The following is a 57,671-nucleotide window of genomic DNA, read 5'->3' as shown; positions in this document are numbered from 1 at the left end:
TTAAAAACTATATTTTCTTTTCTATCTCACTATTCTTGTGAGATAATAATTGTACAGATAGAGGTCGTAGATCACCTCCTTGAAGCCTAGTCTTCCTAAGTAAGGGTTGCGCCTCTTCTTTACATCTATATGCGAATGAGCTGGATAGTACCTAGTTACTGAATATCTAACGAGGTTGTATTGTTGTAAAGTAGAGAGGTCCTAGACTTTATCTGTAAATATATTAAAAGCTGGTGATTTTATGTTTTATGTTGGTATTGATATTGCTAAACAAAACCACGAAGCTTCTATTATTGATTCTAATGGTAAGCTTCTTGATAAAAGTATATCCTTTTCAAATTCTCAAGTAGGTTGCGATAAATTAATTGCCTTGCTTGAAAGATTTGAAGCTGATACTCCCAACACTGTTATTGGTATGGAAGCTACTGGTCATTATTGGGTTAGCCTTTATTCTTATCTATTGGATCTTGGGTTTTCTGTAAATGTTATTAACCCCATTCAATCAGATGCATTTCGAAAAATGTATATTAGGCAAACTAAAAATGACTCTAAGGATTCCTTTATCATTGCTCAAATTATGCGTTTCGGTGAATTTTCCACTACTTCTTTAGCTGATGAGGACATTATGGCCTTACGCCAATTATCCAGATACCGTCTCGCTTTAGTAGATGAATGCTCTGATTGGAAACGCAAGTGTATTGCTCTTTTGGATCAAGTTTTCCCTGAATACTCTAAGCTTTTTTCTGATACCTTTGGAGTAACTTCTAGAGAGCTACTCTCTAAATATCCTACTCCAGAGGATATGTTATCCATAGATACAGGGACTCTTTCCAAACTTCTATCCGAAGCTAGTAGAGGACGTTTTGGTATTTCAAAAGCTTCTGAAATACAAGAGTCTGCTACTAATACTTTTGGTATTAACTTTGCAAAAGATGCATTTGCATTTCAAATTAAGCAAATTATTGCCCAAATTAATTTTATCGAAGAACAGCTAAAAGAACTTGAAACTGAAATTTCTACACTCCTTCACCACACCAATTCAGTTATTACTACTATTACAGGTATTGGTGATGTTCTTGGTGCTATTATTATCGGAGAAATTGGTGATATTTGCCGTTTTGAAGCTGCACCCCAACTTGTTGCCTATGCAGGTCTTGATGTAGCCGTAAAACAATCTGGTGATTTTGTGGGAACACAGACTAAAATTTCTAAACGTGGTTCTCCATATCTTCGTAGAGCAATTTGGTTAGCTGCTACTGTCGCAGCCTTCAAAGACCCAGCTTTGTCAGTCTATTATCAATCACTTAGGGCAAGAGGAAAACATCATTTAACTGCTATTGGGGCTGTCGCTAGAAAAATGTGTAATATTATTTTCGCTGTTCTCCGTGATAACAAACCCTATGTGCCTGATATTAAGTAGGATTATGAAAAATTAACTCATATTTTCATCCTAAATTTTTTTCTTTATATTTAGGTTTATTTGTTTTGCCCAATTTTACATAAGAATTTATGGCAGGTTCTGTCAAGGGATGCTTTTCCCCTTGACGGGTTCTGACAGAAATTCTATAATCACAAAGGCAAAACAAATTAAATTATCTCTTGACTTTTAATAGCTGGTCTTATGTAAATAAACTTATTTTATTTTTAAACATGTGATGTTCCCTTTATTATACATAAATTTGGAAATATAGTCTAGAAGTTAAAACTTAAAATCCATCACAAAGGTACTGTCTTAAAATAATTGATTTCCATTATTGTTAAATAATGGTTGAATTTCTATATTAACTGACATATAATATATATTGATAATTATATAACAAATAATTTGGGGGGCTGTGTATGTTTACATTTAATTATGCTGAAGGAGCAACTTTATTTTCAGCTTGGGGTATGTGGTTTGTAGTATTTGCTACTTTGTTCCTATTTAATGAGTTTTCAAGGAGATCAAAAGCAGGTGCATTTATTAGTTTTATCGTTTTACCCACAATTCTATCTATCCTCTGGTTCACAGTTCTAAAAGAAAAAACCTATACTGATTGGTTCCATTTAGCAAAGGTTTATTCTGCTACTGCAGGCTGTATAGGATTTTGGTTTATAAGACACTATGAGAAAAAAGACAAAAATACAGGAGAAGTTTTATGGCGTCTCTCTGAGAAAAAACTAGCTCTTGCTTTCCCACCATTAATTCTTGCCATTAATATTATAGAAGCTGTAACTCGAGATTTTCAAATTGGTAGCCTTGGACTTATGAAAGATTTATTTGAAGGCGAAATCATGATGAGTGGTCCTTGGAACTATATGAATGGTATTGCAGGTATTCTTAATATTATAACTATCACTGGATGGTTTGGAATTGTTATAAGAAAGAAAACAGAAAATGATAAAAGTATGGATATGTTATGGCCTGATATGATGTGGTTCTGGATAGTAGCTTATGATATGTGGAACTTTGCATATACTTATAATTGTTTACCAGGTCATGCATGGTATTGTGGTTTTGCATTATTACTTGCACCAACCCTTTGTGCATTTACATTAGGAAAAGGTGCATGGCTCCAACATAGAGCACACACTTTAGCAATTTGGTGTATGTTTGCACAAACATTCCCTCACTTCCAAGATCAAGGAAAATATCAAGTAATGTCAACATATAATCCCAAAATTTATTTTATTGTTAGTTTCCTTGCATTAGTAGTTAATATTGCTGTATTTATATATATGATTTATAAAGTTGTAACTACAAAGAGAAATCCATATACAAGAGAACTTTATATTGATCTACCAGGATACCAAGAAGTTAAATCTCTTGGAGAACCTTCAATATTCGATTCTGAAACTTCATCACCAAAATCAAGTAAACAATACTCTTAAAATTATAAATAGAAACTAAACATAAAACTAACAATCTATAGTATATACAAGATAAACAATATCTTTAAACATATACAAGGGGATAGCTTTGCTATCCCCTAAGTATTCTTATTCAGTTTCATTTAATTCTAACATATCTATCTACTCTATTTTCTCCTTTAGCATAAGAGCCAAATATATAGATAAGTTTTATTCAATAATCGCAAACCATTTTATCGATATGCTTGTTTAAAACTTTTTCTACTTCATCAATTTTTAGTCAAAAATAAAGATATCTTCAATAGGAGTTTTTACTGCCCTTGAAATGTCAATTGCCAACTATAGGCACTTGATATTCAATACCTATAGTTGGCAAGCTTTAAATTTTATTTAATGGAGTACTAATACTATATTTAAACTAAAATTTAATTCTTTTATATTTTTTCCCCATAGTATTTTGGTATAAGGATCTTAGTTTTTCAATAGTTTCCTTATCCATATCTTTTTTCCTAATTAAAGAAGCCTGGTTCATATTAAAATAGGTAATAAAATAATTCTTTGACTCTAATACTTGATAAAACTGACTATACTTAATTTTAGATTCCCCTTCAAATACTGTACTCTTTATAATTAAAAAATCTTCATAGAAATCTAACTTTTCCTGTGAATCAAATACTCCTGTTTTGTCAGTTTTAATCCGTTGCTTATTTTTTCTTTCAACCTTAAAAATTATTGTAAGAATTGCTACAACAGCTAATACAATCCATGAAATAATAAATTCTGCTGTACTAAATTGGTTCTCACTATAAGCAAGAAAAGCAGCCATCAAAGCAGATATCAAAAGTATAAAAGGAATTATTATCTTTCTTCTAAAAAATGTAGCTATATATAAAAACTTATGATAATCCTCTTTTTCCATAATAGTTTTTACTGTAAATAATTTATTATCGTCCACGTTTCCACCTCTTATAAGAAACATTGATTTTTATTTTAAATTACCTTATAAATTGTTTGGATTTTCTCTATATCCTTCTAAAAGCTGATCATTCTATAAAGCGTCCTCATCTATGAATAACTCGCTAGAGTTTTTTGTATCAGGGTTGCTAACAGAAATCAGATTTTTCATTAAAGTAAAAGATGTAATTCCAGCTGATTTCATCGCTTTTTTCATAATTATGCTTCCCGTCTCTTTTTATAGATATATTCTTGTTTCTTTTACATTTATATTAACATAATTATGAATCAAATAATTTACAATTTTGTTACATTAACTATACTCATGTAAAATAATTTTATCTGTAGTAGCTTCCTAACACCAATCAGTCTGCCTTTGACTTCTTGGGCAAACCTTGCATGGGTGATACCAATTGCTTACTCCTTATCTTCGTTCCTTGTAAGCAAAGTTACACACTCCACATGCACTGTCCACGGGAACATATCCACTGGTTGCACTTCCATAACCTTATATCCATTTTCATCTAGATATTTTAAATCTCTTGCTAGTGTTGAGGGGTTGCAGGATACATATACTACTGTTTCTGGTTTTATTTTCACTATTGTTTCTAATAGTTTTTCATCACAGCCTTTTCTTGGTGGATCTACTACTATTTTATCTGCCTTTATTCCTTCTTTTAAAAGTTTAGGAGCTATTTCTTCACTTTTTCCTTCTATAAATTCTATATTTTTGGCATTATTTAGTTTTGCATTTTCTTTGGCATCCTTTATAGCATCTGATACTATTTCTACTCCATATACACTTTTAGCCTTTTGTGAAATAAATAGGGATATGGTACCTATTCCACAATATAAATCAAATACAGTTTCTTCTCCGCTTAGGTCTAAGTATTCTAATGCCTTCTTATATAGTACTTCTGTTTGAATAGGGTTTACTTGGAAAAAAGAGTTTGGGGAAATATAAAACTTAAACTTATCTATATAGTCTACTATCTTGTCTTCTCCATATAATTTTATATTTTTATTTCCTAATACTACTGGAGTTCTCTTTTTATTTATATTTTGATAGATGGATACTACTTCTTTTACAGTCTTTAAACTTTTTATAAGTTCATCTTTATAGGGGAGTTTTTCATTTGTTGTTACTATAATCACCATAGTAGATCCGTCTTTAGTCCTTCTAGTTACTATATCTCTAATGGTGCCTTTATTTGTCTTTTTATTATAAGCCTGTACATTATATTTTTCCATATATTCCTTTACTATCTTCAACACTTTGTCTACTACTTCATCTTGTATGATACATTCTTCTATGTCTACTACTTCATGGCTTTTGTTTTTAAAATATCCTATAGATATATTTCCTTCTTTTTCTCCTACTTTAAACATCCCTTTATTCCTATATCTAAAAGGAGTTTCCATACCTATAGTAGGATTTATTTTAACATCTTCAAGTTTTCCTATTCGCTCTATTGCATCTTTTACCATATTTGTTTTTATATCTAGTTGTGCTCTATAATCAAGCTCGTGAAGTTGACAGCCTCCACAAGTTTTATAATATTTACATTCTGATATCTGTCTTTTGGAAGATGGATTTTTTATTTCAACTGCTTTCGCTTCTGCAAAATTTTTTTTAGTCTTTTTAATTTCTGCTATTAATTCATCTCCTGGAAGTCCACCTTCAACAAATATAGTGAATCCTTCTACTTTACCTACTCCCAAACCTTGATTAGTTAAATCTATTATATTTAATTCTAACTTATCTCCTACACTAACTGGTCCTTTCATATATACACTCCTTTCCAAAAAAGAAGGCACACAAAAGTGTGCCTGCTGATAGAAATAGAATCAGTGTCCCTTTACCTTCTTATTTTATACTAAGATTATAGACGGATTAAATTTTTTTATGCGAAATATCATGAAATAATTACCACTTTAAGAATATTCCAGTACTTCCACGCCTAATTTTGTTTTTAAAGTATCTTTTTATAGCATTCTTGTATATTTGCCTTGTGCCAGGAAGTATCATAGTTATTCCTATTATATCTGTTACAATACCTGGTACTGCTAGAAATATTCCACCTATTAAAATACACAATCCTGTTAGAAGAGCATCACCTGGAACTGTACCTTGGGATAATGCTCTATTTATATTGGATAATACTATCTTTCCTTCACTTCTAGCTAAATAATAGCCTACAATTCCTGTGGCTACAATTAAAGCTATTGTTGGCCAAAATCCTACATTCTGAGAGGCCTTAATTAGGATATAGAGATCTATTATAGGTGTTACTATTATAAATAATAGTATTTTCCCCATATATCATTCTTCCTTTTCTAAAGAGTCTTGTAACAATTTCCACTCCTCTTTGAATTTTTTTCTAAATCTTACAGGCTTCAATGATTTGTCTACAAAAGCATGTTTAGTAAATCCTTCTACTAACAATTCATTATTATCTTTCCTATATATTTTATACTCTAATGTAAGCCTTACACCTTCTAGTTTTGTCAATTTTGTTTTTATTATAACTTCTTCATCAAATTTTGCTGAACTTATATATTTACAACCTGTTTCTATTACTGGTAGAAGTACCTGTTCTTCTTCTAGTTCTCCGCAAGTTAAGCCTAATTCTCTGAAGAATTCATTTCTCCCTACTTCAAACCAAGTGAAATAATTTCCATAATATACTATACCCATTTGGTCTGTTTCTTTATATCGAACCCTTATGGTAGTTTCCTGTATCATAAATTTTGCCCCCTTTATAGTACTCTAGCTTCTCCTTTATATATTGAGCCAGTAATACTATCTACCGTAACAATATCATTGTCTTTTAAAATTTCTGTTGCATTTTCTACTCCTACAATAGTAGGTTTTTCTAAGTTAAGTCCTACTATAGCTGCATGGGATGTAAGACCACCTTGTTCTGCTACAATTGCTGAAGCTTTTTCTACATATGGCATTATATCCTTAGCTGTACAATTACATACAAGAATATCTCCTTCTTTAAATCTACCTTCTAATTCTTCCTTTGTATCCCCTATAATTACTCTTCCTGAAGTAGCTTTATTTCCTATTCCTACACCTTTAAGAAGCACTTCACTTACTATATGAACTTTAATTAAGTTTGTAGTACCTGATACTCCTACTGGTATTCCTGCTGTAATAACTATTAAATCTCCTTGTTTTATATAGCCTTTTTCAAGAGCGCTATGTATTGAAAGGTCTATTACTTCGTCAGTAGATGTGCTTTTTGAAGATAGTACTGGATATACTCCCCAAACTAAAGCCATCTTTCTCATTACTTCTTCTGTAGTAGTAGCTGCAATAATTGGTGATTTAGGTCTAAACTTAGATACTGCACTAGCAGTAAATCCTGAGGATGTAGCTGTAACTATAGCACTTGCACCTAAATCTTCTGCTGTAGTACAAGTAGCTTTGCTTATAGCATTTGTTGTTGAAATTCCTCTATTCTTTGAGTTTTCCTTTAATATTCGTTTATAATCAAGGGAATGTTCTGTTCTAGTAGCAATATTGTGCATAGTCTTAACTGCTTCAACTGGATATTTTCCTGCTGCTGTTTCTCCAGATAGCATAATAGCATCTGTACCATCAAAAATTGCATTGGCTACATCTGTTACTTCTGCCCTTGTAGGTCTAGGATTTCTCATCATAGAATCTAACATTTGAGTAGCAGTAATTACAGGTTTTCCAGCTTCATTACATTTTCTAATTATTTCTTTTTGAATAATTGGGATTTCTTCTGTTTCAATCTCTACACCAAGATCTCCTCTAGCTACCATTATTCCATCGGAAACATTTATTATTTCATCTATATTCTCTACGCCTTCTTGATTTTCTATTTTAGATATTATTTGTATATGGTCTCCACCATTTTCTTCCAATATCTTTCTTATACTAAATACATCTTCAGCTTTCCTAATAAATGAAGCTGCTATAAAATCTATTCCATTTTCTATTCCAAATAATATATCATCTATATCCTTTTGAGTAACAGCTGGTAAATTTATTTTCACTCCTGGGACATTTACGCCTTTATGGTCTTTTACTGACCCACCATTCTTAACAATACAGACTATATCTGTCTCTTTGACTATTTGAATAACTTCTAATTCAATTAATCCATCATCAATCAGTATAGTGTCTCCACTTTTCACATCTTTAGCTAAACCTTCATAGCTTACACTAACTATTTTTTCATCTCCAGAAACTTCCCTTGTAGTTAAGGTGAACTCCTGATTGTCTACAAGTTCTACTCCACCTTCTTTAAAATTTTTAAGCCTAATTTCTGGACCTTTAGTGTCTAGCATAATCCCTATAGGGAGGTCTAGCTTTTCTCTCACTTTTTTTATAGTTTCTATTCTAGTTTTATGTTCCTCATGATTCCCATGGGAAAAATTTAATCTTGCTACATTTAGCCCTGATTCCATAAGCTGTCTTAGTATATCTTCAGTTTCAGACGCTGGACCTATGGTACATACTATTTTAGTCCTTTTCACTTTACTCACCTCATTTTTTATATTGAAAGTATCTTTGCTATATCATACATTTCTTTATCAAAAAATCCTTTACTTGAAAGAGCTTCATCTATATCCAAATCAATAACTTGATTTTCTTTAATACCAAGAGCTTTTCCTGCATCGCCTTTTAATAAAAGCTCAACTGCTTTATGCCCCATTTTACTAGCTATAATTCTATCAAAAGCTGTAGGTGTTCCTCCTCTTTGTATATGTCCAAGTATTGTAACCCTTGTTTCTGTTCCAGTTTTTTCTTCAATCTCTTTTGCATATTCATAAGCGTTTCCTGCACCTTCTGCAAGGGCTATAATACTATGAAGTTTTCCTCTATTCCTACTTTGAATAAGCCTTTTACAAACTTCATCTACTTCCATATTCTCTTCAGGTACTATAATACTTTCTGCACCACCAGCAAGTCCTGCATATAGTGCTATATCACCACAACTTCTTCCCATTACTTCTACTATATTTGCCCTACCATGAGAACTAGATGTATCTCTTATTTTGCTTATAGCATCTACTACTGTTTCTACAGCTGTGAAAAATCCAATTGTATAATCTGTATATCCCATATCGTTATCTATTGTACAAGGTACTCCAATAATAGGTACTCCTGCTTCATTTAATTTTCTTGCTCCTTTAAAAGAACCATCCCCACCTAGCACTATTATTCCATCTATATTAAAAATTCTTATTACATTCAATGCTTTTTGAAGTCCCTTTTCTGTTGTAAACTCATCACATCTAGCCGTTCTAAGTATTGTTCCACCTCTATGGATAATATCTGCTACACTAGAAAGATTCATTTCTTCAATATTACCATTTATAAGACCATTGTATCCTTGTTTTATTCCCATTATTCTTACATTGTTATAAATACTGGTCCTTACAACTGCTCTTATGGCTGCATTCATACCTGGTGAATCTCCACCACTAGTTAGAACCCCTATAGTCTTCATTTCTAAACCTCCTCTTATAATTAAATAATTCCCAAATCTAATAATGCTAATTGAACATCTTCAGCTTCAAGTTCTGGTGCCAGAATTTCATATAATAAAGTGTCTCCTTCTTTTGTAAATACCTCGACTTTAACTAAAAATCCTTCATCTATTAATTTATTTTCTATTTCTTTTGCCCTATTATAACTATCTACTACATGCACTGCAGTCCACATATTCTCGCACTCCTTAACAAGATATTATAAATAATATTATAGCATAATATATAATGTTTTTTTATTAGATTTGAGCATCTTTAACAAATTTTTACACATCCATCCCCTACTACCTTTTCTATTTCATATAAAATTTCATCTCCTTTTATATCTACCCAATAATCTCGATCTGCCATTACAACTTTTTTATCCTTTGCTAAATAAACATATACTGGTATATCTCCTTTATATTTTTCAAATATCTCTCTTAGATCATTAAAAGCAGTATTGAAATCCCCTTTTTCAATTTTTATATATAGCTTTTCTCTTTTGTATTTATTCAATGGTTTAATAGATTCACAAATTATTTTAGGTTCATCTTCTTCACTTATACTTAGTTTACCTTCAACTACTACTATACTATCTTCCTCTATATATTTTTGATATTTTTCATAAGTAGCAGGAAAAATAATTACTTCTACTGTACCATATAAATCTTCTAAAGTAGCAAAAGCCATCATATTATTATTTTTAGTTATTTTATTTTTCTTATTAACTATTATTCCTCCAATAACTATTTTTTGTCCATCCCTTAAACCTGTACCTACCATTTCATCAGATATTTGGAACAACTCCACAGTAGTGTTGGTGGAAATTTTTTTCAATTCTTCTTCATAAGAAGTTAAAGGATGGCCACTTATATAGATACCTAACTTTTCTTTTTCCATTGTCAATAAATTTTTCTCTGGAAATTCTTTTAAATCTGGTAAATTATCTTCTGAAACCTTGTCTTCAATACTATCAAATAGTGAACATTGTCCTTGTATATTCCTTTTCTTATCATCATGGACTCCATCTATTATCTTTTCAAATACAGCTAAAAATTGCGCTCTATTACCTCCTAGCGATTCCATAGCTCCAGCTTTTATTAGGCTTTCTATAGCCCTTTTATTCATAACTGTTCCATCTATATTTTCTATCCTTTGGCAAAACTCAGTGAAACTTTTAAAAGGACCTTCTTTTCTAGCCTCCACTATAGTTTCTATAAGGGCTTTGCCTACATTTTTAACAGCCATAAGACCAAATCTTATTTTCCCATTGGACACAGTAAACTTTCCGTAGCTTTCATTTACATCTGGAGGAAGTATTTCTATTCCTAACCTTTTACATTCTTGAATATATAAAGATACAGAATTAGTATTTCCCATAACACTAGTAATTAATGCTGCCATAAACTCTACAGGATAATAGTATTTCAACCAAGCTGTCCTATAAGCTACTACAGCATAGGCAGCTGAATGGGATTTATTAAAAGCATATTTAGCAAAACTTATCATTTCATCATATATTATATTTGCTGATTTCTCATCTACTCCATTTCTTATAGCACCTTGAATCTCTACTTCTCCATTTTCATCTAATTTTCCATATATGAAATGTTTTCTTTCTTCTTCCATTACATCCATTTTCTTTTTACTCATGGCCCTTCTTACTAAATCTGCTCTTCCCATAGAATAGCCACCAATATCTCTAACTATTTGCATTACTTGTTCTTGATATACTATACATCCATAGGTGACTTCTAAAATAGGTTTTAATTTTGGATGTAAATATTCTATATTGGAAGGGTCATTTTTATTTTCTATATATCTAGGAATTTGATCCATAGGTCCTGGTCTAAATAATGAGTTAGCAGCCACAATATTTTCAAAGCTATTAGGTTTTAATTCCTTTAAAAATTGTCTCATACCAGCACTTTCAAATTGGAATATTCCTAGAGTTTCTGCATTGCTAAACATTTCATATACTTTGGGATCATCATAGGTAAATTCTGAAAAATCTATTTTAACTTTATGATTTTCTTCTATTAATTTTACTGCATCCCTTATAACAGTTAGAGTTCTAAGGCCTAAAAAATCCATTTTTAATAGTCCTAACTCTTCTAATTCAGTCATTGTAAATTGAGTAGTTATAGAATCTTTATTCCTTGATAATGGTACATATTGAGTAATTGGTTCTTTAGATATAACTACTCCTGCTGCATGGGTAGATGTATGTCTTGGAAGACCTTCTACTTTTCTTGCTATATCGATTAATTCCCTTATATCTTCTTGTTCATCATAGATTTGCTTTAAATTTCTATTAACTTCCAACGCCTTATCTATGGTCATACCTAATTCCATAGGTATCTGTTTAGCTATAAAATCTACTTGTCCATAAGGCATATTCAGTGCTCTTCCTACATCCCTTATACTACCCCTTGCTGCCATAGTACCAAAGGTGACGATTTGAGCTACCCTATCTTTTCCATACTTCCTAACTACATAATCTATTACTTCTTCTCTTCTTTCGTAACAAAAATCCACATCTATATCTGGCATAGTAACCCTTTCAGGATTCAAGAACCTTTCAAAGATCAATCCATATTTCAATGGATCTATATCTATAATACCTAATGCATAAGAAACTAAACTTCCTGCTGCAGAACCTCTTCCTGGTCCTACCATTATGCCATTGTCTTTGGCATACTTAATAAAATCCCAGACTATAAGGAAATAATCTGTATATCCCATATCTACAATAGTATTGAACTCAAATTCAAATCTATCTTCTATCTCTTTAGTTATCTCATCATATCTTTCATTAAGACCATCTATACATAGTTTCTTTAAGTATTCTACATCAGTATAACCTTCTGGTACTTCATATCTTGGAAGATGTAGTGTATCAAAATCTATATCTACATTACACCTTTCTCCTATTAAAACAGTATTGTCTATAGCTTCCCTTACATATCCAAATAGATCCATCATTTCATCATAGGATTTTAGATAAAATTCACTTGTAGGAAATCTCATCCTATTTTCTTCATCTACAGTCTTACCTGTCTGTACACATAGAAGTACATCATGTACCTTTGCATCTTCTCTTTTTAAATAGTGAACATCATTAGTAGCAACTAGTGGAATATCTATATCTTTACTTAATTTAATTAATTCTCTATTAACAAATTCTTGCTCTCTAATTCCATGATCTTGCAGTTCTAAGAAAAAATTTTCTTCTCCAAATATATCCTTATATTCTAATGCTGCTTTTTTTGCACCTGCTAAATTTCCATTTAGGATTTTCTTTTGTACTTCTCCTCCAAGGCAAGCACTTAGCCCAATTATTCCGTCACTATACTTTCTAAGCACATCATAATCAACCCTTGGCTTATAATAAAATCCATTTACATAGCCTTCTGATACTATTTTCATAAGATTTAAATATCCTGTATTATTTTCTGCTAATAAAACTAAATGATATTGGTCTTTTTCCCTTGGATTTTTCTCTGTATATTTCCCAATAGATATATAAACTTCACATCCTAAAATAGGTTTTATATCCCTTTTAATTGCTTCTTTATAAAAATCTACAACGCCAAACATAGAGCCATGATCTGTAATAGCAATAGTATCCATTCCCAGTTCTTTGACCCTATCTAATAATTCTCCTATTCTATTGGCACCATCAAGTAGACTATATTCTGTATGAACATGAAGATGAACAAATTTCCCTTTTTTAGCCATATCTAAACCCTTTCTATATTATTTTCTTATATGATTATAATTCTATCATAAATTTAATGAAAATAACAAAACCCCTAGATTATTCTAGGAGTTAATTAAAAGTATTCTCTATTATTATAGATTTATTTTCTAACAAATCTATATAATAGGGTTTCTTTATTTCATTATTATATTGGTCATAATTTATCTTCACTATAGGTCTAGTAGGGACCCCTTTGTTTTCTTCTGCTACAATTCCTCTTTCTCCAGTATTCAGTATTACCTTCCTCCCTATAGAATAGGAAGCTACACTTTCAATAAATTTATCAACAATATTACCATCAAATTGTTTCCATTTCATATTAAATAAATATTCTACAGCTTCTTCATTTTTTATTTTATTTCTATAGACCCTATCGCTGGTCAATGCATCATAAACATCGGATATAGCCACTATTCTAGAAAACTCATGTATTTCCCCAGCTTTTAAATTATTAGGATATCCATATCCATCATACCTTTCATGGTGTGATAAAGATATATTTGCAAGTTCTTCATCTATACCTGATATTTTATTGAGTATTTCATAGCCAAAAGTTGTATGTTTTTTTACTATTTCATATTCTTCCTTCGTAAGTTTTCCAGGTTTATTCAAAATTTCTAAAGGTATAGATATCTTACCTATATCGTGAAGCATTGCACCTTTGCCAAGCCTTATTAATTCTTCTTTGTTATATCCTAAACTTTTACCTATAATAACAGATATTACAGAAACATTTACACAATGATCAAAGATATGATTATCTATAGTTTTTATATTTAGTATATTTTTTAGTATTTCTTTTTCACCTAAAAGCTCATCTATAATTTTTTCTTTAATAACTATTATTTCTTTAATATTTTCATCTTGTGAAAAAGGGAGTTTATCTATTATTTTTTTTGCAATAATTATTGCTTCTTTATTTATAGCACATTTAATCATACCTTCTACCGAGATTTTATTAAAACTTTCATTTTCTATGCAAATATTTTTAATATCATTCTTTTTAAGATTTTCTATATAAATATTTTTTAAAATAGCTCCTTTCTCTAATAAAGGTATACCATCAGAGCTATATATATTTTCAGCTAACACCATTCCCTCTACTGCATCCTTTATAGATATAATCATTTCTATCTCACCTTTAACTATTTAATTGTGCTATAAAGTATAGTATACATTATTTATCTTGACTTTTTTGATGTCCTGCTGAAAACGGGACTTCGGTCCTATGTTGTAGAATAATGTAGAATGTTAAAAAGAGTAGAAATCTACTCTTTTAAGCATCTAATATTCTATTTTCAATTAAATCTACTAAATCTTCAATAGCTTCAACTTCATCTTCCCCTTGGGCAATAATGGTTATTTCCTCTCCTTGAAATATTCCTAAACTCATTACCCCCATAATACTTTTACCATTTACTCTTTTTCCGTCTAACTCTATATATATACGGCTTAAATATTTATTAGCAGTTTGAACAAAAAGTGACGCAGGCCTTGCATGTAATCCTACTTCATTTCTTACTACAACTTTTTTTGATTTCAATATTAGCTCCCCCTTTCCTTTTTTAAATTATCTGCGATTTCTTCTATCCTTCTGAATCTATGATTTACACCAGATTTCCCAACCGGTGGGTTCAACATAGCTCCTAATTCTTTTAGACTAGCATCCCTGTGCTCTAATCTTAAATATGCTAAATCTGATAAATTTTTAGGCAATTTTTCTAGCCCCATAATTCTATCAATATATTCAATATTTTCTATTTGTCGTAAAGATGCGTCTATAGTCTTACTTAAATTAGCTGTTTCACAATTTACTATTCTATTTATGTTGTTTCTTACATCCTTCAATACTCTTATATCTTCTAATTTTAATAAAGCTAAATGAGCTCCCATAATATTTAGAAGATCTACTATCTGTTCTCCCTCTTTCAAATATATTACAAAATTTTCCTTTCTCAAGACAATTTTAGAGCTTAAACCAAAACTATTTATTAAGTCTGAAAGTTCTTTTCCATGTTCTTCGTTGGTAGTTACAAATTCTAGATGATAGGTCTTTTCTGGATTGCTAATAGAGCCTCCACCTAAAAAAGCTCCTCTTATAAAAGACCTTTTACAACATCTTTTATTTATTATATCTTGAGGTATCTTATAATCTACTTGAAAATAATCATCTCCATTTGTCCTTATCAGACCAATATCTTCAAGTATTTTTTTCGTAGACCTTGTATTTCTTACAACAATTAAATAGTTGTTATTCTTTTTTAACTGTTTATTCCTTCTTACCATTACGTCTACGTCTGTATTGTACATTGCCTTCAATAGTGAAAAAATTCTTCTGGCTATGGCAGCGTTTTCCGTAGCAAATTTAAGACTCATTCTGTTTTTACCATTTATTTGAATAATTCCATTCATCCGTACTATTGCTGCTAACTCAGCTTTTGCACAACATTTGTTTTTTATTGGTATTCTTGAAAGTTCATTTTTTGTAAAAGAAGAAAATGACATTATATCTCTCCTAAATCTTTATCACTTTAATATACTATACTTCATGTCCACTGTCTTGTAAAGAGTTTTTTATCTCATTTATAGCCTTTATTATTATTTTTTTCTCAGATAGATGCTTTAACATATTTTCTGCCCTATCTATATGGACAAATTTAGCTTCAATAAATCCTTCCTCTTTCTGTGGAGTACATTCCATATTTCTTACATTCATTAAAAACCAGTGTACAGTTTTGTTTATGGTTTCGTTTCCCCTTATATTGGTAAAATCATAGTGAATTTCACCTATATATTTTATTATCTCAGCTTTTACTCCAGTTTCTTCAAAAACTTCTCTTAAAGCTGTATCTTTTATTTCTTCATTTTTTTTAACCCTTCCTTTAGGAAGAACCCAATCTCCATTAAATCTTTTCAATAATAGAATAGTATTTCCAAATGTAACTACTCCTCCAGCGCTTACCTCTTTAACCATTGTTCCCACTCCTGTAATAATTTAAAACATTATAATATATATATTTATATTATAACATTTAATGAAGGATTTTTTTACCCATTATCGAATATTAACAAGTAATAATATTTTTAAGGAGGAATATATATGCAAATTTCAATGGATTATGTTACAGACATACTGTATAAATTATTAAATATACCTAGCCCTTCTGGAAATACAGCGAAGGCTATAGATTTTGTAGAAAATGAATTTAATTCTTTAGGTATAAAAACCTATAGAACTAATAAAGGAGCCCTTATAGGAACTATTGACGGGAAAGATAGTAACGAAGAAATTACCCTATCAGGCCATGTAGATACCTTAGGAGGAATGGTTAAAGAAATTAAATCCAATGGCAGACTTAAAATAACCCAAATAGGTGGATATCCTTGGAATTCTATTGAAGGAGAATACTGTACTATAGAGAGTAGTGATGGAAATTTATATACTGGTACAATTCTAACTACAAAAGCTTCAACCCATGTTCATGGAGACAAAGCTAGTAGTACAAAAAGGGATGAAGATAGTATTGAAATAAGAATCGATGAAAAAGTTAAAAACAATGAAGATGTAGAAAAACTAGGCATATCTGTAGGAGATTATGTGTTTTTCGATGCTAGGGCTGAAATCACTAAATCTGGTTTTATTAAATCTAGACATTTAGATGATAAAGCTGGAGTTGCTTCTATATTAGGTATTGCAAAATACTTAGTTGATAACAATATTGTTCCTAATTATACTACAAATTTTTTCATTAGCAATTATGAAGAAGTAGGTCATGGTGCTAGTGCTGCTATACCTAAAAAAACCACTGAATTTATTGCTATAGATATGGCAGCTCCAGGAGAAGGCCAAACTTCTGATGAATATTCTGTTACCATTTGTGCAAAAGATTCTACTGGCCCTTATGATTTAGAGCTAAAAAAACATTTAACCAAATTAGCTAAAGACAATAGTTTAAATTATAAAGTAGACATATATCCATACTATGGTTCTGATGGTAGTGCTGCATTAAGGGCTGGCCATGATTTTCGAGTTGGTTTAATTGGTCCTGGAGTTGATGCTTCCCACTCTTTTGAAAGAACCCATAGGGAAGCACTAGAAAACACTATTAAATTGGGAATACTATATTTAACTAAATAAGAATCATCCCTACCCAAGTAACCTCATCATCTTTAAACTCTATCTCTAGTCCTTTTTTAGCTACTGTTTTAATCACATCTATTCCTAGAGATTCTGATGAAGGTCGTGAAAGTTCAGGGTAGGGACATTTTTTATAACCTAGCATCTTTTTACAAGGGGTACATATCTTACAATTCCCTGCAATTAATGCAATAGATTTTTCAAATCCTAACTCTTTGCCTTTCTTTTCTATATCGAGAAGTATCTTATGTAAGTTTTTTGCTGGTTTAAAATATTCTTCCCTATCTTCTTTATTTATAATTTTATGTCTTGTTAAAACTATGATACAGGAATTAAATTCTTTTAATCTATTTTTAAAATCGTCTACCTCTCCTACATCTGGAGGGCATGTAAAATTCCTATTATATTCTCCACATCTATTATCCTTACAGTATCGCCTTACTTTTTCATCTACCACAATTTCACCTGGTAAAATATCTCCTAAATAAATGATATCCTTAGTCTCTATATATTCTGTGAGTTTTTTCATATTATACATAATAAAACTCCTTTGTTTTTTATTTTTGTATTTTTTTCTAGTTTATTTATAAAAATAATCCAAACAATAATATTAGAGGTGAAAATATGAACATAAATGAGAAATTTATTATAAATTTACAAGGAAAAAATTTTATAACCTATGAAGGTCTTTTAGATTTAGCTCATAAAAAAGGCTTGCAATCAATAAATGTAGAACTTATTCAGATTCCTAACTCTGAAAACAATATGACTGCTATTTGCAAAGCCAATGCTGTTACAAATAATGGCACCTTTTCAGATATAGGAGATGCTAGCCCTAAGTCTGTAAATTCTACTATAGTACCCCACTTAATAAGAATGGCATCTACCCGTGCCAAAGCAAGAGCTCTAAGAGATCTCACTAATATAGGTATGACTTCTGTTGAAGAAATATCCTTTGATGAAACTCAAGAAGAAAGCAAAAATATCTCCACAACTAATTTCTATGAAGATCCTCCTACACAAAGACAAATGGAAACTATAAAAAGACTATCAAATGAATTAAACCTAGCAATTTCCTATGATAACTTAACGAAAAAAACAGCTGGTACTTTAATCTCTAAAATGTTGGAGGAAAAAAGTAGAAAACATTAGATAAGAAAGCTTAAAAATAAGCTTTCTTATCTTTGTTTTTCTTTTGATAAATTAAATATTATCTCACTAGCTTTTAAACTATCATGACGTATATAATCTTTCTTTACTTCGATTAAATTATCTTTTATAACTTTTATATTTAATTTCTTTAATTTCTTTTCATCTTCTTCAGTCAATATAACTGGCTTAGAACCATCTTCCTTATACTTTTCTAAAGTCTCTTCTGGTATTTTTTCTACATTAACAATAATATAGTCTAACAAATCCTTGCACCCATGTTTAAGTATAGCCTCTGCATGATCAAATACTGTATAGTCATCGGTCTCTCCTGGTTGGGTCATTACATTGGGTATATATACCTTTGTAGCATTAGATTCACAAATGTAATCTGACATATCATTTACCAATAAATTTGGAATAACACTAGTATATAAGCTTCCTGGACCTAATACAATTATATCGGCTTCTTTTACAGCTTCCACAGCTTCTGCTAAAGGATAGGTGATTTCTGGTTTCATATATATTCTATCTATTTTACTTGATGCTTCTTTATTCTTTAAAGGTATATTAGATTCTCCCGCTACAATATCTCCATTTTCTAAAACTGCATAAAGAGTTACATCATCTAATGTCATAGGTAGAACCTTTCCTGTAACTGCTAATACATTGGAAGTCTCTTTTATAGCCAATTCAAAACTTCCATATATCTCATTCATAGCTGCTATAAACAAATTGCCAAAGTTTTGTCCCTTTAAGCTTCCTTCTTTAAATCTATATTGAAGTATTTTTTCCATAGTAGGCTCTGTATTAGCAAGTGCTAAAAGACAGCTTCTTATATCTCCAGGAGGAAGCATTCCTAAATCTTCTCTAAGAATACCTGAGCCTCCTCCATCATCTGCAACTGTAACAATAGCTGTAATATTTGATGTATACTCTTTCAATCCTCTTAAAAGTATTGAAAGTCCAGTTCCTCCTCCTATAGCTACAATTTTAGGTCCTTTTGATAACATTCTATCTTTATATATCATTTTATTTAATTCCTCTTTTCCAATGTTTCCATTTGGTTTATTATTTTTTACAGCATTTATTATTGATCTTATAGATATTTTAACTGAAATAAGAACTAATAATATTCCCGTTATTGTAAAAAACATTTTAAAATTAGTATGACTATTAGTCATAACTAGATTGTACATAAAACTTGATAATCCTAATGTTATAAAAAGTATTCCTATAACTCCTAAAAAAACCCAACTCCCTATAATTATTTTAGGTTTAATCCTCTTTCCCATATTAGATTACCCCTTTAATTAAGACACTCTTGCATCCCTATGATTTATTATAACCCTATTTCCTGCTTTTGCCAATTCCTCATATAGTACATTTGCTATAGTAACAGACCTATGTTGCCCTCCAGTACATCCTATTCCTATAACCAATTGGGTTTTGCCTTCTTCTATATAATATGGAATGAGAAAGTTTACCATATCTAATAGTTTATCAATAAATATCTTTGTTTGATCCCATTTCAACACATAATCCCTTACTTCTTTATCGTTTCCCGTAAATTCTCTCAATTCTTTTATATAATAAGGATTTGGTAAAAATCTAACATCAAATACTAAATCTGCATCCAAAAGTATTCCATGTTTGAATCCAAAAGAAGCTACTGATATAGTAAGTTTCTTTGATTCTCCTCCTTCTACAAACACCCTTCTTATTTCATTTTTCAGCATACCTATAGTCAATTTAGATGTATCTATTATATAATCTGATTTTTTCTTTACTTCCTGAAGTAACTTCCTCTCCTTAGTTATACCATCTATAAGCCTTCCGTTAAGACTTAGTGGATGAGGACGTCTTTGTTCTTTATATCTCTTTATTAACACATTATCTAAAGCGTCTAAAAAAAGTATTCTATACTTTAAGCCCTTTTTTTCTAAAGTTTCCAAACTATTAAATAGAGCATCAAAAAATATTCCTCCTCTAATGTCTACTACTACTGCTACTTTTTTAATATCTCTTTTAGATTCATAACAAAGTTCTGCAAACTCAGGTAATAGCTGAGGTGGAAGGTTGTCCATACAATAATAATCAAAATCCTCCAATGCTCTCATAGCTTGACTCTTTCCTGCTCCCGATAGCCCTGTGATTATGACAAATTCCATATTCAAATAAACCCACCTCCAATTTTACTCTACAATATTTTTTATTCTGTCTACAGGTACTTTTCCCTTTAGTGCCCTTTCTATTCCATTTTCCAGGTTTCCAACATTTTCTGGACTATGAGCATCACTATTTATATAGAAATAAACATCTTCTTCTAATGCCAATTCTATTTCTTCTACTGTTAAATGGCTATGGCTTGAATTTATTTCTAATGCAATATCTTTTTCCTTAGCTTTCCTAGCCAATCTTCTTATATCTACATACACTTTAGATCCTGGATGGGTTATTATATCTATAGGATATCTATCCATAGCCTTAATAAGTGCTAAAGTATTCATCTCCATCACATTTTTTCTCACCTTAGGTATTGCTTTAGATAAGAAATTCAAGATATACAGTTTATAACCATCTTTAAATGTTCCTGGCAATGCACCAAAATGATAACCAAGAAGGAGTATATCTAGGAACTCTATTATCTCATCATCTACATCTATAGTTCCATCATACCTTATAATATTAGCTTCTACTCCTAAAAGTATTTTTAAACCTTTAGGTTGAAATTCTTTGTTTAACTCATCTATTTCTTTTCTCATTTTTTTTATATCTTCTCTTTTAATACCATAAGTAAAGTGACCCGGTCCATGATCACATATAGCTATTTCTTTCAATCCCTTCTTGAAAGCTTCTTCTACATTATCCCTTATGGTACCCTTTCCATGACTATATATAGTATGAGTATGATAATCTCCTATAATATTCATAATTTTCTCCTTTTATTCTCTTCCTATAATCTTCAACTCTGTTTCTAATTCTACTCCATAATTATCCTTTACAATTTTTTGTACAGTCCTTATTAAAGTTCTAACATCCTCACTAGTAGCCTTATCTATATTTACAATAAAACCACAATGTTTTTCAGATACTTGAGCGCCTCCATGTCGTATACCTCTAAGGCCTGAATCATCTATTAACTTTCCAGCAAAATATCCTTCTGGTCTTTTAAATGTACTTCCTGCACTTGGAAGATGGAGAGGCTGTTTTGAAGTTCTCTTTTCTGTTAACTCTCTCATTCTTTCTTCTATAGTTTTATAGTCTCCCTTTTCAAGTTCCATTTCTACTGATAAAACTATAAGGCCTTCCTCTTCCACCCTACTCTTTCTATACCTAAATTTCATTTCTTCATTAGAATACTCTACTATATTCCCATCACTATTTAAACATCTAACTTTAGTTACTATATCTTTCATTTCGCCGCCATAAGCGCCTGCATTCATAGTTATGGCTCCCCCTATACTGCCTGGAATACCACTTGCAAATTCTAATCCAGTAAGGGAGTTCTTTAATGCTTTTTTGCTTACAACAGTAAGAAGTGCTCCAGATTCCGCTTTTATAGTAGTATCATTTACTACAATATCTCCAAATTCCTCTGAAATCTTTATTACAACACCTTCTATTCCTTTATCACTTACTAGCAGATTGGAGCCATTGCCCATTATATAATAATTTATATTATTATCCTTACATATTTTTATTCCTTCAATCAATTCCTTTTCATTTCCAGGTATAATCATAATATCTGCTGGTCCACCTATTTTAAAAGAAGTATGATTTTTCATAGGTTCATCTAAAAGTACTTTTCCTATATTTTTATTATCGCTAAATATCCTTTTTATATCTTTTTTATCCAACAAAACCACTCCTACTTTTATTTTTTCTTTCATATCTAATATTATACTTTATCTTGTCAAATTTTCTACTCGTCTTTTAGCTTCTTCAACAGCTTCTTTTGATGTCTTTTTATTTAATACAGCTTTTTTTATTTCATCTTGTAAAATAACATCTATAGATTTCCAATTCTCATCTTTAGGCACTATCTTAGTATAATATAGTGTTTCTTCAATTCTTTTCATCTTTGGATTATCTTTATACATATCATTTATTCCCTTTTTAACTGTAAATACTCCTAATTCTTCTAAAGTTTTTTGACTAGATTCATCTGATAGAAACTTTAAAAACTTAACACAAGTCTCTACCTTTTTTTTATCTTCTTGCTTAAAAATTCCAAAGGAAGCTACTCCATTGCTTAAAGCCATAGGAAGTTTCTCATCTCCCAATGGATAATTAGCTATATCAAAATTGAACCCTTCCCCTTTATTTTGAAGATCTTCAAGGACTTTAACTCCCCAAGATCCTGTTGGATATACAGCTATCTTTTTATCCTTAATAAACATATCCCAACACTCTTTTTCCCCTAAACTACCAAAGTTATCCGGGGTAACTTTATATTTATATTTTAAATCTACTACCCTTTGTACACCTTTTATTGCACTATCCCCATAAAATTTATATTTATTCTTTTTAAAATCCATTATTTCAGCACCATCACTAAGTATTATTCCCCAAAGATTATAATAATTAGGTTCTACAAAGGAAGTAAAACCAAAATGATCATTAATTCCATCATTATCAGAATCAAAGGTAAGTTCTTCTAGTTTTTTAACAAATTCTTCATAGGTCCAATTCCCATCTAATGGAGGGGATACCCCTCTTTCATTAAATAAATCTAAATTTAAATACATAGTATAAGTTGTCATCATAAAAGGTAAGCCAATTATATTCTCATTATAAATTACTGGCTTTAAAGTTTCAAATTTAAACTCATCTAACTCTTCTTTCTCTAAAAATTCATTCAACACTTCTAATTCATCTATCCAAGGAAAATTAAAACTAATAGGTACAATATCAGGTTTCTCATTAGATTTAATAGCTTCTTCTATTTTTTTAGGACCACTTTCCCAATCCAAGGGCGTAAAATCTATATATACTCCTGGATTCTTTTTTTCAAACTCTCTTATTCTTTCTTGAATCCAACTATACCTACTTCCTGTATCCACATTTAATCTTGGATAATCCCATACCCTTATAATACCAGTATAACATTCTTCTGGCTCTTCTGTTAGTGAATCTGGATCATTAAAATGTATGTAAAAAGACCAGAATACAATAAATGCAATCAATAACATTGCAACTATTCCTTCTCCCTTTCTCATTGACATAAATTCACCCCTCTAAATAATTATTCATGAGGGGCAAACTTTATGTAAAAAAAGTAGAGGCTTTCGCCTCTACTTTAATTTTCATTTAATTATTCAGCCATTCTCTTATATTTTTCATATCTTGCTTTTGCATCTTCTTCTGCTTTCTTGAATAGCTCATCTGCTACTTCTGGGAAAGTACGTTTTAATGATGTATATCTTACTTCAGTATTTAAGAATTCGATAAAGTCTCCTGTTGGCTCTTTAGAGTCTAAAATAAATGGATTTTTACCTTCTTCTTCTAATGCTGGATTGTATCTATATAAATGCCAATATCCTGCTTCTACAGCTTTCTTCTCTTGTTCTTGGCTATTGCCCATTCCACCTTTTATTCCGTGGTTAATACATGGTGCATAAGCTATAATAAGTGATGGACCATCATATTGTTCTGCTTCAGTTAATGCTTTAAGCAATTGATTCTTGTTTGCTCCCATAGCTACTTGTGCTACATATACATAGCCATAAGATGCTGCTATCATACCTAAGTCTTTCTTTCTAACCCTCTTACCGGAAGCAGCAAATTTAGCTACAGCAGCTGTTGGAGTTGCTTTTGATGATTGACCTCCAGTATTTGAATAAACTTCAGTATCAAATACTAATACATTTACATCTTCTCCAGATGCAAGTACATGATCAAGTCCTCCAAATCCTATATCATATGCCCAGCCGTCTCCACCAAAGATCCACATGGATTTTTTGATTAAATAATCTTTTAGCTCAGCTATTTCTGATAGAATTTTTTGTCCTCTTTCATTTCCCACTTCTTTTTCTAATAATGGTAGGATAGTTAATGTAGCTGCTTTTGATGCTTTAGCATCTTTCTTACCTTCAATCCAAGCTTTAAATGCTTCGTTAATTTCGTTATCTATATCTAATTCCATAAATTCATTCATTAATACTTCAAGTTTATCTCTTAATTGGTTAACAGCTGTTGCCATACCATATCCGTATTCAGCATTGTCCTCAAATAATGAGTTAGCCCAAGCAGGTCCTCTTCCATCTTTATTTATACAGTATGGAGTTGATGGTGCACTAGCTCCCCAAATTGATGAACAACCTGTTGCATTAGCAATTATCATTCTATCTCCAAATAATTGAGTAACAATTTTAGCATATGGAGTTTCTCCACATCCTGCACATGCTCCTGAGAATTCTAACAATGGTTGAACAAATTGGCTACCTTTAACATTGTTATTTGCCATTAAATCATCTTTTACTTCAACTTCCATTGCATAATCCCAGTTCTTAGATTGTTTTTCAACTAGCTCTTCTAATGGTTTCATAACTAGTGCTTTATCTTTTGCTGGACATACATTAGCACAGTTTCCACAGCCAGTACAGTCTAATGCACTTACTTGTATACGATATTCGAGTCCTTCTAATCCTTTTCCTAATGCTTTCTTAGTTTCAAAACTTTCTGGTTTGTTTTTAACTTCTTCTTCATTTAACAAGAATGGTCTAATAGCAGCATGTGGACATACAAATGCACATTGGTTACATTGTATACAGTTGTCAACTTGCCATTCTGGAATATTTACAGCAATACCACGTTTTTCATATGCTGCAGTTCCATGTGGGAATATACCATCTTCTTTATCTACAAAAGTACTTACAGGAAGTTTATCCCCTTCTTGTCTATTCATTGGTATTAAAACATCTTTAATAAATTCAGGTACATCTGCACTAACTGCTGTTTCTTCAGCTACCTCAGCATCTTTCCAGCTTTCTGGTATATCAACTTTAACTAATGCATCAATACCTCTATCTACAGCCTTATGGTTCATTGCAACAACATCTTCACCTTTTCTACCGTACGTAGCAACAATAGAATCTTTTAGATATTTAACTGCTTCATCTACTGGAATTACATTTGCTAATTTAAAGAATGCAGATTGCATTATCATGTTGATTCTGTTTCCAAGGCCTATTTCATTTGCAATAGCTGTAGCATCTATAATATAGAAATTAACATTGTGTTCAGCTAAATATTTCTTAACATCGCCAGGTAAATGTTTATCTAGTTCATCAACTGACCAATTTGTATTTAATAAGAATGTTCCACCATCTTTTATTCCATCTACAACACTATATTGATGAACATAAGATTGTTTTGAGCAGGATATAAAATCTGCTTCATCTATTAAGTAAGTAGATTTTATAGGTTCATGTCCAAATCTTAAGTGAGATATAGTAACTCCACCTGATTTCTTACTATCATATGCAAAATATCCTTGAGCGTACATGTCTGTATTGTCTCCAATAATCTTAATAGCACTCTTATTTGCACCAACAGTACCGTCTGAACCTAGTCCCCAGAACTTACATCTAATTGTGCTTTCTGGAGCTGTTTTGATTTCTTCTTTTATTTCTAATGATTTATGAGTTACATCATCTAATATACCTATAGTAAATCCATCTCTTGGTTCTTCAGCTTTTAAGTTCTCAAATACAGCATTTATTTGTGATGGAGTAGTATCTTTTGAACCTAAACCGTATCTTCCACCAACAATTAGTGGAGCGTTTTCTTTTCCATAGAACATTGAACGAACATCTAAGTATAATGGTTCTCCTACTGCTCCTGGTTCTTTAGTTCTATCAAGAACTGAAACTCTCTTAACTGTACTTGGTAATACATCAAAGAAGTATTTTTCTGAGAAAGGTCTATATAGATGTACTTTTATAACACCTACTTTTTCACCTTTTTCTATTAAATAGTCAACAGTTTCTTCTATAGTTTCAGTTACAGAACCCATTGCAACTATTATGTTCTCAGCTTCTGGATGTCCATAATAATTGAAAGGTTTATATTCTCTTCCTGTTAATTTTGTTATTTCTTGCATATAATCATTAACCATATCTGGTATTCTGTCATAATATGGGTTTGAAGCTTCTTTAGCTTGGAAGAAAATATCTGGGTTTTGTGCTGTACCTTTAGTATATGGACGTTCAGGGTTTAAAGATCTATTTCTAAATTCTTTAACTGCATCCATATCCACTAAGTTTTTAAGATCTTCATAGTCTATTAATTCAATCTTTTGAATTTCATGGCTAGTTCTAAATCCATCAAAGAAATGTACAAAAGGAACTCTACCTTTAATAGCAGTTAAATGTGCTACTCCAGCTAAATCCATAGCTTCTTGAACACTACCAGATGCAAGTAGAGCAAAACCAGTTTGTCTTGTTGCCATTACGTCTTGATGATCTCCAAAAATACTTAATGCATGGCCTGCAAGCGCTCTTGCTGATACATGGAATACACCTGGAAGAAGTTCTCCAGCCATCTTGTACATATTAGGAATCATAAGTAATAAACCTTGGGAAGCAGTGAATGTAGTAGTTAGTGCTCCTGCACTTAATGAGCCATGTACTGCTCCTGCTGCTCCTGCTTCAGATTGCATTTCTGTTACTTTTACTTCTTGACCAAAAATATTTTTTCTACCATGGGCTGCCCAATCATCAATTAGTTCTGCCATTGTTGATGAAGGTGTGATTGGATAAATTGCTGCCACATCTGTGAAAGCGTATGCAACATAGGCTGCTGCAGTATTACCATCCATGGTTTTCATAACTTTTGCCATTTATAGACCCCCTTTAAAATATTGCTTTTACATTGTAAAAAAATTGACATTCTTCCTTTATTAAGTAAGAATAGTATTTTTATATTTAACTATGTTTTTAGTATATTAAACATTATAAATAAAGTCAACCATCAAAAGAATAGTAATTAATGTCGTAATTGTTAATGTAAAAATGTTACATATGTTTCGAAACGATTTTTTTCGTTAAAATTTTATCACTCCTTAAACCTTTCCCTTCTTCTTTTTTCTATTTCTTTTTTGACTTTATTATCTAATGCTATTGCCGCATTATAACCTAACATTTTTTGTCTATTATTCCTAGTTGCTACTTCTACTATCATAGCAGTATTTCTGCCTGGTCTTACTGGTATAACTAGTTTAGGAACCTTTATTCCTAATATTTCAGTATATTCTTCATCTAACCCTATTCTGTCATATTCTTTTTCCTCATCCCAAAATTCTAATTCAATGACTAAATCTATAAATTCCCAATTCTTAACTGCACTAACTCCATAAAGTCTTTCAATATCTACTATTCCAATACCTCTTATCTCCATAAAATGCCTTATTAACTCTGGAGCTGTTCCTCTTATATCATCTTCAACCCTTTTTATTTCTACAGTATCATCAGCTACTAATCTATGTCCTCTTTTTATTAATTCAAGTGCAGTTTCGCTTTTCCCTACTCCACTTTCTCCTATTAAAAGTGCTCCCATACCATAAACCTCTACTAACACTCCATGGACAGTTATTTCTGGAGCCAGTACATAATCTAAATGATTTATTAAAAGATTTATAAATTTAGTAGTTGAATGCTCTGTTCTTAAAAAACTTACATTTTTTTTCTTTGCAAATTCTATCATCTCTGGAAAAGGTTCTAGACCTCTAGATATAACCATTGCTGGTATTGGATGGGAAAATAACTTTTCTATTCTTTCACATCTTATATCCTCAGGCAAACTATTTAGATAGTGCCATTCAACATTTCCAATTAACTGAAGTCTCTCATGTGCAAAATGATCAAAATAGCCTGCCAATTGAAGTCCTGGTCTATTAACATCACTTTTATTTATTTTAACTTCATCTATATTATTAGATCTGTAGATAATTTCTAAATCTAAAGCTTTTACTAACTCATTAAGGGTTATATAGTCCATTTTGGTTCACATCCTTTAATATTCTAAAGTTATTTTCGAAAAAAATTATATACTTCTTCCGCTGCCTTTTTGTTCATACTTTCTACAGCTATCAATTCATCTAAAGATGCTTTCTTTATTCCTTCGACACTGCCAAAAGCTTTAAGAAGAGCTTTCTTTCTTTTGGTTCCTATTCCTTTAATATCATCTAATACAGATTTAAACATTTTTTTGTTCCTTAAACTTCTATGATAACTAATAGCAAACCTATGGGCTTCATCTTGAATTCTAGTTATAAATCTAAAGGTAGTAGTATTTTTTTCTAATGATATTTCTTTGTTCTTATATATAATTCCTCTTGTATTGTGATGTTCGTCCTTTACAAGACCACATACAGGTATTTCTATCCCCATTTCAAACAGTATTCTTTCTGCTATATTTACTTGTCCTTTTCCCCCATCCATCATAATAAGATCTGGGAAAATAGAAAATCCTTTTACTTTTATATTATTTTCTTTTACTAGCTCTTTTTCTTCTAGCCCTCTTTTAAATCTCCTTTTTATAACTTCTTCCATACTTGCATAGTCATTTGGACCGATAACTGTTCTTATTTTAAACCTTCTATAATCACTTTTCTTAGGAATACCCTTTTCAAATACTACCATAGAACCTACTGGTTCTACTCCTTGAATATTAGATATATCAAAAGCTTCAATCCTAAAAGGTACTTCATCTAAATCCATAACTGTAGCCAACTCTTCCAATGGTTCTTCTCTTTCCTTCTTCTCCATTATAACATTTTGGCCATACTGATTTAAGGTATCTAATGCATTTTTTCTTACCATTTCCATGAGCTTACTTTTTTCTCCTCTTTTAGGTACCCTTATAGTTACCTTAGAACCTCTTTTTTCACTAAGCCATTTAGAAATTATACTTTCATCTTCAATTTCTTCTTCTACAAATATTTCCTTTGGCACATAGGCAGTTCCTAAATAAAATTGTTTTATAAAAGAACTTAAAATTTCAGCTCTCTCAGTTTGTTCTGTGTCTGAAATGAAAAAATGCTCCCTTCCCATAATCTTTCCACTTCTTATAAAAAATACTTGAATACAAACATTCTCTACCCCTCTTGCCATGCCTATTATATCTTGATCTACTAAACTATTAGTAGAAACTATTTTCTGTTTTTCAAGAATTACCTTTAGAGAATTAACTTGATCTCTATATTTAGCTGCATTTTCAAAATCTAAATCTTTAGCTGCGTTTTCCATCTTCTTTTCTATTACTTCTACAAGCTTCTCTTCTCTTCCATTTAAAAACATTATTATTTCATCAATCATTTTCATATATTCATCTTCATCTACATTTCCCTGGCAAGGGGCCAAGCATCTGCCTATATAATAATTAAGGCAAGGCCTATTTATAACCTTAGTTCCATCAAGTTTTAATTTACAAGTCCTAATTGGATAAAGGGTCCTGATTATATCTAATGTATCATTTACTGCATATCCATTAGGATATGGACCAAAATATTTAGCCCCATCTTTTAATATTTTTCTAGTCTTTATAACCCTAGGATATTTTTCATTAGTTGTTACCTTTATATATGGATATTGTTTATCATCCCTTAAAAGAATATTGTACTTAGGTCTATGTCTTTTTATTAAATTTGCTTCTAAAATTAAAGCTTCTACTTCATTGTCAACTATTATATATTCAAATTCACTAATGTTCTTAACCATAGCCCTTACCTTTGGAGTATTGTTTCTAGAAGACTGGAAATACTGTCTAACCCTTTTCTTTAAAGAAATAGCCTTTCCTACATATATAACTTCTCCAGTTTCATTCTTCATTATATATACTCCTGGTTTATCAGGTAATTTTTTCAATTCCTCATCTATATTAAACATAAAACCACCTTTCTAAAAAACCCTATATAAGTATATTATCACATTATCATAAAAAAATTGAAGTGAATTTTTATATAGGATATAATATAAATAATTAGAATATTTTAGGAGGTTTTTTAATGAGTAGAATGAAAAAATCTATGGCTTTTTTTCTGTCATTTATGGTTACAATTTTATTTATAACATTTATTACAATTTTATTAGACCCTATACTAAAGAATATATCAATGCCTTCAATTAAAAACACAATACTACCTCTTCTATTATCTCTAGGTCTATTGTTTTTTGCGTTCTTTCAAGGATTTTTAAAGTGGAAATGGAATAATAAAACATTGAAGAAAAATAAAGTCCTTTTAGAACTTCAGGGGGATAGCTTCACTAATATAGAGAAATCATGGATATATATTTTTCTAGTACTTATATACTTTAGCCAACTTTTTAGAGATTTTTCATTAAAGTCTATTACTTTAGGAAGAATTGCTCTTTTTATAATTTTCTTTATTATAATATATTTTCTTTTAAAATTTTCAGAAAAAACTATGAAAATTGTATTTACAAAGGATGGAGTAATAGTCAATGGATTAGATTTGAGAATCGATATACCTTTAGGACAACCTATCCACAATGCTACAGGCTATTACCCTTATAATAGTATAGATAGCTATTTGCCCCTACAAGATAAAATTGAGCTTTTCACAGAATTTGAACAAGGAAAAATTGTAGTAAAGGCTAAAGGTAAAGAAAGAAGCCAGATTTTATATATACTTAAGCAAAATAAAGTAAAAAAGAGGAAGTACGTGTAAAAAATAGATGTAATATTTTTATTTACTGCCATGGTCTTATATTTCTAATAAATAAAACATATACATATTCATTAGGGTATAATAACACACCTCTTTAGAAGTGTGTTATTATACCCTAATTTTAATGACAAAATAAAAGATATCAATATTAATATCTTTCAAGTAATTCTAATACCCTATCATCCTTCATTTGTACACTACAGTATTTATTATTAATTTTAACTATGTAATAATCCCCTTTGATTTTAAATGTTAGATTCTTTAAATCTTCAGCTGAATTTTCTTTTTCAATATTTTTTGATAGTTTTAAAATTTCCTCTGTCATTATTAATGAACCATTCTTATAGAATTTAATCTTGAAAGAAGGCTCAGATTTATCTACATATTTGTCTATTTTCTTTTTATTTATATCAACATTCCAAAGAGGATAAAAATTCATCACTATATCTCCTACATCCTCTTTATCTTCAAATATTATATTCTTACCTTCATAACCCATTACTTCAATTTTGTCTACCTCATGTAACCCTTCTAGCAAACCCATCCATTTTTCTATTTTCTTATTTCTAATAATACTTTTGGTAGATATTAAAATACTAATTAACAATATTATAATTAAAACTTTATTTGGTTTATTGTTTTTCATTTTTGACCCCCGCTTAATATGAAATTAAGATCTTCTTTGTATATAAATAAAGGCTTCTATCTTATAAATAAATTATAAAAGCACATAAGCTTTTTAGAATTATGAAAACTTTAACTTTACCTAGACTTCAATACATACCATGACAAAGCAAATGCAAATACATTCCTGCCTTCTTTTTGAAAGCAGGGATGTATTTATACCTACTAATTTTCCTATTTATCTTGATTGTTATTCTTAGCTAATTTAAAATGCTTTTTGCTTAATAAAAGTAATCCTACAAATAATATACCTATACCTACATATTTAATTTTATCTTCTGTTCCAGTAGCTGGTAATTTTCTCTTTCCTTTATTGTTTGGATTTTCCTTCTTATCATTTATGTCTATTACTTTGCCATTGCTTCCTCCTGTTTTGTCACCCTCTGGATCAATCTTTGGAGGTTTGTTATTATCATCCTTTGTATCTTTATTGTCATTATCTGGAGCTATATCTTCATCTAATTTATTTTTAGCTTCATCTAATATACCTTTTAATCTTATTACCTCAGAATCTTTCCTAAGTTCTTCTGACATATTGTTATATGCATTTTCCGCTTCCTTTACAGCCTTAATATTTTCTTCTCTTGCTGGTTTGGAAATTTCTCCAATATCCTCTACTAAGTTCCTAAAGTTTTCAATTTCCAATTCTTTAATCCTTTTTTCTGCTGATTCAAGTTTTTCAACATCTACTAATTTCTTTTGATCATCTGTTAAAGCTTCATAAGCTTTTCTGGCAACTTTAACAGCCTCTTTATTTTCATTTGTAAATTTATCTAGCTTTAAGCTTTCTATCTGCTTTATTACTTTGTCAGCTGCTTTTTTATTTCTTTCTTTTTCTTTATCTTTTTCTATAGCCTCTAGTTCAACTATTTTATCTTCTACTTCAATAAGCTTATCAGCATTAGATACTAGTTTTCTTTGTTCCGCTGTCAATTCATCATAAGCTTTCCTTACTTCTTCTACTTTTCCTTTATCATTTAGCGTTAATTTATCTATTTCTGGAAGTTTAGATATCATATTTTCTACTTCTTTTATAATCTTTTCATCTGCTTTTTTCATTGAAACATCTAACAATTTAACGCATTCATCAAGTTCTTCATCTGAAACTGTTACTCTTTGTATAGTTTTATAAACATAATCATAGACTTCCTTAAAAGTTTGGTCTTTTAACAGTTTATCTTTATTGGGTTTTCCATTTATTTCAGCAATTTTTTTAGTCAATGCTGTCTTATCTCCAACAGGAAGTGGTGATGTTCCTCCTGGGAAGTCTTGACCTAAATCAGCACCATACCCCCAAAGAGTAAAATGGACTCTAAATACATCTCCATCTTTAGGAGTATAGGCATTCATTCCTACATTAGGAAGTACATTGTTTACAGAATACATCCATCCCGACATTGAACTATAATCAAATTCACCTAATTGACCTGGCTCATTTAATTCACCATGGAATGATTGTCCATTAGTTGGATTCTCTTCTATCATACTTAACAGTTCTTCTGGAATATTTATTTCTCCTTTATCTGCTCCTTTTATAGCCTCTACATAATCATACTTTCCAATTACATTTTCTTTTCCAAGAATGCGGTCAAGTATATCCCTACAATTTTCCCCTTTATAAATTGGCACTTCCATAGGTTCTACAAAATATCCTTGCCCCAATGTAAATCTTTCTAATGCAAAGGTAATAGTACCAACTTGTCCATCATCTTCTGATTCTAGTTCTTTTATAATCTTTTCTGCTTCTTCTAAAATCTTTAGATTTTCAACTCCTACTTTTTCCTTTTGCTTTTCGTCCAATGCATTATAAGCATTCCTCACAGCTTCTACTGCTGGTTTATCTTCTAATGTTATCGTTATTGGCAATTCCTTTATAGCTTCTACAACCAATTTTACTTCTTTGTCTTCAGGTTCTTCATTTATCTTTTCTATTATGCCATCTAAAGTAAATTTAGCAGCAATAACTTCTAGATCCTTTTTAAGTTCTTTTGACATATTTTTATATGCATTTTCTGCTTTTTCTATAGCTTTAATATTTTCTTCCGTTGGTGGATTTGAGATACCCCCAAGGGCCTCTACTAAAGATTTAAAGTTCTTAATCTCTAATTCATCCATTTTCTTTTCTGCTGCTTCAAGCTTTTCAATATCTACTAGTTTTTTCTGTTCTTCTGTTAAAGCTTCATAAGCTTTCCTTGCAGCTTTAACAGCTTCTTTATTTTCATTTGTAAACTTATCTAATTTTAATTCATTAATTAATTTATTTATTCTATCTGCAGCTTCTTTATCTGGATTTTCTATTACTTTCTTTTCTATATCTTCTAAATGTTTTATTGTGGATTCTCTCATAGATTTACGTTGACGATCTGTTAATTTACTTCCTGGACCATTATATGCATCCCTTGCAGCTGCTACTTCTTCAGGAGTACTATCCTCTGTCAAAGATAATATTTGATTATTCACTGTTACTGTTGAAGTCTTAAGGCCTAAAGTATCTTCTAAATCTCTACAATCAAATATATGGGTTCGTCCTTCATAAGCTCTTACAACTGAATCAAAACCTCTAATTATTTGTCCTATTTCATAGGTAATCATAGGACTTAACATCTTATTTTCAAAATTAAAATATTCCCCTTTAAGATAAGGTTCCACTATAGTGTTTCCATTCTTAATAAACATAGGATCAAATGGGTCAAGTCCTGCTATATTTATATTCATATATACTTGAGCATTAGTCCATATATTATGAGTATCATTTGCAAATCCTCCCCAGAAAGTTCCTTCAGCTGTCTGATGCTCTGAAAAAGCTTTTTTCATAAGTTGTACTGCTTCCGTTACATCTTCATAACCTTCAACATTATTGAAATATAAAGAAGGTTGGTATGACATAACTACCATATCAGCAGCACTTCCACCATTTCTATCTTTTAAATATTTTGCTTGATCATGTATCATCTTCTCATCTTTTTCTTTTATTTCTTTACTCATAGGATAGTCTTGAGAATGACGAGCAAAGAAACTATATTGGGATGAAAAATATCCTGACATTTGTCTACCAGGCTTTGTTAATGAGCCTAATAGATCCCATCCTTCAATATCACGAATATCATACCCAGTTGCTGAAACAGCTAATATAAGTTTACTAATTGAATCTGCATGAATATCATCTACATCAATACCTTCTTCTTTTAAATTGGCCATAAATTTTTGTATTTCTTCAAACCAGTCATCATAAAATTCTGGATTTTCTTCTGGAATATAGCCCATACGTGCAGCTGAGAATACAAACCAATCATGGTCATCTAATATTATATTGTCTCCCCACTGATCTTTTTTTCTTTCATAACTCATCTCAGGTATATCCTTAATTAAAAAACCATGTCTATCTCGAATAGTATTTACTACATAATCTTCTAATTCCTTTAACTTTTCTATTTTTTCATCTTTTTCTTCTTTAGTTAAGACATTTCTTCCATTGTCCTTAAATTTTGCATATACTGGCAATACCTTGCCAATCTTAAATAAGTATTCTTGATTTGCATCATACTCAAGTTCCAATGATTCATAATCTACATTTACTTTGACTTTATCACCATGTATTGGATCAAAAGAAGGACTTTTGAATGGATTAACCTTCCAATTTAATTTTACATTGTACTTATCTATTAATTCTTCCATTTCAGGTGTTAAATTAGCAAAATTTATATCTTTTATATTGGTTTTTAGATTTTCTTTCATACTTAGTTTCTCATCATAAATTTTATCTTCTGCAATCCCTTGAACATCTAAATATATTGTTTCCTTTTTGTCTAGCTTTTTAGCATCTAAATAAGGGTAACCATCATTTATATTAGGATCTATACTCCAACAATATTCAAAATCAAAATTATGTTTTTCAGTAGTAAAAGTTTCTTTCTTTTTCATTTCCTCCGTTGTATATTTCTTGCCTGAACGACTCCCCAATAAGTGGAAACCACAAGTATCTTTATCATAGGCACAAGTCTCACCACTTTCAGCATTAGAAGCACTACAAGTTTTCCAAATTGGAGAATATATCTCTCTGTATTCACTTATGCTATTAGTACTGTATCCTTTAAAAGTTCCTGCAAAATAAGATCTAATTATTCCATTTCCACCATCATAAGCTAATCCCCCAATTTTGGGAGCTATATCACCCATATCTTTAGTATATTGATTGTCAAAATTTACACGACTATAACAATCTCTCATATTTCCATAATATATTTTATTACCATCATGTTTTTTTATATATACTTGAGATTCTCCTATTAAACCACCAATACGTATCTTTGCTAACTTATTCACAATACTGCCTGATGATGAACATCTCACTACCTCACCAGCACAAGAACTTGCTAACATACCATATCCTATGCTTTTCTTTGAAGTACTATTAGAGTCATTATAAACATCGAATAAAATAGCATCTGCATCATCTAATACTATATCTCCATGAATATTAAAGTTTCTCAGCACTGCATTTGGACCTACTACACAAAAAAAACCTGACACTTTATCATTATAGTTCTTAATAGAATATCCGTTTCCATCAAATATACCATTAAAAATCCCTACTACTTCTTCTCCATATTCATTAAGTTTTGTTTTAAAAGAATTTAAAGAAATTTTAGATTTAGCAATATCTATATCATTCAACAATTCTACAGTCAATCCAGTATAGTCAATTCCTTTATCAATATCTTCTCTAAAAGTATTAATATCTTCAACAGTCTTTATAATATATGTACCCTTTGCATCTTTAGACAGTGATGGTTCTTCGTCGCTTGGATCTATAGTTACAGTAGCCGCAAGAACCTCTGTCATTGGGAATATAATGGGTAGTAATAAAGTTACTAATAACAATATAGAAAATAATTTTTTATAACTTCTTATATTATTCATGCTAATTTTTCTCTCCTTTAATATAAAAATTAATAGAATTAAAGAGAGAATTTTCTCTCTTCAATTCTTAAGAATCCAATAACTAAATATTCTTACTTCCTAAAGAGAATCTGCAATTTCATCTACATCAGCTTGAGTATATTCTTCAGTTGTTAAATCCCTTAAAACTTTCATTGCTTCAAGGTATTCAGCACTATTTTTATTCTCATGATCTGCCATCTTTCGAATTAATTCACTTTTATCTACTCTAGTATTGAAGAAAGGTGGTGTTGGTTCTGTATTCCAATTATAGTATCCCCATTCATTTAGTGTGCCATTTGGCAAATATCCTTCTAAGCCTATGTCACATCCTACAGCCATAGAATATTCCCAACGTGTTACTGCGTTATCTGGTAGATCAGACAATTTAGTATCACCTGTATAATAAACATTATTAGCATCAACCATAGTATTATCTACAGTGAACATCCATCCTGAAATACCATTATATTCTTTCTCTGCTAACCATCCTTCTTCATTTACAATAGGTTGGTTTGGAATATCTGTTCTAAATACAATACCATCTGTAAGTTCTGACAATATTGCTTTAAACGGATACTCAAAATTAGACGTATCGTCCTTAAACGCTTCAATATAGTTTCCGTATTGAGTACTTCTAATTCTAACCCTATTAGCCCCTACTGCTTCTTTAGTAGCATCTGCAATTGTTTTATTTTCATCTAATACCACCTTTACTGGCTCTTGAATAACATTTTGCCCAGTGATGTTCTTTTCTACATCTACATATACCGTTTTTGTAGTACTAGAATTTGCTGCAAAATTTGGAACTGCAAATGCAAAAATCATGATTAGGCTACACAATAAAGCAACTACTTTTTTCCCATTTCTTTTAATCTCCATAATTTTTCCTCCCTTTTAATTATTGGTTTTGTCAATCCTAACCAAAATAAGTTCTCCCCTGTTTTAGTTAGGATGTGGTCCACCCTATAGGCTTGTACTCACTCCTTTCATTATAAATTTTATCTCGACTGGACATTAGAATTTTTCAAATTCTTTTTGCCCAGTTTTGATCAATTTCATATTCACCTGGGTTTTCTTTAAAACATTGGATATACTTTGGAGAGTTTTGAAGTGTTTTATAATCTGTGTATGTAGCTGAAATAAATATACGTTTTTTGACATTATTCAATGCTCCGAAATTAACTTGATTTTTTGAAGGATTAAAAGAATCAAATAAAACTTTGCTTATTTTTATAGGAGATTTCATATCCAAAAGCTTTCTTGTCATATCTTCATATATTTTATATCCAAGATAAGTTATAATTTTATCATTTAATTTAACCTCAAATATATATATCTTTTCAATAAGGTCCATCATATCTGAAACGATTCTAATCTTATACTCAGGATATAATTCTTCTGTTTTTTTTATTTTTTTATCATAATTTTTGTTTTTCATATTTAAAAATATAATATATTTTTTCTCCATATCTTTATAAACTATGGAATATATACTTCTAAATAAAATTCCACAATTAGGACATTTGAAATCAAATATACTTCCATTTAAAACTTTTGATTTCATTTCTACATTTGAAGTAATATTTAAATTATCATATACTTTTATCTTGAAAGTTTCATTACAGTTTGGACAAATGCGTTCTATTATTTTTGTAGTTGTTTCCATACGATCTCCTTCCTTTTAACAAGATATAAAATACAATTTTCTAATAAACAAAAAGAGCTTCTATTACAAGTAATTAAATACTCATAACAGAAGCTCTATATATGCTGTAGAACTTTACTTGAAACTATACCTATTATGCGAGGTCAGTTTTCCGTTTATCAAAGAATCTGTTCCCGACTTGATTATATATTTTTATAATCTCACGGTAGCGCATCTGCTCAGGATTTTCACCTGATTCCAGAAAGATAACAGCATATGTTATCCTGCTGAAAAAACATTCAGCTTTCTTTGAGTTTAAGTTATATTGTTAAACTTTGGCATATACTGCCAAGTAAAATATACTTATTTGAATTAATAATACCATATCTTAATTTAAAAGGCAAATAATTTGTAGCTTTTTGCCTTAATATTTCCAATGAAATTTATTCTTTTATATATAACTAAAAGGATAGGAGCTTTAAGTAACTCCTATCCTTTTAATAAAATTTATATTTCTTTCTGTTTTCTCTTATTTATCCATATTCCTATCGCTAATAAAGTAACTCCTAAAATACTTATCCACATCATAGAAGATTGTCCTGTCCTAGGAAGTAATGTTTTAGCTGATTTGTTTTGCATATTAGGTTCAGCTATCTCATTGTTCGGTTTATTTATTGTTTCTGGTTTATTTGGTTTATTTGGTTTTTGTGGTTTAGTTGGCACTCCTAGCTTTTTATCATCATTTTTATCTTTAGGATCTTTTGGTTCTACTGGATTCGTTGGTTCTTTTGGATCTGTTGGTTTTACTTTTAGACCATTTATTGCTGCTTTCAATAATTCTAAAGTTTTATTTACTTCTTCTTGGGTTGATGTTTTACTTTCAAAGATTTCTTTTCCTTTTGATATTGCATCATTCAAATCTTTTATACTTTCTACTGTCTTATCTTCTACCTCTAGCTTTTCAGCTTTACTTATTGCTGCTTCTAATCCTGTTTTATCTATTTCTGGCTCTGGTTCTTCTTTATCTTTTAGATTAGATATTGCTATCTCTATTTCCTTAACTGCATTATTTACTTCCTCTTGAGTCGCCTCTTTCTTTTCAAGTATTTCTTTTCCTCTTGATATTGTTTCATTTAAGGCCTTTATACTTTCTTCTGTTTTATCTTTTATGTCTATTTTTTCAGCTTTGTTTATTGTTTCTTTTAACTTAGTCTTATCTATTTCTGGTTTTGGTTCTGGTTCTCCTGGATCTTCTTTATCTTCTAGATTATTTATTGCTGCTTCTATTACCTTTACTGCTTTATCTACTTCTTCTTGTGTTATTTCTTCTTTTTTAATTACCTTTTCACCTTCTGATATAGCTTCTTTTAAAGCTTTTACACTTTTTTCTGTTTTACCTTCTATTTCTACTTTTTTAGCTTTATTTATTACTTCTTCTAATTTTGTTTTCTCTATTTCTATTTTTGGCTCTGGTTCTCCATCTTTTTTTATTCTTACAGTGCAAATAAAAGTTTTGCCATCTATAGTTTGAGCCTTTATTGCTACACCATTTTTATTTATTGGACTGCTTTCCTTTGGCATATTTTGATTTACTTTAACTAATCCTTCTTCATTGACAGTTAGCCAATATCCATTTTCATCCTCAATTATTTCACCAGAATTATCTAATTTAAATAAATGGGATGAATATTTTACATCTTTATATTTTTTCTTCACATCTTCAGGTGTATTCTCTCCAAATTTAAAAATTGGTTTTAACTGAAAAGTGCTTCCTAAAGCTAAACGAACTTCCTTAGTCTCTAATCTAAAATCAACCAAAGGAGATTCTATTTTATCATTTTTTTCTTTAACCTCTATAACAAATTCAGGTAATTCACATCTTGGCTTTATTTCATTGGAAGGTGCAATACCTCCTCCAGCCCAATCAGGAGTCTCTCTTTTATTATGATCACCTAATTCAACACCCCACCAGCCTTCATAAATTTTTCCATTAGAAAAAGTATGTTTACCAGCTTTTATATTTTCTATCTTTATTTGATTGTTTGTAGCTAAATCATATTGACCACCATGACTTCTAACTTTTCCTATGTCATTATTAACAACATATTCTACATATGGTGCTTCCTCTCCCTGTTGAGACCATATTGAATTCATAAAAGGATTATAATAGGTAGCTATTTTAGGTACTGGCAATTTAATTCCCTTGAAAGAAATACCTACATCTTGTCCATCATATATTTCATCTAAATCACTGCGAGTTAAGTTTTTTGTTTCTAACTCTATAAGTCTTGCTTCTATCATTTCATAATGGGTCGAAACCTTACCTTTATCATCTATTGCTATAATTCCTATTATATTTTGACGATTTTCTAAGTCTACTGTATATTTATTATCTGACGAATCACTAACTTTCTTTCCATTTATAGTGACTATTAATTTAGTAGCACCTGGTGCATTAACTTCAAAAGTATAAGGAGTAGTTTTAGAATCAACAAAATAAATAGTTTTAGCAATATTTGTTTCTATATCTGTTTTTATGTCTATATTTTGTTCTGCCCCTACACTATAAACTATATATTTAGTATTTACTTTAGAAGAAGGTGGAAAATACTTTCCTTTACTGTGAGTAAATTCATCATAAGTTACTTTAATAACTGTATCTCCTTTTTTCACAGCCTTTATATCAACAGTATCAGTAGTAGAATTTGATAACAGCTCTACACTATCACCTTGTAAAATTTCAAAATTAAAATTTGGTCTTTCCACATCATTATTTATATAATTAACAATGCCTTGTGGTATCCTCCAAGGATAAACACTGTCTACTTCTCCAATCTTCATCTTTATATGATCAGCATTTCCTTTTTTATAAGTAGACGTAAGCCAAATATCATTCTCCCAATCATCTGGAACATAGGATAAAGCTGGATCTCCTATATATGAATTAAACCCAAAATTATCTTGTTTTTCCCCTTTTTCATCTACATTTGTATTTAGATCCGTTTGAGCAAATCCAATATTAAAAAAAGATGAAATACTTATTAATAATGCTAAAAAGCTTGCCATAATCCTTCTTTTTTTCATATAAAGTCACATCTCCTTTTATATCATTTTTAGTAATTTATTAAAATAAAAGCTTTCTAACTTTCATTTCCAATCTCCTCCTAATTTTTATAATAAAAAAGCTTCTGTTATAAGTAATTAAATACTCATAACAGAAGCTCTATATATGCTGTAGAACTTTACTTGAAACTATTCCTTATATGCGAGGTTAGTTTTCCGTTTATCAAAGAATCTGTTCCCGACTTGATTATGTTTCTTATAATCTCACAGTAGCGCATCTGCTCAGGATTTTCACCTGATTCCAGAAAGATAACAGTATATATTATCCTGCTGAAAAACATTTCAGCATTCTTTGAACTTAAGTAAATTGTATACTTTTATTTAGTATGTGCAAAATTAAATAATATATATGTTACCATGTTCTTGTTTAAAAAGTCAAGCACTATACACCAAAATAAAATATAATTTTCTACACTATTACAAACCCACCACTTGGATTGATTACCTGACCTGTTATTAGTTTAGTTTCTTCTGTTGATAAAAGATATATCACATCTGCAATTTCTTCTGGTTTTGCAATTACTCCAAGAGGGGTTTCTTCCTTAAGCACTTCACGAATTTCTTCACTAATTCCTCCAATCATATCTGTATCTACTGCACCAGGTGCAATAGCATTAACTAATATATTAGAAGGCCCCAGTTCTTTAGCTAAAGCTTTAGTAAAGCTTATAATTGCCCCCTTTGTAGCTGAATAATGAGCTTCACAAGAAGCTCCAACTAGGCCCCAAATTGATGCAATATTAATAATTCTTCCTGACTTTTCACTAATCATTTTAGGAAGAACACATTGGCAACAATTAAACATCCCATTTACATTTACATCAAACATTCTTTGCCATTGTTCTTCTGTAACATCAGTAAACAAAGTCATATCAGCTATACCTGCATTATTAACTAAAACGTCAATGTTTCCAAATTTTTCATAACTTTTTTTAAACATCTCTTCAACTTGTTTTCTATCAGAAACATCTGCTTGTACTACAATTGCATTAGCTCCAAAAGAAAGTACTTCTTCCAATAGTGAATATGCTTTGTCCTTGCTTTTATAATAGTTAATTATTACATTATAACCTTCTATAGCAAATTTTTTTGCTGTAGCTCTTCCAATTCCTCTAGATGATCCTGTGATTAATACTGTTCTTTTCATATTCTATATCTCCTTACAATTTAAATTCCAATTATATTATATCAAATATTTTAGTATATAAAATCCCAGAATTTCATCTTCATACGTTGTAAAATATTTTTTGACTCTACAATATCATAAAGTATTTGATCCATAAATCTTATCATGTAGTTATATTGTTCTTCTGATATTTCATGATTACTAAAAACTGCTTCTTGGTTAATTTTTATTGCCTTCTCAAATATTTTTGCATGTTTTTTAGAATAATTCTTCTCTATGTCTTTTAGATATCCATAAGTAGAACCACCTCTTTTGGAAAGTCCCCCATAATGTATTAGAGACATAGAATAACTAAATATCCTAGGTATAGCTAATTTATAATTTGGATCTTCAAAACCTTTTTTCATTTCTTTAAGTTCTTTCCTCTTTCTAATTACATAAACAATATAAATTAAAATAGTTAACAATATTATTAAACCAATAGTAAATATAACTTTTTCTAATGTAGTCAATTTTCGACTAGGTTTATTGTTTGGATTGTTATTCGGCTCTTGTTCATCATCAACTATCTGTTGCTTTCCTTGTGAAGAGTTACCAGATGAATTGGTCTCCTTATCTTTCTCTAAATTGGCTCCACCAGGATATTCGGAAGTATCTGTCTGTTCCATAACATCGTAATAAGGTGGAGTTACTTCAATAGGTATCCAACCTATTTCATCAATATATATTTCCGTCCAAGCATGGGCATTTGTCCCTTTTATAACAATGGGTTTAGAATCAGAAACATTTTTTACATCTTTAGGAGTAATAAGGTAGCCCTCTACATATCGTGAAGGAATGCCTAAATATCTAAACATTGCAGTTGCAGCTGTTGCATAATGTGTCGCATATCCTTCCCTACTTTCTTCTAAAAAATATCTCAAAAAATCTTTTCCTTTTGGTGCTGATTTTGGTTCTACTGTATAAACTATATTTTCATCTAAATAAGACTTTACAATTTCTATTGCTTTTTCATATGGCATATGAGTATCTTCTGTTTCTGAGACTTCACCTAGCTGATTCTCCATTAAAGATTCTATATCCCTTGGAATTTTTGTATAGTTTTCATAAATAAATTCATTATAATGGCTTTCATGTTTAAGATATTCTTTTACTTCTGGTTTGTTCTTCAAGTCATATAGATTACTTGCTATTTCAGGATATTTTTTTACTAAATTTGTATTTGCCTTATACTTATAAAACCTGTTTCCCCAAAAAGATGTAGACATTACTTTGCTATCAGCAAATGTTTTTATATTTTTAAAACTATCTAATTCTATATCCGATTCATAAGGTATATACAAATATTTACTATTTGCATTTATATTATTAATTGTAATATTAGTCTTTTCATCTTTATTTTTTGAACCTTTTACCAAATTATTTACTGTGCTTAGCTGACTAAATCCACTAAATTCAGATTTGTTGAGCCAATAAAAAAGTCCATAAGAATCGTAATATATATTATCATCTAAGTCTGTCCAGCTTTCACTAGTATATTTAGAACCAACATATCCTCTTAAATAAAGAGAAGTTGGCTTGTCCATAGTAATTTTTAAAGCTGGAATATCCAATAGCTCTAACTTTTCTAGTTTTCTAAAGTTTCCTTGAGTAAAGGTATTGGTTTTCTTTTTTTCATATCGAAAATCCTCTATTTTATCTGCTACAGTGTTTTTTATATCTTTTGCAATAGAGTTCTTTGAATAGCTCGAAGCTGGCTTAAATTTATTTAATCCAAAAGAAAATACTATAAATAACGATAAAATTATGAAAGCCGTATATAGAATAATGCTATCTTTGCTTCTACCAAATAATTTATTCTCATTAGAACCTTTTATAAAGGAATTGTTTACTAATAAAATACTAGCTAAAAATAATATTAAATTGTGAAAAAATCCCGGGGTTATTCCCGACCAGGTTTCTAATAAAAATATAGGAGTAACAAAAATCCATAAAAATAAATTACTCCTATTTCTCACAGTCATGAAACAAACAAAAGCTATAATCAAAGAAAACATGCTCCAAAAATAATTAATAGAAATTTTGTACATTTCAGGTCCTATTGTTATCTTATATTCTTTTATAAAAAGACCTGTGTTTTTTCCTATAACACTTATAGCCTGATTTATTGTTAGAAGTAATCCATTTTTTATATATACATTACCTGAAATTATCATTATGAACAGTGCAATAATAATTAATATCTTCCAAATTCCTTTGATATTATCAAAAAAACAGCTTAGTGCAAAAATAAGTATTGAACCTAAAAATATAGTCATTGCAGACAATCCTTGTATTTTAAACATGGATATCAAAGTAAAAATAAAAGCAAGATGTAAAAGACCTGAAACAAAAATATCTCCTAAAGTTTGTAATGTTTTTTCTTTCCTACTATTCTCTGTTTTCTTAAATGAAACTTGTATTTTATTTTCTATTGATAGATCTCGAATATTATTATCCATTATTAAACACCTCTTATATCATAAGTTGGCGTAAATCTTCTTCCATACTTTCTGGAGTAAAAGTAAATACAGAAGTATCTTCCGTAACTTTTTCTCTCTTTTGTGTATCTTCACATTGTAAAACAGTTAATTGAGATTCATTTGCCAACTCTTTTACAACCCCTTCAGAGTACTCTGATGTAATATAAACAATATGTGAAAACACACTATCTTTTTCCATATTAATATAGTAATCCATACAAGAATATTGATTTTCTTTTCTTTCTATCTTTAATAAACCTCTCAACAGATTAGATAAATCATCAACTGTATAGATTTCAGCTATTAAAAGTCCTTCTACTTCAGGATCAAACCATCCTACTGAATGGATACGATCATTTTCTAATAAAGATTTTGATAAGGAAACAAAAGTCTCTATCATTGCATCTAAAGTTTTTGGTAGTTCTCTACCTTTACCAACAGGTGTAGAAGTCTCCAGTAATACTAAAATAGAATTATCAATTGGTGTGCTTAACTCTTTTACAATTAATTCATCAAATTTACTGGTTAACTTCCAGTGAATATTTTTTAAATTATCTTCTGGTGTATATTCTTTTATACCAAAGATTTCACTACTGTCAGTACCTTTTTGGGATATTGAGTAAAAAATACTTTCTGAGTTTTCAACTGTACTTTCTAAAAGTTCTATATTAATATAAAACATATCTGGCAGTACAATTATATTATTATGAGATAATATATTATTTGATGTGGAAAAAACTCCAAGATAATCATAATATACTACTTCTTCTACTTTTACTTCTATATCCCCACAAAATTCACTTCTTATATGCCAGTGAATATTTTCATTAGCCTTTCCATTTATTGAAAAATACACTTCTTCTTTGCCTTCTTCTCCAGTCATTAAATTCTTAAAAGATAGTCTACATTTTACTTTTGATATTGGTAAAAAACTAGTATTTTTTGCTTCTAAATAACAATCTCCTAAAGTATCTTTATTAATTGTATCAGGTACTTTTAAAGATATTTCCACCTTATTCTTTACAATTTTTGTACTAATACCTAAAAACAAAAGTATAACTACAGACATAATAAACAAAAATAAGGCAAAATAAGAATCAGAGTATATATATGCAAAAGATATTAGGATAAACCAAATTAAACCTTCAATTCTTGATTTTAACATACTTGCCTCCTATATATAATAATTTGCTAAGCCCTTGCCTTCTTTTGAATATCTGGTGTCTCTATTTTTTCTAAAATTTCTTTCAATATATCTTTAGCAGTATTGTTTGCTATTTTAGATTTATGTTCTAATATAATTCTATGGCTACAAGTATCTATAAAAACGTCTATTATATCTTCCGGTACTACATAGTCTCTACCTGAAACGAAAGCATTAGCTTTTGCTATTCTACTCACAGTTAAAGCACCTCTTGGACTAATACCTTGTAGTATAAGAGGATGATTCCTAGTCGCCTCAGTTAAATAAGTAATATATTCTAAAATAGGATCTGATACATAAATATTATTAACTTCTTCTTGCATTTTCAATAATTCTTCTTTTGTAATAACTTGTTTAACATTGTCCAAAGGTTGTTCAGACTGACGCTCTCTTAAAATCTCTACTTGGCTTTCAAAATCAGGATATCCAATACTTAGCTTCAACATAAAACGGTCTAATTGAGACTGTGGTAAAACTTGAGTTCCATATGAACCAATAGGGTTTTGAGTGGCAATAACTATAAAAGGATTGGGAACATCATAAGTAACACCATCTACAGTTACAGTTCCTTCCTCCATAACTTCTAATAGTGCAGCCTGTGTCCTACTAGAAGTACGATTGATTTCATCTCCTAAAAGTAAATTACACATAACTGCCCCTGGTTTATATACAAATTTTTCTTTTTCTTTATCATATATTGTAAATCCTACAATATCTGAAGCTACAACATCTGGAGTAAATTGGATCCTGTTAAAATCTAGTCCCATAACCTGACTAAAAGCAAGTGCTAAAGTTGTTTTGCCTACTCCCGGTATATCTTCAAGCAAAATATGTCCCTTTGCCAATATAGCCATAAATACCTTCTTTACAATTTCATCTTTACCTACAATTACCTTTTTTACTTCTTCTATAACCTCTTGAGATTTATTTAGCATTGCATATTTCCTCCCTTTCTATAAAATAAACATGTATTCATTATTTTGTTTTAAATTCCATACTTAGTTTTTATTCTCTCTAGCTTCTCACCAAAGGGCTTTATTGCAAGCATTAGGAAAACCACATTGGATACTGCATAAATAGCCATAACAGGAAGAGCAGTAGTTACTGCTGCAAGATAACGTCTTGCATTAAAAACACCATCCATGGCAAGTACAGTCCATACATCCATCATTAAAGAATATATTACACCTGCAAAAACCCCATAAATAGCTAATATAATTTTATTTTTCAACAGCAATTTTCGCATGAATGGTAACCCGGCTATGAGTCCAAGCATTCCCCACGAGAACATTTGGAAAGGGGTCCAAGGTCCTTGTCCAAAGTATATATTTGAAATAATTGCAGATAGTGAACCAGTTAAAAATCCTGCCTCAGAGCCAAAGTAAATAGCAGTAATAACTACAATTGCTGTAACAGGTTTAAACCCTGGAATGGCTGCAAAAACAAAACGACCTGCTACAGAAATTGCTACCATCACTGATAAAATCGTCATTTTTCTTGTGCTTGTTTTCCCTTTTTCAAAGGAAAAGAAAATAGGTAAACATGATAAAAAAGCTATTATAATAGAAATAAGATTATACTTTCTATCTTTAAATAAAATTACTCCTAAGGCAATTGATAGTGGAATTAGTATCATTATAATAAAATAGTTTATTTTTTTATTTCGCATGAATTTCTTTCACTCCATTTAATTTGCATATCTCAATAACATCTTCACAAGTTATAGCATTATTGTACATATGTCTAGATATACGATTAGCAGCTGTTGTATAGAAATTATTATCAGAAAAAAAGTCAACTGGTGTCCCCATAGAAATAATTTCTCCATCAAAAAATAATCCACAACTATCAGAAACTATAGCCGCAAATTCTACATCATGAGTAACCATTATAATAGTTACCCCTTGTCTTTTTAAATTTATTAAAATGTCGTGTAAAACACTTTTAGAAAATGCATCTATACCTTTTGTTGGTTCATCTAATAGAAGAATCTTTGGTTCTAGCAAAAGTATTTTTCCTAGTGCTACTTTCTGTTGTTCTCCTCCGCTTAAGTCATAAGGATGTTTATCTAATAATTTTTGAATAGACAACATTTCTGCAATCTCTTCTGTATTGTTTTTAATTTCTTCTTTCGTATACCCCATTACTTTTCCTATTTCTTTGTAATCTTCTCGAACATTAGATTTCAAAAAAACAGTCTGTGGATCCTGGGGCAACAATGCTATATTATGCCTATATAAATCTTTACCTTTATAGTCCCTTATTCTTTTGCCCCTAATTGAAATTTTGCCTCTATAAGGTCTGTGCTGCCCAGCCATGACACTTAACAATGTAGTCTTTCCAGAACCATTTCCACCTAAAATACTAATAATTTCTCCTTTTTTTGCCTGGAAATTAACGCCAGTTAATATATCTGGTAAATCCCTTTCATATCGAAACCAGATATTCTTTAATTCCAATATATTTTCATCCCTATTCTCATCTTCTTTTAAAGGTCTTTCCAAAACATTTATATGATTTTTATAATTATTAGATAAAAATTCTCTACCATCACGAACAGTTAATGGACTTTTCCCTTCAGAATCTAACCCATTAAAAATTCTAACAGCGCTAGGTAGAGCTAATAGCATTTTATGATTTTTGTCGATTTCCTTCAGCTTTTGCCCTATGTATTCAGGCTTATCATATAGGATCATACTTCCATTTTCCATTATCATTACTTTATCTGCAATAGGTATAACTTCTTCTAGACGATGCTCTACTAATATAATGGTTAGTCCTAAATCCCTATTCAATTTTTGCAAAGTAGTAATAAAATCAGAAGCCGCTATAGGATCTAATTGTGAAGTAGGTTCATCCAAAATAAGAAGTTCTGGTTGCATTGCCATAATCGAAGCTAAATTTAAAAGTTGTTTCTGACCACCTGAAAGTTCTGTAGTTTTTTTTCTAAACCACTGATGGATACCAAAAAAGTTAGCCATTTCACCAACCCTTCTGCGAATAACAGGGGTAGGAACTCCCATGTTTTCTAACCCAAATGCTAATTCATGCCAAACTTTATCTGTTACTATTTGATTTTCTGGATTTTGCATCACATATCCAATTTCACTTGCTGCCGTTCTATCATCCAGCTCTTCTAGCTCTGTTCCTTTGTAAAAAATGCTACCAGTCTTATTTCCATGTGGTGCAAGCTCTCTTTTTAGTAATTTTAAAAGAGTTGTTTTCCCAGAACCCGACTCTCCGCAAATCACTATAAACTCACCTGGTTCAATGGAAAATGATACGTCCTTTAAAGCTCTTGTCTTTTGCTCAGGATATGTAAAATCTAGATCTTTGACCTTAATAATTTCCATTGTATATTCTCCTTTACTTCAATAATAAAAGGTATAATCATTAGTATAAAAACAAACATATATTCTAAAATTCCAACCCCAGTTATTTCTAATGATGAAACTGCTGGATAATAATAGAAATCAAATATATTGAAGACAAAACCTAAAATTGCAGTTACTAAAATTAAAATAATAGCAATTAATAACATGCCATCTCTTTTATAAAATTTAAATAGTGAAAAGTTTGTTCTTCCTTTCAAACCATAACCCCTAGCCCTCATTGAATCTCCTCGATTTATAGCATTCTCTAAGGACCAAGTCAATACACTATTTAAAACTCTTATTCCACTTAAAATCCTATCTGTTATACTATCTGTAGTGTATAATCCAAGGGTTTTTTGAACTTGATTTACCTTTTTTATTTGCAGTTTAAGCATAGGTATAAAGCGTAAAGCCATAGAAAGAACTAAAGATAATTTAGGAATTGTCCTACCAAATAGATATACAAATTTATCTGAGGTCATTATTTCACTATAGGATTTACTCCAAAATATAACTGCAACTAGCATAGTAGCAATAGCTATTCCATAAATAATCGCTTCTAAGGTTACTGGATTATCATTAAGAAAAAAAAGTATTGTTTCACCATTATGGCTAAATATAGGATTTGTAATAGCTATAAGAATAAAAACTAATAAATAATATCCTATATCCTTCAACACTACTTTAGGGGAATTCATCATTGAGAAAAAAAGTATACTCCCAATTAATGAACATCCTAAAATCACTGGATTCATTGTAAACATGCTGATAAATATAACCGATAAATAATATAAAAATAAAACAGTTGGATGGAACGAAGAAAAACTTTTCATTTTTATCACCTTATCTTATTTTTAATTTTTACTTGAATTCGTAGCCTAAATCTCGTCCTAAATCACAAGTATAGTTAAATTCAATAACATCTCCATCTTTTAAAACATATTTACTAACCCCATAATCAGGAAATTTACCATTTACAGAATACATCCATCCACTTAATGGTCCACAAGAAAATTCATATAAAAAATTTATTCCCTGTATATAAACACTGTTGTAAGAATTCTTGTCTGCACCTTGGAATTCCATATGTATTCTATTGTGACGAACAGCCCTATCTAAAATATCAAATACAGTATCTCCTGGACGCAATACATATTCTGTTTCTTCTAATATAACTCCATCTTTTGGAACATACTTTTCAGATCTTAATTGAGGAGATAACTTGTCCCAATTGTCTAAAATAGTATCACAACGAATACTTATGGTAACCGTTTCTGAGTCTTCAGTTATTTCATCTATATGGGTCAAATAATATTCATCAACAGATTGAATCTTCGTACCTGAAGCTACTATAGCTATGAGTAGGATTATAAAAGCTAAAACTAATAAATCTTTTTTCAAGTTCTACTCCTCCTCATCACTAAATTCTTCAAATTCCTCATCATCTATTAATAACATTTTTTGTTTCATTTTTTCTCTTTTACGTTTTTTCATTCTACGTACAATGAAAAACATACCAATACAAATTATAATAACTATAACTATAGTTATAATTCGAGCACGAATTAAATTATCTACTTGAGTCTTAGACTTTATTACATCCTCATAACGAAGAACCTTTTTTTGATCATAGTTACTAAGCTTATTAAATCTAGATACTATTTCATCTACATTTTTCTTATCTTTTATGGAAAGCTTGTCAAAAGGATATAACTTGTCCAATATTTCATTGTTTAATAATTCTATTTCCTCTTTTATTTTTTCAATTTCTTTCTTTTTTACATTCAAATCATCTAATAGATTGATATATTCATCCTTATTTTTTGCTCTCTCTAATTTTTTAATTAATTTTACTACTTCTACATAATGCTCTGTAGTCAACTTTTCGGGCAAATTCTTAACTTTATTAACATCTTCTTCTGTAAATAAAACGCCAGAAGAAAGAGCTTCACTTCCATCAAATATAGGGGTAATTGCACCATTTCCCTTCTCATTTACTCCTATATTAGCAGCTATTGGTTCAGAAGTATTGTCTATCTTAAGAGATTCCATAGCATCTGATAATTTATAATAATTATAAACATAAGATCTTTCAGAAATAGGTATCTTTAAATATTCAGAAAAAATATGTTTTACCTTGCTTGCATCTTTAGATGACACTGAAGCTGGAATACTATCGATAGATTCTTGCACAGAATTAATTTGTGATTTTATATTTTCATCCATTTCAGGACGAAAATCATAAAGACTTCTATAACCGCCCTTATATCTGGATAAAGCTACAAGGGAATATAGTGCCTGCTCACTGGCCATAGAATTGGATTCATCTGGTTTAGATGTAGGATTTTCTGAATCATAAACTTTTGAATGTATAAATCCTCCATCTTCCATCCTATATTTCATTAATCCATCTAATAATGTATTACCATTCTTTATAAATCTTGCATCATTAATAGGATCTTTTCCAAGAGCACAAAGAGCCACCAATACTTGGGCTGTACTTTCAGAATTTTCCGCACCCCAACTTTCAAAATCTCCATCATCTAATTGAAGACTTGATAAAGTCTCTAATGCCTCATCTACTACTTGACGTACTGTTTTAGTTACCTTTTTATTTGTTTTTTTCTGAGTATAAGTATATTTTTGTTCACTATTATAATAAGGTGCAAAAGCCTGTAATACCATAGCTGTTATATCTGGATCAGCTTCCTCATCTTGAAGAGAAAAACCTCCATCGGCTAATTGCAATTTCATAATTTCTGTAATTATATCATCCCTAGTATAAGAGGCATCTTCTGGAGTAATATATCTCATGCTATCAAGGGCTATTAATCCCCAGGTCCATCCATTAATACCTTGGGCCCCTAAAGATTTTTCTCTATTATAAGTACCATCTGCAATAAGATTTATAGGCTTTCCTTTTGCATCTTTCCCTATATTTGTGGGATCCCCACCCATGGATAGGATAGCTAAGGATATCCTATGCCATTCAGTAGATTTATTCCCACTTAGCTTATCTTCCTCTAAATAACGCTGACTAACTTTGTCTTCAATTACAGCTAAATAAGCTTCATAATCATCTATATATCCTATTCGTCCAATGCCAATAGGATACCAATCTCCTATGGTATCCCCTGCATCTTCTAAAAATTTGTTATTTAATAGCGAACCTTCTTTAGTTACACCTGTAGATGATTTTTTCCAGTTTATAATCCCTTCAATTATTTCCAATATCTCTTCTTCACTATAATTCTTATGAATCGATTCTCCATAGGATATATGTGAAAATCCAGTCATCAATATTACTATTGATAATAGAACAGATATAATTTTATATTTCATCTTCAACACATTCTTTTCCATATTCAGCTACCTCTCTATCTTTCAATTACCATTCTTTATGCCAGTTGCTTCCACTACCTCCTAAACCTCCAGAGCCTCCAATATCTCTTCCATAGAATAGTGTAAATCTTATCCTCATTACATCTCCATCTAATAAATAACAATCTGAAAAACCATAATTTGGATAGTGACCATTAACACTGTACATCCAACCAGAACCATTTGAGAAATCAAACTCTCCTAAACTGTCCTGATTATAATCATCAGGGTTAAAACGATCTGCTTCCGCTTCTACAAGCTCAGCTAAATCTTCTGGAATCACAGGATTAGATACCAACCCAGGTTTAATAAGATGAGCTAAATAAAAAGCATTATCTATTTTCCCTTGGCTTTCATATTCAAATCCTTTTTCTTTTAATAACTTATCAATTACAGTAGAAGCAGGTTTTCCTTCACGTATTTCAACCTTAGTTGGCGGTACAATGTATCCTAAACCTATAGTTGTAGCTTCAATACTAATTGTGGCGTGACCAGTTACTTCCCCTTTATCTTTTACAATACCTTTAATATGGAACTCCTCTATAGTTATTTTCCCTTCAGAGTCATATGCGCTTATCATAATTGTATTTCCACCATTTCTTATAGGCAGTTTATAACTAGTCTGAACTCCATCTTCCCAATGGATACCTACTTGTTCACCATTACACATAACCCGCATTTGACTTGGATTTATCCTATTACCTTTATGATCCCTAGCTATTACATATATATCGTATATTGATGATTTAACAGTGATTCCATCTTTTAAGTTAGTCTCTATTTTAGGATTATTAGGATCTTCCCAATCATCATCTTCTCCACCTGGTGGCAATACTTCATATTGGATACGATATTCTTCAATAAGGGTCTCATCGCCATATTCAGCCACTAAAAGTATATAATTTCCCCCTTCTATTAAATCAGCTGTGTAATTCCCTTTATCATCACCAAATATGGGAGTGCCATTGATTTTAACAGTTAATTTAGCTTTGTCTTCGCCAAATTTTGCTATTGCATTAAACTTAATCTCATCAGTTGTAACATGTTGTTCTTTTAGGTTTGTAATTATTCTAAGCTTAGTATCTTTTTTTTCATAAATTATAAAAAAACTTTTCTCTTCAGTATTTCCGGAATCATCTGAAGCAGATACAATAACTTTATTTTCCCCTTCATTTAGAGTTACATTATAGCGATTTCCATTCTCACCTTTTACTTTCTGTTCATTTAATTTAACATCTATAGGTAGAGTCTTTTCTCCCTTTTTAGCCCATGCTGTAAAAGATAATTTGTCTTTTGTAACTTTCATTTCTTCGTTTAGACTAGAATATATAATAATATCTTCTGTATTAAGATGGACTGAATAAGTTTTAGACACTGAGAAAATTTTACCATCAACATCTTCATATGTTACTTTAACCTTAATTGAGTTTTTGCCCTCATCTAAAATAACAGTTCCTTTAAATTCTGGAACTAAGATATCATTTAAGAAGATCTCTGTCTTTTTAACTTTAAGATTAGGGTTTTTCTGCTTAATTATAAAAGAATACTCTTTTTCAGTAACTATTTCATTATGTATAATGCTAGTTGTAAAATATTCATTTATCTTGGATTTATCATTATTTTTATTAGCATCTTCAGGATTTAATATTTCAACATTTGAAGACTCTGGGTTGTTTTCATCGCTTTCACCATCACCCTCTTCATTATCACCTTCGTTTTCATTATTTTCAGCACCTTTTTTATTATCTTGAGTATTTTTATCTTCTGTTTCCTTTTCTGCATTTTCATCGTTAATTTCCTCTATTTCTACTAAAGGCTCGTCTTGGCTTGCTAATGCAACTTGAGAGTTATTTTCTGCAAATCCTTTAATAGGATTTTCAGGGTCTAACACATCTTGATTGTTCAAAACATTCCCCATATAGCTTATAGAGAAGATTATTAGAATTAGTGAAGTAAAATATCTAAAAAGTTTTGGTTTATCAGATATTATTTTTTTAAATTTTTCATAAATATTTTTCATGAATCAAACCCCTGCCTTATTTTAATATAATTTAAATAACAAAAATAAAAGAGCTTCTATCCTAGAGGTTTTTATTCCAAAAACCTAAGATAGAAGCTCTATATATGCTGTAGAACTTTACTCAAAACAAAACCTATTTGCGAGGCTTGTTTTCTATCATCAAAGAGCAGGTTCCCGACTGAATTTCACGGTAGCGCATCTGTTCAGGATTTTCACCTGATTCCCTGAGGATAATCTACATATCCTTCTCAATTTAGAATAAATTGAGACTTCCTTGATATAAAGTTAAATTGTAAAAAATACTATAACAATGTATTCTTATTAAAGTATAGCATATTTTATTTTTCAAGGCAAACTAATTTTAATTTTCTATATAGCTATTTTCAACAATATAAAAAGGATAAGAACTCTTAAAAGCTCTTATCCTTAATAACTTTATGCTTCTTTTTCTTTTCTTTTATCTATCCATAGTTTAGCTCCAACTACTAATAGGATTATTCCTAAAATACTTAGCCACAGCATAGAGGATTGTCCTGTTTTAGGAAGTGATGTTTTAGCTGGTTTATCTTCTACATTTGGTTTAGTTGGTTTATTATCTACTTTATCTATTGTTCCTGGTTTATTTGGTTTTTGTGGCTTAGTCGGTTTAATTGGTTTTTCTGAGTCATTGTCATTTGGTTTTTGTGGTTCAGTTGGCTCAGTTGGTTTAATAGGTTCTTCTTTATCTTTCAAACTATTTATTGCATATTTAATTGCTTCTACTGCACTATCTATCTCTTCCTGTGTTACTCCTTCTTTATTAAGAACCTCTTTTCCTGCTAATATTGCTTTATTCAAAGCTTTTATGCTTTCTTCTGTTTTCCCTTCTATATTTATCTTTTCAGCTGAATTTAGTATTTCTTCTAATCTTGTTTTATCTACTTCTGGTTTTGGTTCTTCTTTATCTTCTAAGTTAGATATTGCTGTTTTTATTGCCTCTACTGCACTGTCTACTTCTTCTTGTGTTACTTCTTCTTTAACAAAGATTTCTTTTCCTATTGCTATTGCTTCTTCTAGAGCTTTCACACTCTTTTCTGTCTTATCTTCTATCTCTAGACTTTCAGCTGAGTTTAGTATTTCTTCTAGTTTTGATTTGTCTACTTCTGGTACTGGTTCTTCTTTATCTTCCAAATTAGATATTGCTGTTTTTATCGCCTTTACTGCATTATCTACTTCTTCTTGTGTTACTTCTTCTTTAGCAAGAATCTCTTTTCCTGCTAATATTGCTTCTTCTAAAGCTTTTATATCTTCTTCTGCCTTTCCATCTGTATCTATCTTTTCAGCCAGATTTATTATTTCTTCTAGTTTTGCCTTATCTACTTCTGGTACTGGTTCTTCTTTTACTATTATTTTAACACTTACTTCTAGTTTTTCTCCTGTTACTCCTTCTGGTAAATCATAACTTCCTATAAATGTATATTCTCCTACTTTATTCTCATCATACTCTTCACTTGTCCAAGTTACATCTACTTCTTCTTTAGTTCCATTGCTTAAGTTTAATGTAATTTTTGTTGGTAATTTTTCTATTACTTCTTCTTTGCTTGTTCCAAAATTTACTTCCACATCTTCTATTTGCTCAACACCTGTTATTGTAACAATTTCTACTTCTGGTGCTTTTATTGTTAATATATATTCTTTCTCTAAGCCATATTTTTCAATAGTAAATCTTGTCGGGCTATCTATTCCTACTGTATTAATTTTTCCAGTTGACCAATCACCACTAGCACCATTTTCTTGTTTTATATTTGCTTCTTCTGTAGCAAGAATTTTTAAAGTATAAGATCCAAGGTCTATCTTTTCAACTTCGCTTTCCGGGAATCCTTTTGGTAATTGTATTATAATCTCATTTCCATTTATTTCTCCTTCAGCTATTATACTATTTCCTTTTAAAATTTCTACTTTATTAATAGCTAGATTTTCCACTTCATCTCTTAAAAATACTGGAGTAATTTTTGTCTTTCCATCTTCTCCATTATAATCAAAGGCATTTTCTTTTATATTTACATTTACTTTATTGTTATTAATTCTTGCATTTCCTTTTAAAATATTATTGTTAGCAAATGCATTGTCCTTAATGTTTTTCACACTATTTGGAATATATACTTCACTTAATTTATTATCTTTAAAAGCATTCTCTCCGATATCTGTAGCTTTTTCTGATATCTTTAATGTTTTTAATTCATTTGATGAAAAAGCATCATTCCCAATAGATACTACACTATCTGGAATATCTACTTCAGTTAAGTGATTTTCAGCAAAAGCACTGGCTCCAACATCTATTATACCATTAGGGATATCAATAGTCGCTAACTGATTTTCATAAAACAAACCACTTCCTACTTTATTTATACCTTTAGGAATATTTGCTTCAATTAATTTATTTTGACTAAAAACATAATCTCCTAATTCTAATACACTATCTGGAATATTCACTTTAGACAATTGATTCTCTCTAAAAGCACTATGGCCAATATTCACTATTCCTGTAGGAATATTTACTTCTATTAATTTATTATTTCTAAAAGCGTTACTTTCTATCTTTAATAC

Annotated in this window: 43 protein-coding genes and 1 riboswitch (1 of these 44 only partly in view); of the genes, 5 read left to right on the top strand and 38 right to left on the bottom strand. The window is 30.3% G+C overall.

Features of this window, described 5'->3' with window-relative positions; all coding sequences use genetic code 11:
• Positions 1-241 precede the first annotated feature (241 nt).
• Both FYJ27_RS02480 and FYJ27_RS02475 read left to right on the top strand, forming a co-directional pair.
• Positions 242-1,420 (top strand): IS110 family RNA-guided transposase, encoded by a 1,179-nt coding sequence (locus tag FYJ27_RS02480; protein WP_154482619.1) that lies wholly within the window; start codon positions 242-244, stop codon positions 1,418-1,420.
• 419 nt (positions 1,421-1,839) lie between these two features.
• Positions 1,840-2,871 carry a DUF5692 family protein gene (locus FYJ27_RS02475; RefSeq protein ID WP_154482616.1) on the top strand — a complete coding sequence of 344 codons (1,032 nt, stop codon included), beginning with the start codon at positions 1,840-1,842 and terminating at the stop codon, positions 2,869-2,871.
• Between the two features lie 397 nt (positions 2,872-3,268).
• Here FYJ27_RS02475 and FYJ27_RS02470 read toward each other — a convergent pair whose 3' ends face one another.
• The 13 genes from FYJ27_RS02470 to FYJ27_RS02410 all read right to left on the bottom strand — a co-directional run bounded on the left by FYJ27_RS02470 (position 3,269) and on the right by FYJ27_RS02410 (position 16,058).
• Positions 3,269-3,805 (bottom strand): YcxB family protein, encoded by a 537-nt coding sequence (locus FYJ27_RS02470; RefSeq protein WP_195839061.1) that lies wholly within the window; start codon positions 3,803-3,805, stop codon positions 3,269-3,271.
• A 93-nt stretch (positions 3,806-3,898) separates the two neighbouring features.
• Positions 3,899-4,021: a DUF4300 family protein gene (locus tag FYJ27_RS02465; RefSeq protein WP_154482610.1), complete on the bottom strand. Its 123-nt coding sequence runs from the start codon at positions 4,019-4,021 to the stop codon at positions 3,899-3,901.
• A 200-nt stretch (positions 4,022-4,221) separates the two neighbouring features.
• The gene (gene rlmD, locus FYJ27_RS02460; protein WP_154482607.1) at positions 4,222-5,592 is read right to left on the bottom strand and encodes a 23S rRNA (uracil(1939)-C(5))-methyltransferase RlmD; all 1,371 of its coding nucleotides are present in this window, start codon (positions 5,590-5,592) and stop codon (positions 4,222-4,224) included.
• Positions 5,593-5,731: 139 nt separating this feature from the next.
• Positions 5,732-6,124, bottom strand: coding sequence for an FxsA family protein (locus FYJ27_RS02455; RefSeq protein ID WP_154482604.1), 393 nt, complete (start codon positions 6,122-6,124; stop codon positions 5,732-5,734).
• A 3-nt stretch (positions 6,125-6,127) separates the two neighbouring features.
• The gene (locus tag FYJ27_RS02450; protein WP_154482601.1) at positions 6,128-6,550 is read right to left on the bottom strand and encodes an acyl-CoA thioesterase; all 423 of its coding nucleotides are present in this window, start codon (positions 6,548-6,550) and stop codon (positions 6,128-6,130) included.
• 14 nt (positions 6,551-6,564) lie between these two features.
• Positions 6,565-8,322: a pyruvate kinase gene (gene pyk / locus FYJ27_RS02445; RefSeq protein ID WP_326831025.1), complete on the bottom strand. Its 1,758-nt coding sequence runs from the start codon at positions 8,320-8,322 to the stop codon at positions 6,565-6,567.
• A gap of 17 nt (positions 8,323-8,339) precedes the next feature.
• The gene (pfkA, locus tag FYJ27_RS02440) at positions 8,340-9,299 is read right to left on the bottom strand and encodes a 6-phosphofructokinase (protein ID WP_154482598.1); all 960 of its coding nucleotides are present in this window, start codon (positions 9,297-9,299) and stop codon (positions 8,340-8,342) included.
• A 20-nt stretch (positions 9,300-9,319) separates the two neighbouring features.
• The gene (locus FYJ27_RS02435; protein ID WP_154482595.1) at positions 9,320-9,514 is read right to left on the bottom strand and encodes a hypothetical protein; all 195 of its coding nucleotides are present in this window, start codon (positions 9,512-9,514) and stop codon (positions 9,320-9,322) included.
• A gap of 80 nt (positions 9,515-9,594) precedes the next feature.
• Complete coding sequence (locus FYJ27_RS02430; RefSeq protein WP_154482592.1) at positions 9,595-13,062, bottom strand: DNA polymerase III subunit alpha; 3,468 nt, start codon at positions 13,060-13,062, stop codon at positions 9,595-9,597.
• 91 nt (positions 13,063-13,153) lie between these two features.
• Positions 13,154-14,212 carry an HD-GYP domain-containing protein gene (locus FYJ27_RS02425; RefSeq protein ID WP_154482589.1) on the bottom strand — a complete coding sequence of 353 codons (1,059 nt, stop codon included), beginning with the start codon at positions 14,210-14,212 and terminating at the stop codon, positions 13,154-13,156.
• Between the two features lie 148 nt (positions 14,213-14,360).
• A complete protein-coding gene (locus FYJ27_RS02420) occupies positions 14,361-14,627 on the bottom strand; it encodes an HPr family phosphocarrier protein (RefSeq protein WP_154482586.1) in 267 nt (88 codons plus the stop codon).
• Positions 14,628-14,629: 2 nt separating this feature from the next.
• On the bottom strand, positions 14,630-15,589 hold the full coding sequence (gene whiA / locus FYJ27_RS02415) for a DNA-binding protein WhiA (protein WP_154482583.1): 960 nt from the start codon (positions 15,587-15,589) through the stop codon (positions 14,630-14,632).
• A gap of 34 nt (positions 15,590-15,623) precedes the next feature.
• On the bottom strand, positions 15,624-16,058 hold the full coding sequence (locus FYJ27_RS02410) for an NUDIX hydrolase (RefSeq protein WP_154482580.1): 435 nt from the start codon (positions 16,056-16,058) through the stop codon (positions 15,624-15,626).
• 126 nt (positions 16,059-16,184) lie between these two features.
• On the opposite strand from FYJ27_RS02410, the gene FYJ27_RS02405 reads away from it, so the two are divergent.
• On the top strand, positions 16,185-17,222 hold the full coding sequence (locus tag FYJ27_RS02405; RefSeq protein WP_154482577.1) for a M42 family metallopeptidase: 1,038 nt from the start codon (positions 16,185-16,187) through the stop codon (positions 17,220-17,222).
• On the opposite strand, the gene FYJ27_RS02400 is transcribed toward FYJ27_RS02405, so the two are convergent.
• Entirely contained in the window at positions 17,215-17,760 is a 546-nt protein-coding gene (locus FYJ27_RS02400; RefSeq protein WP_154482574.1) for a DUF2284 domain-containing protein, read from the bottom strand. The genes FYJ27_RS02405 and FYJ27_RS02400 overlap by 8 nt on opposite strands.
• A gap of 86 nt (positions 17,761-17,846) precedes the next feature.
• Here FYJ27_RS02400 and FYJ27_RS02395 point away from each other — a divergent pair, with 86 nt between their 5' ends.
• Positions 17,847-18,374 carry a hypothetical protein gene (locus FYJ27_RS02395; RefSeq protein WP_154482571.1) on the top strand — a complete coding sequence of 176 codons (528 nt, stop codon included), beginning with the start codon at positions 17,847-17,849 and terminating at the stop codon, positions 18,372-18,374.
• Positions 18,375-18,400: 26 nt separating this feature from the next.
• On the opposite strand, the gene FYJ27_RS02390 is transcribed toward FYJ27_RS02395, so the two are convergent.
• The 8 genes from FYJ27_RS02390 to uvrC all read right to left on the bottom strand — a co-directional run bounded on the left by FYJ27_RS02390 (position 18,401) and on the right by uvrC (position 30,262).
• Positions 18,401-19,666, bottom strand: a complete 1,266-nt coding sequence (locus FYJ27_RS02390; RefSeq protein WP_154482568.1) for a gluconeogenesis factor YvcK family protein — start codon at positions 19,664-19,666, stop codon at positions 18,401-18,403.
• An 18-nt stretch (positions 19,667-19,684) separates the two neighbouring features.
• Complete coding sequence (gene rapZ / locus FYJ27_RS02385) at positions 19,685-20,542, bottom strand: RNase adapter RapZ (RefSeq protein WP_154482827.1); 858 nt, start codon at positions 20,540-20,542, stop codon at positions 19,685-19,687.
• A 24-nt stretch (positions 20,543-20,566) separates the two neighbouring features.
• Positions 20,567-21,304: a PHP domain-containing protein gene (locus tag FYJ27_RS02380; protein WP_154482565.1), complete on the bottom strand. Its 738-nt coding sequence runs from the start codon at positions 21,302-21,304 to the stop codon at positions 20,567-20,569.
• 12 nt (positions 21,305-21,316) lie between these two features.
• Positions 21,317-22,264 carry a UDP-N-acetylmuramate dehydrogenase gene (gene murB, locus FYJ27_RS02375; RefSeq protein ID WP_154482562.1) on the bottom strand — a complete coding sequence of 316 codons (948 nt, stop codon included), beginning with the start codon at positions 22,262-22,264 and terminating at the stop codon, positions 21,317-21,319.
• Positions 22,265-22,279: 15 nt separating this feature from the next.
• The gene (locus FYJ27_RS02370; RefSeq protein ID WP_229775443.1) at positions 22,280-23,599 is read right to left on the bottom strand and encodes an ABC transporter substrate-binding protein; all 1,320 of its coding nucleotides are present in this window, start codon (positions 23,597-23,599) and stop codon (positions 22,280-22,282) included.
• Positions 23,600-23,688: 89 nt separating this feature from the next.
• Entirely contained in the window at positions 23,689-27,216 is a 3,528-nt protein-coding gene (nifJ, locus tag FYJ27_RS02365; protein WP_154482559.1) for a pyruvate:ferredoxin (flavodoxin) oxidoreductase, read from the bottom strand.
• 215 nt (positions 27,217-27,431) lie between these two features.
• Entirely contained in the window at positions 27,432-28,373 is a 942-nt protein-coding gene (gene hprK, locus FYJ27_RS02360) for an HPr(Ser) kinase/phosphatase (RefSeq protein ID WP_154482556.1), read from the bottom strand.
• Between the two features lie 29 nt (positions 28,374-28,402).
• Positions 28,403-30,262 carry an excinuclease ABC subunit UvrC gene (gene uvrC, locus FYJ27_RS02355; protein ID WP_154482553.1) on the bottom strand — a complete coding sequence of 620 codons (1,860 nt, stop codon included), beginning with the start codon at positions 30,260-30,262 and terminating at the stop codon, positions 28,403-28,405.
• Positions 30,263-30,381: 119 nt separating this feature from the next.
• Here uvrC and FYJ27_RS02350 point away from each other — a divergent pair, with 119 nt between their 5' ends.
• Positions 30,382-31,065 carry a hypothetical protein gene (locus tag FYJ27_RS02350; protein WP_154482550.1) on the top strand — a complete coding sequence of 228 codons (684 nt, stop codon included), beginning with the start codon at positions 30,382-30,384 and terminating at the stop codon, positions 31,063-31,065.
• Positions 31,066-31,213: 148 nt separating this feature from the next.
• Here FYJ27_RS02350 and FYJ27_RS02345 read toward each other — a convergent pair whose 3' ends face one another.
• The 16 genes from FYJ27_RS02345 to FYJ27_RS02270 form a co-directional block, all read right to left on the bottom strand.
• Positions 31,214-31,711, bottom strand: a complete 498-nt coding sequence (locus FYJ27_RS02345; RefSeq protein WP_154482547.1) for a hypothetical protein — start codon at positions 31,709-31,711, stop codon at positions 31,214-31,216.
• 212 nt (positions 31,712-31,923) lie between these two features.
• Entirely contained in the window at positions 31,924-36,669 is a 4,746-nt protein-coding gene (locus tag FYJ27_RS02340; RefSeq protein WP_154482544.1) for a DUF4430 domain-containing protein, read from the bottom strand.
• Positions 36,670-36,768: 99 nt separating this feature from the next.
• Positions 36,769-37,569: a hypothetical protein gene (locus FYJ27_RS02335; RefSeq protein WP_154482541.1), complete on the bottom strand. Its 801-nt coding sequence runs from the start codon at positions 37,567-37,569 to the stop codon at positions 36,769-36,771.
• Between the two features lie 145 nt (positions 37,570-37,714).
• Positions 37,715-38,356: a CpXC domain-containing protein gene (locus FYJ27_RS02330; RefSeq protein ID WP_154482538.1), complete on the bottom strand. Its 642-nt coding sequence runs from the start codon at positions 38,354-38,356 to the stop codon at positions 37,715-37,717.
• A gap of 486 nt (positions 38,357-38,842) precedes the next feature.
• The gene (locus FYJ27_RS02325; protein ID WP_154482536.1) at positions 38,843-41,419 is read right to left on the bottom strand and encodes an LPXTG cell wall anchor domain-containing protein; all 2,577 of its coding nucleotides are present in this window, start codon (positions 41,417-41,419) and stop codon (positions 38,843-38,845) included.
• A 191-nt stretch (positions 41,420-41,610) separates the two neighbouring features.
• Positions 41,611-41,766: riboswitch (cobalamin riboswitch) on the bottom strand.
• Between the two features lie 101 nt (positions 41,767-41,867).
• Positions 41,868-42,605 (bottom strand): elongation factor P 5-aminopentanone reductase, encoded by a 738-nt coding sequence (gene ymfI / locus FYJ27_RS02320; RefSeq protein ID WP_154482534.1) that lies wholly within the window; start codon positions 42,603-42,605, stop codon positions 41,868-41,870.
• A gap of 50 nt (positions 42,606-42,655) precedes the next feature.
• The gene (locus FYJ27_RS02315; RefSeq protein ID WP_154482531.1) at positions 42,656-45,085 is read right to left on the bottom strand and encodes a transglutaminase-like domain-containing protein; all 2,430 of its coding nucleotides are present in this window, start codon (positions 45,083-45,085) and stop codon (positions 42,656-42,658) included.
• 13 nt (positions 45,086-45,098) lie between these two features.
• The gene (locus FYJ27_RS02310; RefSeq protein ID WP_154482528.1) at positions 45,099-46,271 is read right to left on the bottom strand and encodes a DUF58 domain-containing protein; all 1,173 of its coding nucleotides are present in this window, start codon (positions 46,269-46,271) and stop codon (positions 45,099-45,101) included.
• Between the two features lie 26 nt (positions 46,272-46,297).
• Complete coding sequence (locus tag FYJ27_RS02305; protein ID WP_154482525.1) at positions 46,298-47,245, bottom strand: AAA family ATPase; 948 nt, start codon at positions 47,243-47,245, stop codon at positions 46,298-46,300.
• 50 nt (positions 47,246-47,295) lie between these two features.
• Positions 47,296-47,979, bottom strand: coding sequence for an ECF transporter S component (locus tag FYJ27_RS02300; protein WP_154482522.1), 684 nt, complete (start codon positions 47,977-47,979; stop codon positions 47,296-47,298).
• Positions 47,969-49,663: an ABC transporter ATP-binding protein gene (locus tag FYJ27_RS02295; RefSeq protein ID WP_154482519.1), complete on the bottom strand. Its 1,695-nt coding sequence runs from the start codon at positions 49,661-49,663 to the stop codon at positions 47,969-47,971. The genes FYJ27_RS02300 and FYJ27_RS02295 overlap by 11 nt, the downstream gene beginning before the upstream one ends.
• Positions 49,636-50,517: an energy-coupling factor transporter transmembrane component T gene (locus FYJ27_RS02290; protein WP_154482516.1), complete on the bottom strand. Its 882-nt coding sequence runs from the start codon at positions 50,515-50,517 to the stop codon at positions 49,636-49,638. The genes FYJ27_RS02295 and FYJ27_RS02290 overlap by 28 nt, the downstream gene beginning before the upstream one ends.
• Positions 50,518-50,545: 28 nt before the next feature.
• Positions 50,546-51,085, bottom strand: coding sequence for a DUF4430 domain-containing protein (locus FYJ27_RS02285; protein WP_154482513.1), 540 nt, complete (start codon positions 51,083-51,085; stop codon positions 50,546-50,548).
• Between the two features lie 3 nt (positions 51,086-51,088).
• Complete coding sequence (locus tag FYJ27_RS02280) at positions 51,089-53,047, bottom strand: prenyltransferase/squalene oxidase repeat-containing protein (RefSeq protein WP_154482510.1); 1,959 nt, start codon at positions 53,045-53,047, stop codon at positions 51,089-51,091.
• 25 nt (positions 53,048-53,072) lie between these two features.
• A complete protein-coding gene (locus tag FYJ27_RS02275) occupies positions 53,073-55,085 on the bottom strand; it encodes a DUF4430 domain-containing protein (protein WP_154482507.1) in 2,013 nt (670 codons plus the stop codon).
• 435 nt (positions 55,086-55,520) lie between these two features.
• A protein-coding gene (locus tag FYJ27_RS02270) for a leucine-rich repeat protein (RefSeq protein ID WP_154482504.1) crosses the window boundary here: on the bottom strand, positions 55,521-57,671 show its 3' portion. 2,088 nt of this gene lie beyond the right edge of the window; the window shows 2,151 of its 4,239 coding nt (coding positions 2,089-4,239); the start codon falls outside the window, past its right edge; it ends in the stop codon at positions 55,521-55,523.

Origin of the sequence: Anaerosalibacter bizertensis (assembly GCF_009696605.1) — a bacterium.
Classification (GTDB): Bacteria; Bacillota; Clostridia; order Tissierellales; family Sporanaerobacteraceae; genus Anaerosalibacter; species Anaerosalibacter bizertensis.
Note: the sequence above shows the minus strand (reverse complement) of the source record. Positions and strands in the feature narration are given on the sequence as shown.

What these genes read in the sequence shown, in the direction of transcription:
- FYJ27_RS02480 (WP_154482619.1), top strand. Translation starts at nt 242, where the DNA reads ATGTTTTATGTTGGTATTGATATTGCTAAACAAAACCACGAAGCTTCT.
- FYJ27_RS02475 (WP_154482616.1), top strand. Translation starts at nt 1,840, where the DNA reads ATGTTTACATTTAATTATGCTGAAGGAGCAACTTTATTTTCAGCTTGG.
- FYJ27_RS02465 (WP_154482610.1), bottom strand. Translation starts at nt 4,021, where the DNA reads ATGAAAAAAGCGATGAAATCAGCTGGAATTACATCTTTTACTTTAATG.
- rlmD (WP_154482607.1), bottom strand. Translation starts at nt 5,592, where the DNA reads ATGAAAGGACCAGTTAGTGTAGGAGATAAGTTAGAATTAAATATAATA.
- FYJ27_RS02455 (WP_154482604.1), bottom strand. Translation starts at nt 6,124, where the DNA reads ATGGGGAAAATACTATTATTTATAATAGTAACACCTATAATAGATCTC.
- FYJ27_RS02450 (WP_154482601.1), bottom strand. Translation starts at nt 6,550, where the DNA reads ATGATACAGGAAACTACCATAAGGGTTCGATATAAAGAAACAGACCAA.
- pfkA (WP_154482598.1), bottom strand. Translation starts at nt 9,299, where the DNA reads ATGAAGACTATAGGGGTTCTAACTAGTGGTGGAGATTCACCAGGTATG.
- FYJ27_RS02435 (WP_154482595.1), bottom strand. Translation starts at nt 9,514, where the DNA reads ATGTGGACTGCAGTGCATGTAGTAGATAGTTATAATAGGGCAAAAGAA.
- FYJ27_RS02430 (WP_154482592.1), bottom strand. Translation starts at nt 13,062, where the DNA reads ATGGCTAAAAAAGGGAAATTTGTTCATCTTCATGTTCATACAGAATAT.
- FYJ27_RS02425 (WP_154482589.1), bottom strand. Translation starts at nt 14,212, where the DNA reads ATGATTATATCTATAAAGGATGCAGTAGAGGGAATGGTGTTAGCTGAA.
- whiA (WP_154482583.1), bottom strand. Translation starts at nt 15,589, where the DNA reads ATGTCATTTTCTTCTTTTACAAAAAATGAACTTTCAAGAATACCAATA.
- FYJ27_RS02410 (WP_154482580.1), bottom strand. Translation starts at nt 16,058, where the DNA reads ATGGTTAAAGAGGTAAGCGCTGGAGGAGTAGTTACATTTGGAAATACT.
- FYJ27_RS02405 (WP_154482577.1), top strand. Translation starts at nt 16,185, where the DNA reads ATGCAAATTTCAATGGATTATGTTACAGACATACTGTATAAATTATTA.
- FYJ27_RS02400 (WP_154482574.1), bottom strand. Translation starts at nt 17,760, where the DNA reads ATGTATAATATGAAAAAACTCACAGAATATATAGAGACTAAGGATATC.
- FYJ27_RS02395 (WP_154482571.1), top strand. Translation starts at nt 17,847, where the DNA reads ATGAACATAAATGAGAAATTTATTATAAATTTACAAGGAAAAAATTTT.
- FYJ27_RS02390 (WP_154482568.1), bottom strand. Translation starts at nt 19,666, where the DNA reads ATGGGAAAGAGGATTAAACCTAAAATAATTATAGGGAGTTGGGTTTTT.
- rapZ (WP_154482827.1), bottom strand. Translation starts at nt 20,542, where the DNA reads ATGGAATTTGTCATAATCACAGGGCTATCGGGAGCAGGAAAGAGTCAA.
- FYJ27_RS02380 (WP_154482565.1), bottom strand. Translation starts at nt 21,304, where the DNA reads ATGAATATTATAGGAGATTATCATACTCATACTATATATAGTCATGGA.
- murB (WP_154482562.1), bottom strand. Translation starts at nt 22,264, where the DNA reads ATGAAAGAAAAAATAAAAGTAGGAGTGGTTTTGTTGGATAAAAAAGAT.
- FYJ27_RS02370 (WP_229775443.1), bottom strand. Translation starts at nt 23,599, where the DNA reads ATGTCAATGAGAAAGGGAGAAGGAATAGTTGCAATGTTATTGATTGCA.
- nifJ (WP_154482559.1), bottom strand. Translation starts at nt 27,216, where the DNA reads ATGGCAAAAGTTATGAAAACCATGGATGGTAATACTGCAGCAGCCTAT.
- hprK (WP_154482556.1), bottom strand. Translation starts at nt 28,373, where the DNA reads ATGGACTATATAACCCTTAATGAGTTAGTAAAAGCTTTAGATTTAGAA.
- uvrC (WP_154482553.1), bottom strand. Translation starts at nt 30,262, where the DNA reads ATGTTTAATATAGATGAGGAATTGAAAAAATTACCTGATAAACCAGGA.
- FYJ27_RS02350 (WP_154482550.1), top strand. Translation starts at nt 30,382, where the DNA reads ATGAGTAGAATGAAAAAATCTATGGCTTTTTTTCTGTCATTTATGGTT.
- FYJ27_RS02345 (WP_154482547.1), bottom strand. Translation starts at nt 31,711, where the DNA reads ATGAAAAACAATAAACCAAATAAAGTTTTAATTATAATATTGTTAATT.
- FYJ27_RS02340 (WP_154482544.1), bottom strand. Translation starts at nt 36,669, where the DNA reads ATGAATAATATAAGAAGTTATAAAAAATTATTTTCTATATTGTTATTA.
- FYJ27_RS02335 (WP_154482541.1), bottom strand. Translation starts at nt 37,569, where the DNA reads ATGGAGATTAAAAGAAATGGGAAAAAAGTAGTTGCTTTATTGTGTAGC.
- FYJ27_RS02330 (WP_154482538.1), bottom strand. Translation starts at nt 38,356, where the DNA reads ATGGAAACAACTACAAAAATAATAGAACGCATTTGTCCAAACTGTAAT.
- FYJ27_RS02325 (WP_154482536.1), bottom strand. Translation starts at nt 41,419, where the DNA reads ATGAAAAAAAGAAGGATTATGGCAAGCTTTTTAGCATTATTAATAAGT.
- ymfI (WP_154482534.1), bottom strand. Translation starts at nt 42,605, where the DNA reads ATGAAAAGAACAGTATTAATCACAGGATCATCTAGAGGAATTGGAAGA.
- FYJ27_RS02315 (WP_154482531.1), bottom strand. Translation starts at nt 45,085, where the DNA reads ATGGATAATAATATTCGAGATCTATCAATAGAAAATAAAATACAAGTT.
- FYJ27_RS02310 (WP_154482528.1), bottom strand. Translation starts at nt 46,271, where the DNA reads ATGTTAAAATCAAGAATTGAAGGTTTAATTTGGTTTATCCTAATATCT.
- FYJ27_RS02305 (WP_154482525.1), bottom strand. Translation starts at nt 47,245, where the DNA reads ATGCTAAATAAATCTCAAGAGGTTATAGAAGAAGTAAAAAAGGTAATT.
- FYJ27_RS02300 (WP_154482522.1), bottom strand. Translation starts at nt 47,979, where the DNA reads ATGCGAAATAAAAAAATAAACTATTTTATTATAATGATACTAATTCCA.
- FYJ27_RS02295 (WP_154482519.1), bottom strand. Translation starts at nt 49,663, where the DNA reads ATGGAAATTATTAAGGTCAAAGATCTAGATTTTACATATCCTGAGCAA.
- FYJ27_RS02290 (WP_154482516.1), bottom strand. Translation starts at nt 50,517, where the DNA reads ATGAAAAGTTTTTCTTCGTTCCATCCAACTGTTTTATTTTTATATTAT.
- FYJ27_RS02280 (WP_154482510.1), bottom strand. Translation starts at nt 53,047, where the DNA reads ATGGAAAAGAATGTGTTGAAGATGAAATATAAAATTATATCTGTTCTA.
- FYJ27_RS02275 (WP_154482507.1), bottom strand. Translation starts at nt 55,085, where the DNA reads ATGAAAAATATTTATGAAAAATTTAAAAAAATAATATCTGATAAACCA.